Source organism: Picosynechococcus sp. NKBG042902, from assembly GCF_963864045.1.
Classification (GTDB): domain Bacteria; phylum Cyanobacteriota; class Cyanobacteriia; order Cyanobacteriales; family MRBY01; genus MRBY01.
This window is the reverse complement of the sequence record NZ_CAWLTV010000072.1, coordinates 115,344-167,714: the sequence shown is the minus strand read 5'-3', so window position 1 is coordinate 167,714 and position 52,371 is coordinate 115,344. Positions and strand designations below refer to the sequence as shown.

At 49.7% G+C, this 52,371-nt stretch carries 50 protein-coding genes, 1 tRNA gene and 2 pseudogenes (1 of these 53 cut by a window edge); 19 read left to right on the top strand and 34 right to left on the bottom strand.

The genetic code is table 11. From position 1 onward, the window contains the following. Positions 1-444 precede the first annotated feature (444 nt). From AACR41_RS11085 to AACR41_RS11065, 5 genes are all read left to right on the top strand, one after another. Positions 445-1,785, top strand: coding sequence for a putative bifunctional diguanylate cyclase/phosphodiesterase (locus AACR41_RS11085; RefSeq protein ID WP_052349644.1), 1,341 nt, complete (start codon positions 445-447; stop codon positions 1,783-1,785). Between the two features lie 96 nt (positions 1,786-1,881). Continuing rightward, complete coding sequence (locus AACR41_RS11080) at positions 1,882-2,520, top strand: hypothetical protein (RefSeq protein WP_012307634.1); 639 nt, start codon at positions 1,882-1,884, stop codon at positions 2,518-2,520. Positions 2,521-2,534: 14 nt separating this feature from the next. Continuing rightward, complete coding sequence (locus AACR41_RS11075) at positions 2,535-3,443, top strand: pentapeptide repeat-containing protein (RefSeq protein ID WP_030006704.1); 909 nt, start codon at positions 2,535-2,537, stop codon at positions 3,441-3,443. Between the two features lie 82 nt (positions 3,444-3,525). After that, positions 3,526-3,909, top strand: a complete 384-nt coding sequence (locus AACR41_RS11070) for a hypothetical protein (RefSeq protein ID WP_030006703.1) — start codon at positions 3,526-3,528, stop codon at positions 3,907-3,909. A 93-nt stretch (positions 3,910-4,002) separates the two neighbouring features. Beyond that, positions 4,003-5,466, top strand: a complete 1,464-nt coding sequence (locus AACR41_RS11065; RefSeq protein ID WP_030006702.1) for an LCP family protein — start codon at positions 4,003-4,005, stop codon at positions 5,464-5,466. On the opposite strand, the gene purT is transcribed toward AACR41_RS11065, so the two are convergent. The 3 genes from purT to cruF all read right to left on the bottom strand — a co-directional run bounded on the left by purT (position 5,463) and on the right by cruF (position 8,860). Then, positions 5,463-6,635, bottom strand: coding sequence for a formate-dependent phosphoribosylglycinamide formyltransferase (gene purT, locus AACR41_RS11060; protein ID WP_030006701.1), 1,173 nt, complete (start codon positions 6,633-6,635; stop codon positions 5,463-5,465). The genes AACR41_RS11065 and purT overlap by 4 nt on opposite strands. 45 nt (positions 6,636-6,680) lie before the next feature. Then, the gene (cruG, locus tag AACR41_RS11055; RefSeq protein ID WP_030006700.1) at positions 6,681-7,874 is read right to left on the bottom strand and encodes a 2'-O-glycosyltransferase CruG; all 1,194 of its coding nucleotides are present in this window, start codon (positions 7,872-7,874) and stop codon (positions 6,681-6,683) included. 77 nt (positions 7,875-7,951) lie between these two features. After that, complete coding sequence (gene cruF / locus AACR41_RS11050) at positions 7,952-8,860, bottom strand: gamma-carotene 1'-hydroxylase CruF (protein WP_030006699.1); 909 nt, start codon at positions 8,858-8,860, stop codon at positions 7,952-7,954. A 243-nt stretch (positions 8,861-9,103) separates the two neighbouring features. Here cruF and AACR41_RS11045 point away from each other — a divergent pair, with 243 nt between their 5' ends. From AACR41_RS11045 to AACR41_RS11035, 3 genes are all read left to right on the top strand, one after another. After that, positions 9,104-9,763, top strand: coding sequence for a response regulator transcription factor (locus AACR41_RS11045; RefSeq protein WP_030006698.1), 660 nt, complete (start codon positions 9,104-9,106; stop codon positions 9,761-9,763). After that, positions 9,763-10,287 carry an adenylyltransferase/cytidyltransferase family protein gene (locus AACR41_RS11040; RefSeq protein WP_030006697.1) on the top strand — a complete coding sequence of 175 codons (525 nt, stop codon included), beginning with the start codon at positions 9,763-9,765 and terminating at the stop codon, positions 10,285-10,287. The genes AACR41_RS11045 and AACR41_RS11040 overlap by 1 nt, the downstream gene beginning before the upstream one ends. A 131-nt stretch (positions 10,288-10,418) precedes the next feature. Further along, positions 10,419-11,108, top strand: a complete 690-nt coding sequence (locus tag AACR41_RS11035; RefSeq protein ID WP_030006696.1) for a GUN4 domain-containing protein — start codon at positions 10,419-10,421, stop codon at positions 11,106-11,108. Here AACR41_RS11035 and AACR41_RS11030 read toward each other — a convergent pair. The 5 genes from AACR41_RS11030 to AACR41_RS11010 all read right to left on the bottom strand — a co-directional run bounded on the left by AACR41_RS11030 (position 11,105) and on the right by AACR41_RS11010 (position 16,295). Further along, positions 11,105-11,968, bottom strand: a complete 864-nt coding sequence (locus tag AACR41_RS11030; RefSeq protein ID WP_030006695.1) for a carbohydrate ABC transporter permease — start codon at positions 11,966-11,968, stop codon at positions 11,105-11,107. The two genes, AACR41_RS11035 and AACR41_RS11030, sit on opposite strands and share 4 nt — an antisense overlap. After that, positions 11,968-13,014, bottom strand: a complete 1,047-nt coding sequence (locus AACR41_RS11025) for a carbohydrate ABC transporter permease (protein WP_339367639.1) — start codon at positions 13,012-13,014, stop codon at positions 11,968-11,970. The genes AACR41_RS11030 and AACR41_RS11025 overlap by 1 nt, the downstream gene beginning before the upstream one ends. Before the next feature lie 19 nt (positions 13,015-13,033). Further along, positions 13,034-14,188 carry an ABC transporter substrate-binding protein gene (locus AACR41_RS11020; protein ID WP_339367638.1) on the bottom strand — a complete coding sequence of 385 codons (1,155 nt, stop codon included), beginning with the start codon at positions 14,186-14,188 and terminating at the stop codon, positions 13,034-13,036. A 232-nt stretch (positions 14,189-14,420) separates the two neighbouring features. Beyond that, positions 14,421-15,536 carry an ABC transporter ATP-binding protein gene (locus AACR41_RS11015; RefSeq protein ID WP_030006692.1) on the bottom strand — a complete coding sequence of 372 codons (1,116 nt, stop codon included), beginning with the start codon at positions 15,534-15,536 and terminating at the stop codon, positions 14,421-14,423. 75 nt (positions 15,537-15,611) lie between these two features. After that, positions 15,612-16,295, bottom strand: a complete 684-nt coding sequence (locus tag AACR41_RS11010; protein WP_030006691.1) for a Uma2 family endonuclease — start codon at positions 16,293-16,295, stop codon at positions 15,612-15,614. A 99-nt stretch (positions 16,296-16,394) separates the two neighbouring features. Between AACR41_RS11010 and AACR41_RS11005 the strand changes: the two genes are divergently transcribed. Then, a complete protein-coding gene (locus AACR41_RS11005; RefSeq protein WP_030006690.1) occupies positions 16,395-17,795 on the top strand; it encodes an aspartate ammonia-lyase in 1,401 nt (466 codons plus the stop codon). On the opposite strand, the gene AACR41_RS11000 is transcribed toward AACR41_RS11005, so the two are convergent. Then, on the bottom strand, positions 17,792-17,914 hold the full coding sequence (locus AACR41_RS11000) for a hypothetical protein (protein WP_255346743.1): 123 nt from the start codon (positions 17,912-17,914) through the stop codon (positions 17,792-17,794). The two genes, AACR41_RS11005 and AACR41_RS11000, sit on opposite strands and share 4 nt — an antisense overlap. Between AACR41_RS11000 and AACR41_RS10995 the strand changes: the two genes are divergently transcribed. Beyond that, entirely contained in the window at positions 17,905-18,564 is a 660-nt protein-coding gene (locus AACR41_RS10995) for a Uma2 family endonuclease (RefSeq protein ID WP_030006689.1), read from the top strand. The two genes, AACR41_RS11000 and AACR41_RS10995, sit on opposite strands and share 10 nt — an antisense overlap. A 98-nt stretch (positions 18,565-18,662) precedes the next feature. On the opposite strand, the gene AACR41_RS10990 is transcribed toward AACR41_RS10995, so the two are convergent. From AACR41_RS10990 to rpsT, 5 genes and pseudogenes are all read right to left on the bottom strand, one after another. After that, positions 18,663-22,658, bottom strand: a complete 3,996-nt coding sequence (locus AACR41_RS10990; RefSeq protein WP_030006688.1) for a DNA-directed RNA polymerase subunit beta' — start codon at positions 22,656-22,658, stop codon at positions 18,663-18,665. Positions 22,659-22,750: 92 nt separating this feature from the next. Further along, complete coding sequence (locus tag AACR41_RS10985; RefSeq protein WP_012307653.1) at positions 22,751-24,661, bottom strand: DNA-directed RNA polymerase subunit gamma; 1,911 nt, start codon at positions 24,659-24,661, stop codon at positions 22,751-22,753. 115 nt (positions 24,662-24,776) lie between these two features. Then, positions 24,777-28,088: a DNA-directed RNA polymerase subunit beta gene (rpoB, locus tag AACR41_RS10980; protein ID WP_012307654.1), complete on the bottom strand. Its 3,312-nt coding sequence runs from the start codon at positions 28,086-28,088 to the stop codon at positions 24,777-24,779. 208 nt (positions 28,089-28,296) lie between these two features. Next, positions 28,297-29,075, bottom strand: a pseudogene (locus AACR41_RS10975) (TatD family hydrolase). A 75-nt stretch (positions 29,076-29,150) separates the two neighbouring features. Further along, positions 29,151-29,450 (bottom strand): 30S ribosomal protein S20, encoded by a 300-nt coding sequence (gene rpsT, locus AACR41_RS10970; RefSeq protein ID WP_012307657.1) that lies wholly within the window; start codon positions 29,448-29,450, stop codon positions 29,151-29,153. Positions 29,451-29,689: 239 nt separating this feature from the next. On the opposite strand from rpsT, the gene hisD reads away from it, so the two are divergent. Continuing rightward, the gene (hisD, locus tag AACR41_RS10965; protein ID WP_030006687.1) at positions 29,690-31,003 is read left to right on the top strand and encodes a histidinol dehydrogenase; all 1,314 of its coding nucleotides are present in this window, start codon (positions 29,690-29,692) and stop codon (positions 31,001-31,003) included. On the opposite strand, the gene AACR41_RS10960 is transcribed toward hisD, so the two are convergent. Both AACR41_RS10960 and AACR41_RS10955 read right to left on the bottom strand, forming a co-directional pair. Beyond that, positions 30,992-31,417, bottom strand: a complete 426-nt coding sequence (locus AACR41_RS10960; RefSeq protein ID WP_030006686.1) for a hypothetical protein — start codon at positions 31,415-31,417, stop codon at positions 30,992-30,994. The genes hisD and AACR41_RS10960 overlap by 12 nt on opposite strands. Before the next feature lie 24 nt (positions 31,418-31,441). Then, positions 31,442-31,831: a hypothetical protein gene (locus tag AACR41_RS10955; RefSeq protein WP_030006685.1), complete on the bottom strand. Its 390-nt coding sequence runs from the start codon at positions 31,829-31,831 to the stop codon at positions 31,442-31,444. Between the two features lie 153 nt (positions 31,832-31,984). Between AACR41_RS10955 and AACR41_RS10950 the strand changes: the two genes are divergently transcribed. Next, positions 31,985-32,737, top strand: coding sequence for a hypothetical protein (locus AACR41_RS10950; protein ID WP_030006684.1), 753 nt, complete (start codon positions 31,985-31,987; stop codon positions 32,735-32,737). A 75-nt stretch (positions 32,738-32,812) separates the two neighbouring features. Further along, a complete protein-coding gene (locus tag AACR41_RS10945) occupies positions 32,813-33,364 on the top strand; it encodes a phycobiliprotein lyase (RefSeq protein ID WP_030006683.1) in 552 nt (183 codons plus the stop codon). A gap of 9 nt (positions 33,365-33,373) precedes the next feature. Here the strand turns inward: AACR41_RS10945 and AACR41_RS10940 are convergent. Then, positions 33,374-33,996: pseudogene (locus AACR41_RS10940) on the bottom strand (ribonuclease D). 52 nt (positions 33,997-34,048) lie between these two features. Beyond that, positions 34,049-34,630 (bottom strand): DUF924 family protein, encoded by a 582-nt coding sequence (locus AACR41_RS10935; RefSeq protein ID WP_030006682.1) that lies wholly within the window; start codon positions 34,628-34,630, stop codon positions 34,049-34,051. A gap of 67 nt (positions 34,631-34,697) precedes the next feature. On the opposite strand from AACR41_RS10935, the gene AACR41_RS10930 reads away from it, so the two are divergent. Further along, positions 34,698-35,636: a serine hydrolase gene (locus AACR41_RS10930; protein ID WP_030006681.1), complete on the top strand. Its 939-nt coding sequence runs from the start codon at positions 34,698-34,700 to the stop codon at positions 35,634-35,636. Here AACR41_RS10930 and AACR41_RS10925 read toward each other — a convergent pair. From AACR41_RS10925 to grxC, 12 genes are all read right to left on the bottom strand, one after another. Then, complete coding sequence (locus tag AACR41_RS10925) at positions 35,633-36,073, bottom strand: OsmC family protein (RefSeq protein WP_030006680.1); 441 nt, start codon at positions 36,071-36,073, stop codon at positions 35,633-35,635. The genes AACR41_RS10930 and AACR41_RS10925 overlap by 4 nt on opposite strands. 59 nt (positions 36,074-36,132) lie before the next feature. After that, on the bottom strand, positions 36,133-37,548 hold the full coding sequence (locus AACR41_RS10920; protein WP_030006679.1) for a GTP-binding protein: 1,416 nt from the start codon (positions 37,546-37,548) through the stop codon (positions 36,133-36,135). Between the two features lie 44 nt (positions 37,549-37,592). Then, complete coding sequence (locus AACR41_RS10915) at positions 37,593-38,231, bottom strand: LON peptidase substrate-binding domain-containing protein (RefSeq protein WP_012307668.1); 639 nt, start codon at positions 38,229-38,231, stop codon at positions 37,593-37,595. A gap of 152 nt (positions 38,232-38,383) precedes the next feature. Further along, positions 38,384-38,701: a 30S ribosomal protein S10 gene (gene rpsJ / locus AACR41_RS10910; RefSeq protein ID WP_002800099.1), complete on the bottom strand. Its 318-nt coding sequence runs from the start codon at positions 38,699-38,701 to the stop codon at positions 38,384-38,386. Between the two features lie 148 nt (positions 38,702-38,849). Next, positions 38,850-40,079 carry an elongation factor Tu gene (gene tuf, locus AACR41_RS10905; protein WP_030006678.1) on the bottom strand — a complete coding sequence of 410 codons (1,230 nt, stop codon included), beginning with the start codon at positions 40,077-40,079 and terminating at the stop codon, positions 38,850-38,852. Between the two features lie 22 nt (positions 40,080-40,101). Further along, on the bottom strand, positions 40,102-42,183 hold the full coding sequence (gene fusA, locus AACR41_RS10900) for an elongation factor G (RefSeq protein WP_012307670.1): 2,082 nt from the start codon (positions 42,181-42,183) through the stop codon (positions 40,102-40,104). A 216-nt stretch (positions 42,184-42,399) separates the two neighbouring features. Beyond that, positions 42,400-42,870 carry a 30S ribosomal protein S7 gene (gene rpsG / locus AACR41_RS10895; RefSeq protein WP_012307671.1) on the bottom strand — a complete coding sequence of 157 codons (471 nt, stop codon included), beginning with the start codon at positions 42,868-42,870 and terminating at the stop codon, positions 42,400-42,402. 225 nt (positions 42,871-43,095) lie between these two features. Next, complete coding sequence (gene rpsL / locus AACR41_RS10890) at positions 43,096-43,470, bottom strand: 30S ribosomal protein S12 (protein ID WP_012307672.1); 375 nt, start codon at positions 43,468-43,470, stop codon at positions 43,096-43,098. 82 nt (positions 43,471-43,552) lie between these two features. Then, entirely contained in the window at positions 43,553-43,882 is a 330-nt protein-coding gene (locus AACR41_RS10885) for a HesB/IscA family protein (protein WP_030006676.1), read from the bottom strand. A gap of 33 nt (positions 43,883-43,915) precedes the next feature. Beyond that, complete coding sequence (locus AACR41_RS10880; protein ID WP_030006675.1) at positions 43,916-44,311, bottom strand: phosphomannose isomerase type II C-terminal cupin domain; 396 nt, start codon at positions 44,309-44,311, stop codon at positions 43,916-43,918. 52 nt (positions 44,312-44,363) lie between these two features. After that, positions 44,364-44,840, bottom strand: coding sequence for a tRNA adenosine(34) deaminase TadA (gene tadA, locus AACR41_RS10875; protein ID WP_030006674.1), 477 nt, complete (start codon positions 44,838-44,840; stop codon positions 44,364-44,366). Further along, complete coding sequence (gene grxC / locus AACR41_RS10870) at positions 44,837-45,142, bottom strand: glutaredoxin 3 (protein WP_030006673.1); 306 nt, start codon at positions 45,140-45,142, stop codon at positions 44,837-44,839. Before grxC ends, tadA begins: the two co-directional genes overlap by 4 nt. A 252-nt stretch (positions 45,143-45,394) precedes the next feature. Here grxC and ahcY point away from each other — a divergent pair, with 252 nt between their 5' ends. Next, positions 45,395-46,771, top strand: coding sequence for an adenosylhomocysteinase (gene ahcY, locus AACR41_RS10865; protein WP_030006672.1), 1,377 nt, complete (start codon positions 45,395-45,397; stop codon positions 46,769-46,771). Between the two features lie 73 nt (positions 46,772-46,844). Here ahcY and AACR41_RS10860 read toward each other — a convergent pair whose 3' ends face one another. Beyond that, positions 46,845-48,110: a dihydroorotase gene (locus tag AACR41_RS10860; protein WP_030006671.1), complete on the bottom strand. Its 1,266-nt coding sequence runs from the start codon at positions 48,108-48,110 to the stop codon at positions 46,845-46,847. A 165-nt stretch (positions 48,111-48,275) separates the two neighbouring features. Between AACR41_RS10860 and ureG the strand changes: the two genes are divergently transcribed. Together ureG and AACR41_RS10850 are read left to right on the top strand one after the other, a co-directional pair. Then, a complete protein-coding gene (gene ureG, locus AACR41_RS10855) occupies positions 48,276-48,875 on the top strand; it encodes an urease accessory protein UreG (RefSeq protein ID WP_012307679.1) in 600 nt (199 codons plus the stop codon). Positions 48,876-49,041: 166 nt separating this feature from the next. Next, complete coding sequence (locus AACR41_RS10850) at positions 49,042-49,803, top strand: hypothetical protein (protein ID WP_030006670.1); 762 nt, start codon at positions 49,042-49,044, stop codon at positions 49,801-49,803. Here AACR41_RS10850 and AACR41_RS10845 read toward each other — a convergent pair. The 3 genes from AACR41_RS10845 to clpS are packed head-to-tail and all read right to left on the bottom strand — an operon-like array spanning position 49,769 to position 51,327. Beyond that, positions 49,769-50,704 (bottom strand): YegS/Rv2252/BmrU family lipid kinase, encoded by a 936-nt coding sequence (locus tag AACR41_RS10845; protein ID WP_030006669.1) that lies wholly within the window; start codon positions 50,702-50,704, stop codon positions 49,769-49,771. The genes AACR41_RS10850 and AACR41_RS10845 overlap by 35 nt on opposite strands. Positions 50,705-50,745: 41 nt before the next feature. Then, a complete protein-coding gene (locus AACR41_RS10840; protein WP_012307682.1) occupies positions 50,746-51,033 on the bottom strand; it encodes a DUF2103 domain-containing protein in 288 nt (95 codons plus the stop codon). Then, positions 51,034-51,327, bottom strand: a complete 294-nt coding sequence (gene clpS / locus AACR41_RS10835; RefSeq protein WP_012307683.1) for an ATP-dependent Clp protease adapter ClpS — start codon at positions 51,325-51,327, stop codon at positions 51,034-51,036. Between the two features lie 279 nt (positions 51,328-51,606). On the opposite strand from clpS, the gene AACR41_RS10830 reads away from it, so the two are divergent. Further along, positions 51,607-51,678, top strand: a tRNA-Lys gene (locus tag AACR41_RS10830). A 114-nt stretch (positions 51,679-51,792) separates the two neighbouring features. Then, positions 51,793-52,371: the 5' portion of a ribonuclease PH gene (gene rph / locus AACR41_RS10825; protein WP_030006668.1), read on the top strand. It continues 144 nt past the right edge of the window; only the first 579 of its 723 coding nucleotides appear in the window; its start codon is at positions 51,793-51,795; its stop codon lies off the right edge, out of view.

The following is a 52,371-nucleotide window of genomic DNA, read 5'->3' as shown; positions in this document are numbered from 1 at the left end:
TTAGTTGAATTTCCATTCAGTTTATTTCATCGATATTAAGTGATTATATGGTCATGGCAATCCCTCCAATACAACTTGTCTTTGAACTAAATATTTTCCAAGATTTGTCAATATTCTTTTGGAATGGATGTTGCAGAAAGCGGTAATAAAGTAATTATTGGTTTGAGACTTAGACTTTCTTCGTAAAAAATCAATCTTGACCCTTCATCATAAATAGATGCTACTCCTAGCTTCTAGGTTCTGCAAAGCAATCACTTCGATTCTTTTTTTGCATCCAGATAGTGTTATTGTTGTTTTCAATACGTTTTTTACTCAAAAAAGATGGCTCAATAGAGGAAATCACATCAACATTATCTTTGCCATACTACTTTCAGTCCTCGCTCCATTCGTTTCAATAATAACTGTCTCCCAAAGCCTGTTTCAACTAGCCAGTGGACTAAAAAAATGACAAAAATCAAGCCTGCTGCCACCCATTTATCTAGTCAAACTAATAATCTAAAAACGTTTTTTCAATCCGTCAGTCGAGAGCATGATGGCGAATCCTTAATCGGTGTATTTTGTCTTGTTTTTGATCGGTTCCAACGGGTAAATGCTAATTTCGGCCATGAAGTCGCGAATCATCTTTTCGCCCAAGCGACTGAACGTTTAAATGAGTTGGTCAGCTGTTATGGCAGATTATTTCACCTCAATAGTTTTGAATTTTGCATCGTCCTCAATCCGCTACCGAATAAGCAGGCGATCGCCGACGTTGCCCAGGCAATTCTCCAAATTTTTTCCCAGACTTTCCCCCTAGCCAATGACCAGGAAACCTTTATCAACGCCAGTATCGGCATGGCGGTCTATGCGAGGGATGGCTTTGACCTCGATACCCTCCTCAAAAACGCCCATATCGCGATGCTCCGGGTGAGTCAGCAGGGGGGCAACCAGTCCCTGTTCTACTCCATGGCCTTTAATGTGGGCCAGTCGAATTTTACATCTTTAGAAACGGAACTGCGGAAGGCGATCGCCCGGAATCAACTCGAAGTCATTTATCAACCCAAGATCAACATCCAAACCGGGCAACTCACCGGTGCGGAAGCCCTATTGCGCTGGTTTCACCCCGACCATGGTTTGATTTCTCCTAAACAATTCATTCCCCTGGCCGAAGAAACGGGTTTGATTATTCCCATTGGGGATCTCGTCTTTCACAAAGCCTGCCGGCAGCTCCGTCAATGGAAAGCAGCCGGACTCCAGGACTTCACCATGTCCATCAATCTCTCGGCCCGCCAATTCACCCAGCTAGATCTACACCAGCGCCTGAGTCAAATCCTCATTGACCATCAGCTCCAGCCCCAGGATGTGGAACTCGAACTCACCGAAAGCACCCTCGTCAGCCAAGGGGATGCCTCCATTCGTCGTCTTAAGGCCCTCAAAACCCTGGGGGTCCAAATCTCTCTCGATGACTTTGGTACCGGCTACTCTGGGTTGAGTTACCTGCAACATGCCTGCTTTGATACCGTAAAGATTGATCGTTCTTTTATCCGCCAAGTGCAAAATAATCCCGCCAATGCCATCATCATCAAGGCAATCATCGGCATGGCCCACAAACTAAACCTTAAAGTCATCGCTGAAGGGGTCGAAAGCCAAGAAGAGCTCGAGTTCCTCCGGCAGTTCAACTGTGACGAGATCCAAGGTTTTGTTTTCAGTCGCCCGATCCAAGCTGCTGAATTTGAGCGATCGCCCTTCATGGTTAATGCCTTCGAGCGTCTATTTCAAAACGACAAAAGCTTAATCCTAGCAGCCTAAATTTGCCCAAAAAACCTAGCCCAAGACATCCCAGTAGGATCCGGAAGTGGGGTAAACTTTTAACCCAGTAAACCCAGACAATACAGGGAGACAATCTTGGGCATTGAACTGCGCAGCTATGTTTATCTCGATAGCCTGCAACCGCAACACGCATCCTACATTGGTACAGTCGCCCTTGGATTTCTACCTTTACCAGGAGACTCATCCCTCTGGATTGAAGTGTCCCCAGGCATTGAAATTAACCGCATTACCGATGTGGCCCTCAAATCTACCTCCGTGCGCCCAGGGGTACAGTTTGTCGAACGTTTGTATGGGTTACTCGAAATTCACTCGCCCCGCCAAGGGGAAACCAAGGCTGCGGGCCAAGCAATCCTCGATTCCCTTGGGGTAACGGCCAAGGATTGCCTCAAACCGGAGGTGGTCTCTAGCCAAATTATTCGTAATATTGATGCCCACCAGGCCCAATTGGTAAATCGAAATCGACGGGGGCAAATGTTGCTGGCGGGCCAAACCCTCTATGTGCTGGAAGTGCAGCCCGCAGCCTATGCTGCCCTCGCGGCTAATGAGGCGGAAAAATATGCCCAGATTAATATTTTGCAGGTGACGGCGGTGGGGAGTTTTGGCCGGGTCTATCTTGGGGGTGAAGAACGGGACATTATTGCCGGTTCCCAGGCCGCCCTTGCGGCGATCGCTTATGCCCCTGGCCGACCCCAATCAACCCAGCGTCAAGAATAATTCTGAAACGAACCATGGCATCTCAACCGCTCAATATCCTCAAACAAGGTACCCTGGCATGGCTCCAATGGCGGCAAGCCCACCCCACCGTGATTCCTGACTTGAGCCACGCCAATCTCAGCCGCCTCAACTTGCGAGGAATCGATCTCAGTCGCTGTAATTTGTCCCAGTGCCTCCTTGACCACAGTCGCTTAATTGCCGCTAATCTCCAACAAGCCGACTTGAGTGGTGCCCAGGGGGAGTCTCTGCAGCTTTTGGATGCCAATTTGCAGTCTGCCAACGCCAGTAATGGCCACTTTGCCAATAGTAATTTTTCGGGGGCCGACCTCAGTTTTGCTAACTTGATCGGGGCGGACTTGCGCCAATGCTGTTTGCAGGGAGTCAATTTTTACCACACAAATCTGATCGGGGCCAATCTCCGCTACAGCAGCCTCCTGGGGGCGAACCTCAGCCAAGCCCAACTGCATCGCGCTAATTTAAGCGAAACGAACTTGAATGAAGTGAGTTTCAATGAAGCGGATCTCAGCCAAGCCAATTTATTTGAAGCAGAAGTCGGCAAGGGACAGCTTTATAAAGTCAAACTTGTGGGTGCAGATTTGACCCAAGCCCACCTCCACCACAGTTACCTATTTGGGGCAAATCTCCAGGGGGCGACCCTCCGTAAAACCGATGTACGCTGGAGCAATCTGGCCTATAGCAATCTGGTGGGGGCGGATCTAGAAAGGGTCAATCTCCGGGGGGCAGATCTCAGTCATAGTGATCTGACCGGGGCGTCTTTGGTGGGGGCAAATCTGCGGGGTTGTCTGCTCCAGGGGGCAAATCTCCAGGGTTGCAACTTAGAAAATGCTGACCTAGAAGGGGTTGCTTTGGGGCGAGTAAATTTGCAGGGGGCGATCATGCCCGATGGCCAACGGCGTTGTTAAATCCGGTGTTGTCCCGCTGGGGAAAGCTGGAGCATTAAGAACTTAAGCTAGGATAAATGTAGTCCCTGCGGAGTCGAGATCTATGGCTGAATCTGGCGATCGCCTTGGTGAGAATCGTCTACGACAATTACGTCTTTACCTCTATTTGGTGCCGATTCTGGGTTTTGTTCCGGCATTATGGCAGCTCTATGGATCCAAAGGCGATCGCCGTGAACAACAGATTAGTCGCCAGGCGATTATGCTAATGCTGAGCTGGCTAAGCCTCTACCTGGGGTTAGGCTGGGGGAGTGACCATCTGGCGGGAATTGGCGGGTTTCGGATGATGTATCTCAATGCCCTGCTGACGTCTGGATATTTTCTCGGTTGCTTTGTTTTGATGGTACGTGTTTGGCAAAAATCCGCTAAAACACCCCCAACAAGCACTGATCAGATGGCCGACAATTTCGAGGAATATTTTCTGAAGTAAAACTCACCAAAAGTGGAACCTCTGGTTTAGCATAGCTATCAAAGTATTTCGTCCCGCAATTTTTAGTGTGGTCTTTCCGGTGTGAGGAAACCTGTGCCTGCAACAAAATCGTCCCTAGCAAATCAACGTCTATCGGCCAAAGCAACCCAAAAACAAAAAAACGCTAAAACTAACCCTTTTCAGAAGTCGTCGTCGAAAAAACGGCGGCCCCTTTCGACCTGGCACTGGTTAATGATTTGGTGTGGTTTGACGGGCGTTTCGATTGTGTCTGCTACGGCGGGTGCTTTACTGGCGGTGTCCCTCTCCTCAACCCCCCTGCGCCAAACGCCCCTCGCCCCGGAAGAACTCAGCGTCTTCTCCCAGGATGAGGCGATCGCCAAACAATCCCTCCGTTTACCAGAACTGACGCGCCCCGTAAATATTCTGCTGTTGGGGACAAAAGTGCTCACCTCTGAAGTGGATGACGGCACCAATGAAGACCTCGGTTACCACGCCCTCGTGAATTCCTTTGAAGGGCTGGCCGATACGATGTTGCTATTGCGCTTTGACCCCGCCGACAAACAAATCTCCATCCTCTCCATTCCCCGGGACACCCAGGCCAACATCGAAGGCTATGGTCTCTCGAAAATTAACCATGCCAACGCCTACGGTGGTGCAGTCCTTTCCGCTAAAACCGTTGGGGATCTTCTGGGTGGCGTCGAAATTGACCGCTATATCCGCGTCAACGTCCAGGGCATTGGTAAACTCATTGATGCCCTCGGTGGGGTCACAGTCTACGTCCCGAAGGACATGAAATACCAGGACGATAGTCAGCGTCTCTACATCAACCTCAAGGAAGGAGAACAGCACCTCAATGGCGACGAAGCCCTCCAATTTTTGCGGTTCCGCTATGACGAATATGGTGATATTGGCCGCGTCCAGCGCCAACAGACCCTAATCCGTGCCGTTCTAGAGCAAGGTTTAACTCCCAGTAACTTGGTGAAATTTCCCCAGGTCATGTCGATTATTCAATCCCATATTGATACGAATATGAGCGTGCAAGAACTGATTGCCCTCGCTGGCTTTGGTTCTCAGATCGAGCGCAGTAATATTCAGATGGTGATGCTCCCAGGGGAATTTAGCGGCGACGGCAGAAACGGCAGCACAAGCTATTGGTTACCCCACCGCAGCCGCATTAGTCGGGTGATGGCCCAGCATTTTGACATCCAGACCGATTACGCCAGCAATTTAGACTTTCTCTCCCCTGGGGATGTGCGCATTGCAATCCAAGACAGTACGGGGAATTCCCAAGCCGTGCGATCGCTCCTCCAGCGTTTAAACGAAGCGGGTTACAGTCGGGTCAGCATTGCCCAGGACTGGTCAGAACCGTTGGAAAACACGCGCATCGTCGCCCAAAAAGGAGATGATCTAGCGGCTTCCGAAATTCGCGCAAACCTAGGATTTGGGGAAGTGCGGGTGGAAAGTACCGGAGTATTAAACTCTGATATCACGATTCAACTGGGCCGCGACTGGCTTACCCTCGCAAATAATCTCCCCGGTCAAACCACAGTCAATTAGAGCGATTCAACGATCTTAATTGTGGCTGCTGCCGTCGTTGCCTTTTGACGGGCTTCGGTAGCATCTTTCCCCTTGGCGAGGGCGACCCCCATGCGACGGTAGGGACGAGAATCAGGCTTACCGAATAAACGGAGATCTGTGTCTGGGATAGCCAAGGCTGCCGCAACGCCAGTAAAAATAATTTGATCGCTATTTTTCTCAGCTAAAATCACCGCACTGGCCGCCGGACTCAGCAATTCAATGGTAGGAATAGGTAGACCCAAGATCGCCCGGAGATGGAGTTCAAATTCATTCAGGTTTTGGGAAATGAGCGTTACCATGCCCGTATCGTGGGGCCGGGGAGACAATTCCGAAAAAATCACTTCGTCTTTGGTGATAAAAAACTCGACCCCAAAAATGCCAGCGCCACCGAGTTTATCGGTAACTTTCCGGGCAATGTCCTGGGCATCTTTCACTTGGGCTGCGGTTAAACCAACGGGCTGCCAGGATTCTTGGTAGTCACCCCGTTCTTGGCGGTGGGCGATCGCCGGACAAAAGAGGGTTTCTCCTGCCCATTGGCGGATGGTGAGGAGGGTGATTTCTACCTCGAAATCGATGAATTCTTCGATGATAATTTTGGCGGTGTCCCCCCTGGCCCCCTCAATGGCGTAATTCCAGGCCGTTTCTAATTCGTCGGCAGTTTGTACCACGGATTGCCCTTTACCAGAGGAGGACATTACGGGCTTGATCACGTTGGGAAAGCCGATGTCCTGGGCGACGGTTTTGAGTTCTGCGAGGTTGGTGGCATAGGCATATTTGGCGGTACGCAGGCCTAATTCTTCGCTGGCAAGATCCCGGATGCGATCGCGGTTCATGGTGAAGTTGGTGGCGGCGGCGGTGGGAATGACGGTGTAGCCTTGCTGTTCTAATTCGATGAGTTTTTCGGTGCGGATGGCTTCTACTTCCGGCACGATCAGATCCGGTTGATGTTTTTTGATCACCGCTTCGAGGGCTACCCCATCAAGCATCGAGATGACTTCCCGTTGGTCGGCCACCTGCATTGCCGGGGCGTTGTCATAGCGATCCACAGCGATCACGGTATTGCCTAAACGTTGGGCGGCGATCGCCACTTCTTTCCCCAGTTCTCCAGAGCCCAACAACATGATTTTTTTCGGTAATGCGATCGCCATTTTTTCACCTATTGCCAAGAACAAAACAGGGATATCATACCGTTTTTAGCTGTACACGCGCCCCCGCCAGGCCTTGGGTTTTTGCCGGGCTGACAGAAAAATCCGTGCCACCGCAAAGGGATCGGCAAAGGGAGATAACCAAAATAGCCATGCACTTTTACCGACGCTAAATTGGCGATCGTAGGAGCCGAAAATGGCCAACAGCATCCCGAAGCGCACCAGGAGCAAAAAGACATTTAAGCCCAACCAACCAGACAAAAAAGGGTTGCTTAGACCTTCTTCGATGCCCCCAAACAGCAGCATCGTTAAGGGAATCGGTAGGCCTTGCACCATGGTCAGCAGCCACAGTTGCCCCCAGAGTTCTGTCCGGGAGGTGGCATCTTTTAGATCGAGCGATCGCCCCCACTCATCCCAGGTTTCCCGCATCCCTTCGTACATTCTGACTTTAATAATTTTCGCCCCATCCAAGAAGCCCACTTTATACCCAGCCTTGGCAATATTGCGCGCTAGGGTCACATCATCACAAAACGATCCCGCCGCCGAGCGGTAGCCCCCTACTTTTTCTAAAACCTCGCGGCGACAGAGAAAACATTGCCCATTGGCCATCACACTATCTTGATCTGGTTGGCGAATCCCCGCCACATCAAAGCGAAACAGCAAGGTCATCAATAGCGCTGGCTGTAACCACCACTCCCCAGGCGATCGCAAAATAAACTGGGGCGACAAGGAAACCAAATCAAACCCTTCCTCTTCAGCAGCCTGGAGAACACTGGCGATCATGCCTCGCTGGGGTTGGGTATCGGCATCGACTCCCAAAATCCACTCACTGTCTGGGGAACTGTGCTCAAACCCCCAATTCAACGCCCAGGGACGGCCCACCCAACCCTGGGGTAGTGGATCATCTGTTAGTAAGCGAAACCGGGGATCCGTTGCAGCTTTGGCTAAAATTTTTTCCCTAGTGCCATCGGTGGAATTACTATCAACGACGAGGATTTCTCGCACTTCATAGCTTTGCTGACTTAGCCCATCCAAGCAGGGTTGAATCCGTTCTACTTCGTTGAGGCTCGGCACCACCACTGTGACGGCGGCTAAATTATCAGAATTTGAAGCTTGGGGAGTCAAAGGCGATCGCCGCACGGCCCCCTTCATTAACCGTACCAGGACAACTAAAGCCCCACTACCCTGAATGAGCAAGCCAAACAGACAAAGACCACCGATCCATACCGGGGAAAAATCCATAACTCAAGTAATTTCCAGCTAAAAATAAACACAAAAAACCCCCAATTTTGGAGGGTGGGGGCAATACGAAAAAATAGTTAACGACCGGCGCCCACGGGCATTTTCTCAGTCGTGGCATCCACCATCGGCAGCGTTGTCGTTGCTTGGCTTGCTTTGGGGATACTGAAGTACAACACAGTAACCGGTGCCAAGCCCAGCAGGATTCCCAACAAAATGGGTGGATAAATGCCGCCACCAATGCTCATCATCGTCGCAAAGCCAAAATTCAAAAGATACATGGCGAAGGGCAACATCAACTGTTCCCGGGACAGCTCAAGGGGTTCCTTGCCCCAAAACAGGCTGGCAATACCCATAAACACACAACCGGTTCCAAACCAACCGGAGAAATTTTCGTAGGGCATCCCGAAAAATGGCCCAACCACTTCCCATTCCCAGAAAGGTACAGCAGTTTGGCTCATCCCCGGATCTAGAACAAAATCCCAAGAGGTGAGCAGCAAAGCGCCAAGGGCGATCGCCGCTAAAGAATAGATCCACCGAGGCAAATTATATTTCTGCAAACCCACCCGCGCGATCAGAAAACTACTAAAGCCCAGATAAAACCAAGACAGAGGAATGGTAAACGGGACTAACCCCGCAATCTTATAGCCCAAACCGCTGGTGTAGTGATAAGCCCCAAACGGAAACCCTGTACTGGTGCCCATTAGTTCCGCTGATACCGACACTGCTAGCGCTGGAATGAGAAAAGACAATAAATATTTTTTCCCCAGCAGGCGATAGGCATAGACAGTGACCGCAGCCATCCCCAGGAGCATGTACATCACACCACCATTGGCCATCGAGAGACGAAAAGCAACCTGGCCAAAATCTGGCAAGCCGGCAATGAAATTGGCATTTGGTAAAACAAGCAGTAAGCCCGCTAAACCAAAGGCCATGGCCAACCCATGGCCCCACAATAAATATTCTTCTGGCTTGAGCCTAATTTTCATAACTGGCGTTGACCTCCTGGCGTCCCTGGGGCGCAAAATTGAACTGAGAAGCAATTGACACTCCCCATAGTTTACAAAAAATTGTAAATAAATCTGTAGATTGGTTACAAAATAACCACTCGTATTGCTCTTATCTGTAATACCCTTGATCTAACCACGTTTTTTGGGTGGAGAAGAGCTTTCCGAAATGTCTGTAGTCTGTAGATTAACCCGTAAATCTTTATTTTCAGTTGGTGCAATGACATGAAACGAATTCTTGTGATCGATGATGATCCTATCTTGCAAAAGATCCTGGAAAATTTACTCACGCAAGCTGGATATCTCGTCGCGGTCGTTCTGTCTGGAAAGCAGGGACTCGATATTTGGCTGGAATTTCAACCGGATCTAATCGTTTCTGATGTGCGTATGCCAGAAATGGATGGTTTTGAATTCTGCCGGTATATTCGTTCTCAACCGACAGGACAGTTGATTCCTTTTCTATTTTTGTCGAGTCAGACTGATGTGGAGGCGCGCGTTGAGGGTCATTTTTCAGGGGCCGACGACTATATCGCCAAACCCTTTGAAATGAAGGAATTACTCGCAAAGATTGAGCGCCAGCTAGCCAGAATAGAGAATATTCGCGCAGAAATGCAACGGCTCGCTGCCCAGGCTAACGTTGAGCAGATGAAGCAAGCCCCAGAACCACTCCCGTTAACCCCCGCCGAGATGCGTGTTTTTTGGGAGGCGGTTCAAGGTTGGACCAATAAGCAAATCAGTGAGCATCTTTATGTCAGTCCGCGCACTGTCCAGACGCACCTCAGTAGTATTTTGAATAAATTAAACCTTGGAAATCGGTCTCAATTGGTGCGGTTTGCCTATGAAAATGGCTATGAAAAACCAGCAAATCATTCTGAGGACAACTAATGGGACAGGTTTATGAGTTGGCGGTGTTGCAGCGGGCGATCGCCACTGATCCAGACCGCTGGCGTCCCCTTGTGTTTACCAATGGCTGTTTTGATCTGCTCCACGTGGGCCATGTCCGTTATCTGACCGCTGCGAAACAACTGGGCAAAACTTTGGTGATTGGCTTAAATGGCGATCGCTCGGTCACAAAGATTAAACCCCAACCCGACCATTTACCCGATCGTCCCATCATCCCCGAAGCCCAACGCGCTGAACTTTTGACCGCTCTCGCTGTTGTGGATGCCGTCGTGTTATTTGATGAACCCACCGCCACCCAAACCATCGCTGCCCTACAACCGGATATTTATGTTAAGGGGGGTGATTACACGCCAGAAACACTCCCGGAAGCGCCTACCGTCAAGGCCTACGGCGGCAAAATTGAGCTGATCCAGATTGAAATTCCCACCTCCACCAGTGGCATTATCCAAAAGATTCTTCAACAAGAGTCAATATTTCCTACTGTGTCCTGTGATAGTCTGGTTTGATGGTGATTTCCGTCCCACTGGGTAAAGCTTTATCGCTCTGCTTGACTCAATAGTAGATTTTGACGGCGATCGCCCACGCACTACATCCATCACAATTTTTTGACGCAACACATTGGGGAGACACAGTTTACATGGAGGCAACCAGCGATTTACTGCAAGAATTTTCGGCATTATCGGCGAAAAAGCAGCTAGAACAAATCCCCCAACTGATTGACCAAGGGGATGCTGGTTTTGCTTGCTTGAGAGAATTTTTGATGGCGCAACAGGGCCAGGCGGCAACCCCTGTCATGGGGAAAATTTGCCAGGTGCTCACCCAGAATCAAACCGCCGAAAATTTATTGTTCATGCAGCAAGAATTTCCGGAGGGGGTCGTTGAACTCAAGTCAGCGCGAGAGATTGATTACCAGATTATTCAAGACAAATTGATCGAAGAGGAGTTTCTGGAAGCGGATATTTTAACCCTCCAGAAAATGTGTGAACTGGCAGGAGAATCTGCTATGAAACGAAAATGGCTCTACTTTACGGAGGTAGAGCGGTTTCCCGACGAGGATCTGCTCACCCTCGATCAGCTGTGGCAGGTTTATTCTGGCGGGAAATTTGGTTTTTCGGTACAGCGTAAATTATGGAATTCCCTCGGTAAAGACTTCAATGCCCTCTGGGAAAAAATTGCCTGGCGAAATGGGCGAACCTGGGCGCGTTATCCCAAAGCATTTATTTGGAATCTGGATGCACCCAGGGGACATCTGCCCACCTCCAACCAGTTACGGGGCGCAAAAACGATCCTCGCGCTGTTCCAACATCCCGTGTGGACAAAGGACTAGGATTTCACTGAACCCGCTAAAATTCCCCGTACGAAATAGCGTTGTAGGCTGAAGAAAACGCCGAGGGGAACGATCATCGAGATAAAGGCTCCGGCAGTGAGTAGGTGCCAATCCTGACCCCGTGACCCGACTAAATTACTCAGTTGGATCGTGACGGGGGCAACGTCATTTGTGGTGCCTAAATAAACTAGGGCGATGAGCAAATCATTCCACACCCACAGAAATTGAAAGACCGCAAAGGAGGCGATCGCCGGCATGGAGAGAGGGACGATTAATTTCGTAAAAATCTTCAGGTGGGACGCGCCATCCACCGCCGCTGCTTCGATTAAATCCTTCGGTAGTTCGCCAATATAGTTCCGCAGAAGATAAATCCCCAAGGGCAAGCCATAGCCCGCATGGGCAAGCCACACCCCCAGAAAACTGTTGGACAGACCAAAATCTCGATAGGCCCGCAGAATCGGAATCAGGGTCGTTTGTAGCGGGACAACCAGTAAACAAACCACCACGATAAATAAAAATTGTCGCCCCGGAAATTTCATCCAGGCAAAGGCATAGGCGGCAAAACAGGCGATCGCAATCGGGATCACCGTCGCGGGAATGGCGATCGTCAAGCTATTAAAAAAGGCCTGTCCCATGCCCTCCGCTTGCAGCACATCTATATAATTGCCGATGTGATATTGGGTTAGTTCAAAGGGATGTTCAAAAATTGTCCACCAACCCGTCGCCAACATTGCATCCCGTCGCCGAAAGGAGCTAATCAGTAACCCCACCGACGGCAATGTCCAGATAAAAGCAATGACTAATAACGAAATATGAATCGGTGTTTTTTGCCAAAATTGAGTTTGCTTTTGCTGTGCCATTAGCGTAATTTCTCCTGTGTTCTAAACCGTCGGATATTACTGATCATTACCGGAATAATTAAGATTAAAAGCACGATGGCGATCGCACTACCACGCCCAAAATTTCGATAATTAAACATCTCTTTAATCATGCGACTGGCAATCACTTCTGTGCCATAATTGCCCCCCGTCATCACAAAAACAATATCAAATACTTTCAAGACCAAAATAATAATCGTGGTACTGACAACGAGAATCGTGGAACGGATCATTGGAATTGTAATTCGCCAAAAAATTTGCCAACTATTCGCCCCATCAATCCGCGCCGCTTCGATCACTTCTTCGGGAATACCTTTGACCGCCGAAGATAAAATCACCATCGCAAAGCCCGTATAGAGCCAGATCATAATTGCAATCAAAGCAAAATTATTTACCGATTGTTCGACGATCCAGCCCACGGGTTCAAAGCCAAAATTCACCAACAGAGCATTTAAAACACCAATTTGATCATCCCCAGCGGGTTTGTAGGCGTACATAAATTTCCAGATGACACTCGCTCCCACAAAGGAGATTGCCATCGGCAAGAAAATTAAGGATTTAATAATTGGTTCATAGCGCACTTTGTCAACCAGTACGGCAATAATTAACCCCAAACTGACGCTGACACCTGTAACCAAAACAAGCCAAAGCAAATTGTTTTTAAACGCAATTAACATTGCCCGGTCAGTGAAGGCAAAAATATAGTTTTTTAGCCCCACAAAATTTTGCGATCGCCCATCTAGAAAACTCAAATAAAAAGTTTGCACCGTCGGTAAAATCAAATAGGCAGAAAGCAATAATAATGCCGGAGAAATATAAACCCACGGCAATAGTCGCTGATTCCAGGGTTTCGGCAGGGCATTAATCGCAAGATTGGCTAAATAAAACAGCCCAATCACACCGCCACAACCAATGGCGATCGCCAAGACCACGTTTAGTAGACGCGTCCAGAATTCCATCATGACCTCCATGAAATACTTACAGTCTCGGTTAAAGAAGGATTCAGGGGAATCGAAGTCCCCCTTCAAAGGGGGATTTAGAGGGATGTTACTCAGGCCAACTGTTTTCAATATTGGTTAAAACCGTTGCGGCATCTGCGCCACCGACATAGTCCACCATGCCCGACCAGAAAGTGCCCGTGCCCACCGCACCCGGCATCATATCCGACGCATCAAAGCGGATCACTTCCGCATTCCCCAAAATCTCTGCTTGTTTGCGGCTTAAATCTGTGGGATATAGGGCCAAATCAATGCCCTGTCGGGGCGAAAGATAACCCCCCAGTCCTGCGGCAACTTCGTGGGGCGTTTTACTGGCGAGATATTCCATCAACTGGCGCGCTTCGGGGGTGTCATTAAACATCGCGAACACATCCCCCGCAACGAGGATCGGCAGACCTTGCTCCGGATTAATCTGCGGCAGCGGGAACACATCCACATCTTCATTGAGGTTAATGTCCGTTGGTAAAAACGCCTCAATAAAATTCCCTTGCTTGTGTAGATAGCAGTTGGGATCTTCGCCAAACAATCCTTGAATCGAATCTCCAAAGGGCGTACTCAGAGCACTTACTACGCCACCATAGACATAATCTTCGTTGCGAACAATGTCACCGAAAATATTGACCGCATTTTCCACCGCCGGATCGTTAAAGGGAATTTCGTGGTTGATCCACTGGTCATAGACATTGGGGCCTGCGGTGCGTAGCATAATTTCTTCGACCCAATCGGTACCAACCCAACCCGTCGAATCGCCACTTTCCATGCCAATACACCAGGGGGTTTTGCCTTCAGACACAAGGCGATCGCTCAGAGCTAGCATTTCATCCCAAGTGGTGGGAATCTCGTAGCCATTCGCCGCAAATTGCTGCGGGTTGTACCAAACTAAACTTTTAACCGAAGCCCGATACCACACCCCATAGGGCACATTTTCCACACTACCGAGCTGAATCCAAGACTCATCATAGGCCGCCTGCAAATCCTCAAGGCTCATAAATTCTGTGAGGGGAACCAACCGACCTTCCCGCGCAAAATCCGCCATCAGCCCCGGTTGGGGAAACATCGCTAGATCTGGCGGATTGCCGGAATCAACCCGAATCGGCAAGGTCGTCGCAAAGGTATCTGTGCCTTCGTAAACCACTTCAATGCCTGTTTCTTCGGTAAAGGGAGCCAGTGCCGCCTCAATTTTTTCCTGTTGCTCCCCGATCATTACTCCGAAAACGGTGACTTGTTTGGTGTCGCTTGCTGTATCGTCTCCAGGAGTTGTTTGTTCGCCAACACAGCCCGTTAAAACCAGTGCGGAACTAAGTGCAAGGGAAGTAAGCTTAAGGGGAGATTTTTTTTGTACAAAAAACATTCATAAAAGTTGAATTCAGCAAATAAATTAAAAGAGAAGTTTTATTTTGAACGGGGTTTGAGCGCCCCAAAAATAGCAGATGATTTTATGCAATAACGGTTTCCATTTCGCGATCAAAAAGATACAAGCGTTGGACATTCCATAACACATCAAGGGTTTCTCCCTGTTTAACCGTAGCACGGGGGTCAAAGCGCGCGACGAATTCCCCTTGTTCAGCCGTTGTGAGATAGACAATGAGTTCATTGCCCATCATTTCAATCATATTGATCGTCGCTTGCACAGCGACAGTGGGAATATCAGGGGGTAAATATTGGGGATGATAAATATCTTCAGGACGAATCCCTAGGGTAAGGGGCCGATCCTTGAAAGTCACGCCACCATCGACTATAAATTGCGATAAATATTTTTGAATTGAAATTAAGTTTTCCCCCAGTTTGAGACAGGGTTCCCCTTCATTGGTGGTTTGTTCGACGTCAAAAAAGTTCATCGCGGGACTGCCAATAAATCCAGCGACAAACAAATTATTGGGATTGTTATAGAGATTGCCGGGACTATCGACCTGCTGCAAAATCCCATCCTTCATCACGGCAATGCGATCGCCCATGGTCATCGCTTCCACTTGGTCGTGGGTGACGTAGATAAAGGTGGTGTTGAGGTCTTGGTGGAGTTTACTAATTTCTTTACGGGCCTGGACACGCAATTTTGCATCAAGGTTAGAAAGGGGTTCATCCATCAGAAAGACGGCGGGTTTACGGACGATTGCCCGCCCCACGGCGACCCGTTGCCGCTGTCCCCCAGAAAGTTCTTTGGGTTTGCGTTGTAATAGTCTTTCGATGCCTAATTGGGCGGCGGCACTCTGGACACGCTTGTTAATTTCGGTTTGATCAACTCCCTGCAATTGCAGACTGAACGCCATATTTTCATAGACGCTCATGTGGGGATAGAGGGCGTAGGATTGGAACACCATCGCAATGTCGCGATCTTTAGGGGAGAGGTGATTGACCCGGCGATCGCCAATGCAAATTTGCCCATCGGTAATCGATTCCAGACCCGCCAGCAACCGGAGAGAAGTCGTTTTCCCACAGCCGGACGGTCCTACAAATACTAAGAATTCACCATCTTCGATGGCAAGGTTGAGGTTGTTGACGGCGACAAAATCATCAAATCGCTTCGTCACTTGCTCGAACGTTACGCTAGCCATAGAAAGTTTTGGATTGACAACAATTATTCCCCATTAAAGCGAATAATCCTTCAATTTCCCAAAACTAAAACCACATCATTGGGGCTGTTCGACTTGCAATTGTCCCATAAACCACTGGGCCACCTGGGCATTGCCGTCTGAAGCAACACGTTCTAGGGCTTCTTCTAATAGTGCTTTTGGTAAGTCCTTTAAAACCTGAGATGTTTCAACGGATTCATAGCGTCCAGCCCCATTTAAAACTAAGAGAAAAAACCGTTGAGCTTGGATATCAATTACCCAATATTCAGGGATACCTAAGGCAGCGTAAATTTCTTTTTTACGGTCTAAATCATGGAAAATTGTCGTGTCAGAAATTTCACCCACTAAATCTGGCACGCGCCATTCATCTAAGTTTAAATAACGGCGATCGCCTTGTTTCCACACAGGATGATTTTTCCCAAGATACAAAACCAAGTCAGGCGCAGCGGCAATTTTTTTTGAGCTTTTTTCTAGTTGACAGCCGCCCATTAAATGTCCTGTATTTTCTGAATTGAACGCAAACCAAAAACCAATGAGTAAAGTAAATAGATTATTTACTGAAGCGTGATTAATTCCTTCTGCGCCCATTTCAACTAATAATGAATTTTGATAAAAATACAGCTTTTGTTTATTAAGATCATCGGTGGGCAAATTCCGCTGTTGTTGGTACGCTTCCCACTGGGACGGAACCCAGGGGGCGATCGCCTCTTTCTGGCGGGCATTCTTCATCGAAGCAACCATCGGTTATCCTCCAGAGCATTGATTAGCTCCATTGTAAGATCTGAATTTCGTGCCATCCTTTTAAACTAGGGGGATACAAACTCGATTCAGTCAAAATATATGAGCGCAGATTTTCGCATTGAAAAAGATTCCATGGGCGATCGCCAAATCCCCCACGACGCCTACTATGGCATCCAAACCCTGAGGGCGACGGAAAATTTTCCGATCAGCGGCATTAAACCCCTCCCTACCTATATCGATGCTTGCGTTCTGATTAAAAAAGCGACGGCGATCGCCAATGCGGAACTCGGTTGTATTGAAGCCCAGATGTCCGAGGCAATTGTAAAAGCCTGTGATGAAGTGTTGCAGGGGGCATTACGAGAGCAATTCGTCGTCGATGTGTACCAAGCGGGGGCTGGCACCTCCCACCACATGAATGTCAACGAAGTCTTGGCGAACCGTGCCCTCGAACTTCTCGGCGGCGAAAAGGGCGATTACCAAACCGTTAGCCCCAACGATCATGTGAACTACGGGCAATCCACCAATGATGTGATTCCCACGGCGATTCGTATCGGTGGGTTATTAGCCCTCGAACATTGTTTATATCCAGCTCTCTCTGGGGCGATCGCCACTTTGGATAATAAAGCAGAAGAATTTGCCCACATCGTCAAATCTGGCCGCACCCACATGCAGGATGCCGTTCCCGTCCGGCTTGGGGAAGGATTCCGCGCTTGGGCAGAAATTTTAACCGCCCACATGGGGCGCATCGAAACCGCCGCCAAAGATTTAACGGTTTTAGGTTTAGGCGGTAGTGCTTCTGGCACAGGTTTAAACACCCATCCCCAATATCGTTTTCGGGTGGCAGAAATTTTAAGTGAACTGATCGGGCAACCTGTGACCTCTGCCCCCCACCTAATGGCAGCGATGCAAAGTATGTCGCCCTTTGTGAATGTGTCCGGTGCGTTGCGTAACCTTGCTCAGGATCTTGTGAAAATTTCCCATGATTTGCGCCTGATGGATTCTGGCCCTAACACTGGCTTTAAGGAAATTCAACTGCCCCCTGTGCAACCCGGTTCCTCGATTATGCCCGGTAAGTACAATCCCGTCATGGCGGAAATGACTTCTATGGTGTGCTTTCAGGTGATGGGCTACGATACGGCGATCGCCTTTGCCGCCCAAGCCGGACAATTGGAACTTAACGTGATGATGCCCCTGATTGCCTACGATTTAATCCACAGCATCGAAATTCTCGGCAACACCATCAAGGCCCTCAGTGACAAATGTATTGCAGGCATCACCGCCAACGAACAACGCTGTCATAATTACGCCGAAAGTAGTCTTTCCCTTGTCACGGCTCTCAATACCCATATCGGTTATCTCAACGCCGCCGATGTCGCCAAGGAATCCTTGCAAACGGGCAAAACCCTCCGGCAAATTGTCCTCGAACGGGGCTTAATGGATGAAGCGACCCTAGCCCAAGTTCTCGACCTCGAAAAAATGAGTCAATTACCCAGCAATTAATCGGGAATAAAAAAGGCGATCGCCTCAGGCAAAAGGGAAGGCGATCGCCACTCTAAACCAATGCACTTCAGTAAGATAGATTTAGGTTTTGTTGTGAAGAGGAAATACCATGGTCGCAACACCAATTAGAACAAATATTCCTAAACCAGTGGGAGAACAGCGGGTCGCATTTCATAACCTCAGTTGGGATGACTATCTCAAAATTTTTCAAGCATTACCCCAAGACCGTCATTCCCGCCTCTCCTTTTGTAATGGAACGTTAGAAATCACCGCGCCTTTAGAAGATCACGAATTTGCCCTACGACTCATTGAACTCTTTATTCGACTCCTTGTCCTTGAAATGGGATTAAAAATGAAGACAATGGGTTCAACAACCATAAATCGTAAGGATGTAAAGAAAGGAGCAGAGCCCGACTGTGCCTACTACATTCAAAATCAGCGCCAGGTTGCAGGACGTAATGTTGATTTTGACAAAGATCCGCCGCCCGATCTCATCGTAGAAGTGGATATCACCAACACAGATATTAATAAAAATCAACTTTATGCAGCCATGGGCGTTCCTGAATTTTGGCGATACAATGGCGAAACTCTACGCATATTCACGCTAAACAATGGCGAATATGAAGAATGTGAAACCAGTCCATTATTCTCGATTGTGCAGAAAGAAGATTTATATCGTTTTCTCGCTGAATCAGTTGAGGATGAGATGGAGGCAATGCGTAATTTTCAAGCTTTCTTAAAACAGAAAATAACAGATGAAGACAATTAAAAAGGCGATTTAAAAATGAGTTTTTAGCCACATAAAAAAATGGGCCAGCCCGAAGACTAACCCACATTGTTTGATGAATTTTGGCGATTAGATTGCCATTATTGATCCTTCATCCAATTATCATCAATCATCGCATCATCATCAATCACAGGTGCTTTTCCCTGGACATCCGACGGGATCGGCGTATCATCAGAAATCAATTCATCGCCAGAGATAATATCCTTACGGTTTGATTTTCCTTCCGTAAAGGCCCGCGCTGTTTGATCATCGAGAATTTCGCTGCCATCGAGATCATCGTAAGTGCGACTCGATAACCCAGCACCATTGTCATTGGTCACAACATTACTGTAGCCATTGGGAGACCGTGAAGTGCCTTCGTCTACGAAATCATTTTGACTCGCAAACCCCGTTCCGGCCGGAATCAAGCGACCGATAATCACGTTTTCCTTGAGGCCCCGTAACCAGTCAGATTTTCCTTCAATGGCCGCTTCGGTGAGTACCCGTGTGGTCTCTTGGAAGGAAGCCGCAGAAATAAAGCTATCGGTGTTCAAGGACGCTTTGGTAATCCCTAGGAGCACTGGAGTGTAACGGGCTGGTGCACCACCAGTAATGGACATGGCTTCGTTAACTTGTTCTACTTGACGTAGTTCAATTAACTCCCCTGGCAACATTGTGGTATCGCCACCGTCATCGATGCGAACCTTTGCCGTCATCTGACGCACGATCACCTCGATGTGTTTGTCAGAAATGTCAATGCCCTGGGACTGGTAAACCCGCTGCACTTCTTCTACCAAGAACCGTTGAGATTCCCGGAGACCAATCAAAGCCGCTTCGTATATCCCCTTACTCTCAGCGTAGTAATCAAAGAAAATTTCCAGGATTTCGTGGGGATTATTCAAGCCGTCAGTGAGGGGTTCTGCTGGGCCAACCCGTTGACCATCGACCACCATCACACTTTGGTTGAGGCTAACCGGATACTCGCTAATGACACCGTCATCTTCGATGACTTTGACATCCACGGTTTCGTCATCAAGGTATTCGACTTGGCAGGTGCCAGGGCGACGGGCGAGCACTGCTGCTTCCTTGGGTTTCCGGGCTTCGAGGAGTTCTTCGATCCGGGGGAGACCCTGGATGATGTCCCCAGTTTTTGCCCGCTCAAAGACGAGTAGAACAAGATTGTCACCCCGTTGGACGAGATCACCTTCGTCGATGTGCAGGACTGCACCACCAGACACCCGGTAGGGCCGGGCGTGACGGAGGACAATTTCTTTGTCGCTGACTTTGAGGACTTGGGCTGAATCTTCGATCACAACGCCTTCGGCAATTTCGGTGCCAGCAACCACCAGGGTATTTTCTTTCACCTTGGCTTTGCCGTCGATGGTGAGGGTTTGGCGATCGCTATCACGCACAATCAACAAACGGCGGATCGCTTCTTGACCGGAACGAATCCCCCGAACCTCACCGGGTTCTTTACATTGGATTTCCGTGCGGGCTACCACTGCGCCAGGGGCAATTTCTTGACCATCTTCGACCATGAGTCGAGTTTGAACTTGGCCGCCAAAGGGATCACTATCGGAATCACGGCGGAGAATCAAGGACTCAAGAATCACTAACTGGAGACGTTTTACTTCGTCATCGGTGGGATCATCTTGAAGTTCAATGTCCGCATAGAGGTTCGCGAGGACATCTTCATCTTCCCCTTCAATGGCACCAATTTCGATAATCAATTGGGTGCTCAGGAGAGAAACACCATCAACGGATTTCACCCGTTCGCCATCTTTAAAGAATAAGCGCTGGACAGCATGGAGTTCGATATTCCGGCCTGCGCCCTGTTCGTTAATGGAACCTTGGGACGGTTCAACGGGGGTATCCTCGACTTGGAATTCCTCGACGGGACGGACAAGGAGCGCGACCCCTTCGGTGCTGATCACTTTTTCGCCGTAGCTCAGTTTGTCGATGGTCACCCCAGGGATCACCTCTTCACCGGGCTGGATCAGTTGTTCGTGATATTTATCGGCGATCGCCTCTTCGGTCAGGTGCAATTCACCCGGCTTAATAATCACTTCCCGGAGAATGTCATTCTTTTCGATGACCTCTGCGACCCCAGCCGATTGGGAGAAGATGTCCTTAACGACTTCTGTGCCCGCTTCGACGTACTGGCCATCTTCGACGATACGCAGGGAGCTATCCTTGTTTACCTCGTGGGTTTCCTCTGGGATCCAAAGGAGTGTGCCCCCTTTCAGCACTTCGTAGCCCTGTTTTTTCGTGCCCTTGGCCACTTCTACACCAGAGTATTTGATGATGCCTCCGGTGGTTGTCCGGTAGCGGTCATCAATAAGTTCAGCGATGTTGGCGTTGTTTTGCACCTTCGTGCCGGGGGCTGTTTTCAGGAGGAACTGATCCCCTTTAGAGGTTTCAATGATGTATTGTTCTGAGCCGCCCCCAGTTTCGTGGAGTACCTTCGCCTCATCTAGGAGTACCGAAGCGGTGACAATTTCAATCTCTCGACTATTGGGAATGAGTCGTACAACACCACCGGAGAGGGAAACTAATTTTGTTTCAGCGAGGATATCGCCCACATTGACATGGGTGCCGTTTTCAACGACGGGTTCAGCCCCAGCCGGCAGATTATAAACATCCCCAGCTAAAACCCACATCAAACCGCTTCTTTGGGCGGAGCGGGTTGTATTGCCTTGACGATCCGTTTTTTCTTCGGCAATGAGGTTATCAAAGAGAACTTCCCCAGCCAGATCGGAGGAAACGTCTTTGGTCGCTCTCTCGGTGGATTTTTGGGTTTTCTGACCCGCACCAACTTCAACGAGCAGATCGCCTTTCTTGACGGAAGCTCCTTCTGCCACCAAGACAAAGGAACCTGGTGAGAGCGCATGGCTTACCATTTTGCCATTGTCGCTGGGCTTCAACACCAGAGTACCGGCTACTTCTACCTGCTCTACTTCATCCCCGTGGGGCGTCCGCATCCGCCGCGTGCTGAGGCCATCTTTAAATTGAATCGTGCCAGCTTTGGAGGCTTTGATCGTCCGGGCGGCTTCCTTGGTAAATACCCCCCCGGTGTGGAAAGTCCGCATGGTTAACTGGGTGCCAGGCTCCCCAATGGATTGGGCCGCAATAATCCCGACGGCCTCTCCCATATCGACCATGTGACCGTGGGCAAGGCTCCAACCATAGCACTTGCGACAGACGGAACGGGCCGCTTCACAGGTTAAAGGCGATCGCACTTCCACCTCAGCCACCGTAGTCGCAATTTTCTTTGCCAGATCAGCATCAATATCTTGATTTCGTTGGGCAATGACTTCCCCAGTTTTGGGATCAACCACATCGGCATTGAGCACCCGACCAAAGAGGCGGTCTTCGAGGGAAATTTGTTCGCGTTCACCATCAGTCATGGCACGGAGTTTCAGGCCCCGGGCGGTGCCGCAGTCTTCTTCGCGAACAATCACATCCTGGGAAACATCCACCAAACGTCGGGTCAAATAACCAGAATCTGCCGTGCGGAGGGCGGTATCTACCAGACCTTTGCGGGCACCATAGGAAGAAATAATGTATTCCGTGACCGTTAAACCTTCCCGGAAGTTGGTTTTAATCGGCAAGTCAATGATTTCCCCTTGGGGATCTGCCATCAAGCCGCGCATCCCGACCAACTGACGCACCTGGGAGAGATTCCCCCGGGCACCACTAAAGGCCATCATGTAAACGGAGTTGAGGGGATTGGTTTCCCGGAAGTTTTTGACCACTTCATCTTTAAGGGATTCAGAGGTGCTGTTCCAGGTGTCAATAACCTTTTGGAAACGCTCAACCTCAGTAATTTCACCACGGGAGTAACGAGCTTCTGTAGTCTTAATCTCCTGTTCGGCGCTGTCTAACATCTGCCGCTTGATGGGCGGTACCTGGAGGTCATCGACACTAATCGAGACACCAGCCTGGGTTGCGTAACGAAAACCAAGGGTCTTCAGTTCGTCGGCCATGGTGGCACAGTGGGCAGAACCAAAACTCGTGTAGGCCCAGGACATCAGCTTCTTCAGACGTCCTTTATCGATGATGCGGTTGTAAAAAACGGCGGGTTTTTCCTTGGTCATGGTTTTTTGTGATCTCTGGTGTTAATAACTTAAGAAGAAAAACTTAAAGAAAGCAAAAGGCGATCGCCCTTTTCTTTCCGCTTACAGTCACCTTATACAGGTAGTCCTTCTGGGAGCGTCCGCTCGGTTAAATCAAGGGCATCTTGGATCGTCTTGTTGTAGATGATTCGTCCCGGCGTTGTGCGGATAAACTGACTAATCATTTCACCCTCTGCCGTTTCCCGAACCTTCCGTTCACGGTAAATTTTCAAAATAGAACCATCCTCTAACGTTTCAGATTCCAACACCCGATCATCCGCCTCATTAGTCTCAACATCACCGAGGTAGCGCAACCATACATAGGCATGCAAATCCACATCCCCTTGCTCATAGGCCCGCAACGCATCATCCATACTGCTAAAGTAGCGTCCCGCACCCCGCTGTGCCCCTGGGTTTTCCGCCGTCAAATAATAACAACCTAAAACCATATCCTGGGAAGGAGCCACAATGGGTTTACCCGTAGCGGGCGAAAGAATATTATGGCAAGCCAGCATCAACAGACGAGCCTCAGCTTGTGCCTCCAAAGACAAAGGCACGTGCACCGCCATTTGGTCGCCATCAAAGTCAGCGTTAAACGCAGGACAAACCAAGGGGTGCAACTGAATCGCGCGACCCTCCACGAGAATCGGTTCAAAAGCCTGAATCCCTAGTCGGTGTAGCGTTGGTGCCCGGTTGAGTAGTACAGGGTGACCCGTAATTACTTCAGCGAGCACATCCCAAACACTTTCATCCCCCCGTTGAATCAGCTTCTTTGCCGCCTTAATATTGCTGACAATAGTGCTCTTAATCAGCCGTTGAATTACAAAAGGCTGGAACAGTTCAATGGCCATCTCACGGGGCAGACCACACTGATAAATTTTTAGCTTTGGCCCAACCACGATGACAGAACGACCAGAATAGTCAACCCGTTTTCCAAGGAGGTTTTGCCGGAAACGACCTTGCTTCCCTTCAATAATGTCCGATAAAGACTTGAGGGGACGGTTATTTGCACCGACAACTGTCCGACCACGACGACCATTGTCAATTAGCGCATCCACCGCCTCTTGCAGCATCCGTTTTTCGTTGCGGACGATAATTTCCGGCGCCAGAATTTCTTGTAATCGAGCGAGACGGTTGTTTCGATTGATAACGCGACGATAAAGATCATTCAAATCGGAGGTGGCAAAACGTCCCCCATCCAGCTGCACCATCGGGCGCAGATCCGGTGGAATGACAGGAATGCTGTTTAAAACCATCCATTCAGGACGTGCCCCAGTCGCAATAAAGTTATCAATAACGCGTAAACGTTTAATTAACTTCGCCCGTTTTTGCCCCTTAGAATTGGCAATACCTTCCCGTAGTTCCTCAGCAACCGCCTCTAACTCAAGCTCTTGCAACAAACGCTCAATCGCTTCAGCCCCAATGCCAACTTCCACATCCTCTAACTGAGAATCTTCGCTGTAGAGTTGCTCTTCAATTTCTAACCACTGATCTTCCGTCAATAGTTGCTTATAGCTGAGGTTAGTCGCATTACCCGGATCGAGGACGACATAGGCATTGAAATAAACAATCTGCTCCACATCCCGCAGTGCCATATCCAGCAAAATGCTGAGGTAGCTGGGGATCCCCTTGAGATACCAAACGTGGGTAACTGCCGCAGCGAGCTTGATGTACCCCATGCGATGACGACGCACCCGAGATTCAGTGACCTCTACGCCACAACGCTCACAGACAATTCCCCGGTGTCTAACCCGCTTGTATTTACCACAGTGGCATTCCCAGTCCTTGGCCGGGCCAAAAATCCGCTCACAAAATAAACCATCCATTTCCGGTTTTAACGTCCGGTAGTTAATAGTTTCTGGTTTTGTGACCTCGCCGACGGTTTGACCATTTGGTAAAGTCCGCTCTCCCCACTGGCGTACCCGTTCAGGAGAAGCAATACCAATTTTGACGTAATCGAAATGTTGCTCTTGTTGACTTTTCATGCCCGTAACTGCTCTTTAAAAACGACTCGACGAATAAAATTTGGCCTATGCAAGCTTAAAAAAGGATGGGGCACATTTGAAAAATGCTGGCTGGCCCCACTACTTTTAAGGATGCTTACTCTGCTGCCTCTTCTACTAAATCCTCTTGATCTTCATTGGTGACTGACTCATAGGTGGGCCGGTTAGGAGCGCGACGTTGATTGTCCATCATCAAATCTACTTCCACATCACGACTGGTACCATCATCGGCTGCTTCCACTTTATGAACAGCAATGTCGAGACCCAGGGATTGCAATTCTCGCATTAGAACTTTGAACGATTCGGGAGTACCTGGGCGAGGAATCGGCTTCCCTTTGACGATCGCATTTAAGGCTTCGTTACGTCCTTGCATATCATCGGATTTCACCGTGAGTAACTCTTGGAGAGTATAGGCGGCTCCATAAGCTTCGAGAGCCCAAACCTCCATTTCCCCGAAGCGCTGACCACCCTGCTGGGCTTTACCACCAAGGGGCTGCTGCGTCACCAGAGAGTACGGCCCCGTAGAACGCGCGTGGATCTTATCGTCAACCAAGTGAACAAGCTTAAGCATGTACGCTTTACCGACAGTCACGGCTCGATCAAAGGATTCCCCAGTCCGACCATCGTAGACTTGGATTTTGCCAGGTTCATCTTCATTAAAGACCCAGTCTTTGTTTGGCTTTTTCGCTGCTTCGCGAATTTTGCCATGTACGGTTTCCCGTGATGCTTCAGCTCCGTGCATTTCGTCGAAAGGCATCATCTTAAAGCGAGCATTGAGATGTTCGCCGGCCCAGCCTAGGAGACACTCAAAAACTTGGCCTACGTTCATCCGGGAGGGAACCCCTAGGGGATTGAGCACAATGTCGACAGGGGAACCATCGGGTAAGTAAGGCATATCCTCAATCGGGAGAATCCGGGAAATAATCCCCTTATTCCCGTGGCGGCCTGCCATTTTATCCCCAACTTGGATTTTTCGTTTTTGAGCCACGTAGACCCGAACCACCATATTGGCACCCGGGGGTAATTCATCGCCCTGCTCACGGGTAAAGACACGGACATCAACCACACGTCCCTTTTCACCGTTGGGAACCCGGAGGGAGTTATCCCGTACATCCCGTGCCTTCTCCCCGAAAATTGCCCGTAGGAGTTTCTCTTCCGGTGGCTGATCGGACTCCCCTTTCGGAGTGACTTTACCAACCAAAATGTCACCAGATTCTACCCAAGCACCAATGCGAATAATCCCTTGTTCATCGAGGTGACGCAGGGCATCTTCCCCAACGTTGGGAATTTCACGGGTAATCTCTTCAGGCCCCAACTTTGTTTGACGGGCTTCAATTTCGAATTTTTCAATGTGGATACTGGTATACACATCGTCATAGACAAGGCGCTCACTGATGAGGATTGCGTCTTCGTAGTTGTAGCCTTCCCAGGGCATATAGGCGATGGTCACATTTTGACCGAGGGCAATTTCACCACCTTCAGTTGCGGAGCCATCCGCGAGAACCTGACCAGCGACAACATCTTCACCAATGTCTACAAGGGGACGCTGATTAAGACAAGTATCTTGGTTAGAACGCTGATATTTTTGCAGAGGATAAACAATTTCAGCGGCGTCCTCGGTGCCTTCACCGGTTGGTTGCACGCGGATTACGGTAGCGTCAACGAAGGTAACAACACCATCACACCGGGACACAATGACCATCCCAGAGTCACGGGCTGCTTGTGCCTCCAGACCGGTGCCAACAAGGGGACGTTCTGGTCTGAGGAGGGGAACAGCCTGCCGTTGCATGTTAGAACCCATCAGGGCACGGTTTGCGTCATCGTGCTCTAGGAACGGAATCAGTGAGGTTGCAACAGAGACGATTTGTAGGGGCGAAACTGCCACATAGTCTACTTGTTCGGGAGTGGTAGTCGAGAATTCCCGACGATAACGCACGGGAACTGTTTCACCGAGAATGTTACCGTCTTCATCCCGTGGTACATCGCCGGGGGCAACCCGCAGATCGTCTTCTTCGCCTGCCGTGAGGTAAACAGAGCCTTGGTCAAAGAGGATTTTGCCGTTTTCGACTTTGTAATAGGGCGTTTCGATAAAGCCATATTCATTAACGCGGGCATAGGTTGCTAGGGAACCGATGAGACCAGCGTTGGGACCTTCTGGGGTTTCTACGGGACAAATCCGACCATACTGGGTGGGGTGAATGTCTCGCACAGCAAAGCCGGCCCGTTCACGGGTTAAACCACCAGGGCCGAGGGCGGATAGACGCCGTTTGTGGGTCAACTCAGCGAGTGGATTGGTTTGATCCATAAACTGAGAAAGCTGGGAGGAGCCGAAAAATTCCTTAATCGCCGCAACAAGGGGTTTTGGGTTAACCAAGGAGGCTGGTGTTAGGGTGTCGGCTTCACTGACGGTCATGCGTTCACGAATGATGCGTTCGAGACGGTTTAGACCAACACGTACTTGGTTTTGTAGGAGTTCCCCCACGGACCGGACACGACGGTTGCCCAGGTGATCGATGTCGTCAATGTTTCCGGTATCGAATTCTAGGTTAATAAGATAATCAATCGCCGAGAGGATATCGGTGGGGGTAAGTACCCGTACGGTATCGGGGATGTTGAGCCGTAACTTTTTATTGATTTTGTAACGACCGACTTTACCCAAGTCGTAGCGCTTGTTGTCGAAGAAACGGGATTCTAATAGCTGCTGACCACCGCTGACCGTGGGAGGCTCACCGGGGCGGAGCTTGCGATAGAGTTCGAGGAGTGCTTCTTCTTCGCTGGGATTGCCTTCTTTTTCGAGGGTTTTTTGGTAGAAGTCAGCATGGCGCAAGGCGTCAAGGATTTCGCTATCGGATAGACCCATGGCCTTGAGGAGTACCTGGGCTGAAAGCTTACGGGTTTTATCAATCCGCACCCAGACAATGTTGTTTTTGTCTGTCTCAAATTTCAACCATGCCCCACGGTTAGGAATGAGGGATGCGGAGTAGGTGCGACGACCATGTTTATCGACTTCGGATTTGTAATAAACCCCAGGCGATCGCACAATTTGGTTGACGATTACCCGTTCTGCACCATTGATGATGAAGGTACCACGGTCTGTCATCAGAGGCAGATCCCCAATGAAGACTTCCTGTTCTTTGATTTCGCCAGTTTCTTTGTTGATGAGCCGGGTGGGCACATACATCTGGACGCCATAGGTGCTATCCCGACTCTTGGCCTCACTCATGCTGTACTTGGGTTCTTTGAGACGATATTTTTCCCCAATGAAATGCAGCTCTAATTTGCCGGTGTAGTCGGTGATGGGCGAGAAACTGTTGAGCTCCTCAATTAACCCTTTTTCAAGGAACCAACGAAAGCTTGACCGTTGAATATCAATTAGATCAGGAAGCAGGCTTTGGGTGATATGAGTCATAGGTATTATCTTGGGTCGGGATAACTGGGAGGCAATGGTGCAGCAAATGGCAGGCGATCGCCTTGGGTTAGGTAGAGAGTTTGTGTAGAAACAATAAGGCCCTTCAATGATAGTCCGGGACAAAAGCTCCTACAGCAGAATGCGACCTTCTCTGACCCCTAGGTTGAATCCTAAGGTGACGAGAATGCCGACAAAATAAAAAAGATATTTAGAAATGCAGCCGAAACAGCTGGCGGGCATTAGCTGTCGTTTGTTGGGCAAGGGTTTCCAAAGAAGTTTCCCGTAATTGAGCAAGGTATTCTGCCACATGGCGGACAAAGGCTGGTTCATTTCGCTTTCCCCGTTTGGGTACAGGGGCAAGAAAAGGACAATCTGTTTCGATCAAAAGGCGATCATCGGGCACTAGACGAGCGGAATCCCTGACCTGTTCAGCATTTTTAAAAGTCACCACACCACTAAAGCTAACGAAAAACCAAGGTCAAGAAACCATTGAGTTTCTTCGGGGGTGCCACTCCAACAATGCATTACACCGCGCACGGGTTGATCATTCGCCTGAAACTCTTTGAGGATTGCTAACAATTCTGCCGCTGCATCACGACAGTGAATGATCACCGGCAAATCGAGTTCCGCCGCCAGCTCAAGTTGCGCCCTGAGTACTTTTTCCTGGTGACGGTGATTTTCCGCCTTAAAAAAGTCTAGGCCCATTTCCCCAAGGGCAACGATCCGCGAATCACTCTGGGCCAAGGCCTTGATTTCTGCAGCCATGGTCTCTGTCCACTTATCTGCATCGAGGGGATGCAGGCCGACAGAAAATTTTAGCTCCGGAAACCGATCAACCAGGGCTTGAATTTCAGTGAACTCTTGGGGTTCGACGCAGGAATGGACCAAGTGGGCAACACCAGCGGCACGCCAACGACTGGCGATCGCCTCGATATCTTCTTGGAAAACATCGAAGTTGATGTGCACATGGGTGTCAACAAGTTGCATGGTAAAAGTGACAGCGGCTCCTTCAAATGATTAGCAAATAGGGAAAACCCCAGAGAACGCGACCGCTCTCTCGTCCTAGGCGGCCACTTGTCCAGTTGCTTGTTTAAATTCCTTTGCGAGCCGTGCCTTTTTCCGAGCAGCCGTATTGTGATGGTAAACTCCCCGTTTTACAGCCTTATCAATTTTGCTGTAGGTTGCAGAGAGATATTTTTGTGCTTCTGCCTGGGCATCTGCAGAGGGAGCCGCTGCATATTGTTCAATCGCTTGGAGGCACTTTTTGGTGAGGGTCTTGACCGCAGACTTATAGGATTTGTTGCGGAGACGATTACGTTCAGCAGTTTGGATACGCTTAATCGCAGATTTAATATTAGCCACAGTGGTCTAGGTTAATTTAGGTGGACAGATAAATATAGATGATCAAAAATCTCATTGTAGCAAAAGTTGCCCCACTGAGATCAATCACCGCAGAATTTAGGTTAGGAGTTGGAAGTCTCTAATTTCAGAGGTGAAATTCTACCACGAAAACCGAGGATAAGCGCGGAATGGCTGCCATTGGTTAGGAAAATTCAGTAGAATGAGACAAGATTTTAAGCAATGAGTGATTGATATTTTCTATGCTGCGCATTCTCTATCAGCAGACTGATGCCCCTTCTGAGTTACAACGTATTGCGAACCGCACCTCCCATGATGTAGCTCTAACCCAAGAGGCGGCGGTGAAAGAGATTGTCACAGCGGTGAAAAATAGTGGCGATCGCGCGTTGGTTGATTTCACGGCAAAATTTGATCGCCAAACCCTCACCCCCGAAAAATTAAGGGTTTCTGCCGCCGAGCTAGATGCGGCCTACCAACAAATTGACCGTCCCCTGCTAGAGGCGATCCAACTGGCCAGTCGCCAAATCGAAGCCTTTCACCGCCAACGGGTGCCTAAATCCTGGGTGCAGTTTGGCCAAAATGATGTGGTTTTAGGGAAACGTTACACGGCTGTGGATCGGGCGGGTTTGTATGTGCCAGGGGGCCGCGCGGCCTATCCGAGTACAGTGCTGATGAATGCGATTCCAGCAAAGGTGGCTGGTGTGCCAAAAATTGTGATGGTGACGCCCCCAGGGCCAGATCTCAAAATTAATCCGGCGGTTTTGGTGGCGGCCCAGGAAGCAGGCATCGAAGAAATTTATCGCGTTGGGGGGGCCCAGGCGATCGCCGCCCTCGCCTACGGTACCGAAACAATTCCGGCAGTGGATGTGATTACTGGGCCGGGGAATATTTTCGTCACCCTTGCCAAAAAAATGGTCTACGGTCGCGTGGGGATCGATTCCTTGGCAGGGCCTTCGGAAGTGCTAGTGATTGCAGATAATAGTGCGAACCCGACCCATGTAGCCGCAGATTTGCTCGCCCAGGCAGAACATGATCCCCTCGCGGCGGCGATCCTCCTTACCCCCGACCAAGAATTCGCCGAACAGGTACAAGCAGCGGTAGCCCAACAGTTAGAAAATCACCCCCGTCAAGAGTTAACCGAAAAGGCGATCGCCCACTATGGCCTCGTGGTGGTGGTGGATTCCCTGGAGAAAGCAGCGGAACTCTCTAACCTTTTTGCCCCAGAACACCTCGAACTGGAAGTGGCAGAACCCTGGGAACTATTACCCTTAATTCGCCATGCTGGCGCGATTTTCCTGGGCCACTCAACCCCGGAAGCGGTGGGAGATTATCTCGCCGGGCCAAACCATACTCTACCGACGGCTGGGGCAGCCCGTTATGCCTCGGCCCTGGGGGTAGAAACTTTTATGAAGCACTCCAGCATTATTCAATATTCTGCGAAAGCACTCCAAAACGTTGCCAGTGCCGTACAAACCCTGGCCGAAGCTGAAGGCCTCCCCTCCCACGGGGAATCAGTGCGGTTGCGTACCCAGAAAGGTCAATCTCTAGATCCCTAACCCCAAAAATTTGCGGAGATACAGGCCCCATTGGGCGGCTAATTCAATTTGGGTAAAGGGAATTTCGATCGTTTCTTGATCCTGGGTTTCGAGTAATAAAAAGGCTTTTCCCTGGCGGGGTAATTTTTCTGGTTCGTCTAAGCGATCAATCACTTGTTGATCAACGCGTAGGGCAATTTTTTGGATCGAGGCGATCGCCACCGTTTGCAGATCCACCATGCCTCGCCGGGTCGCTTTACCGTAGGTAATCTGACCATTGCGGTAACCTAGAATCGAATACAGATCATATTTTGCTTGATCAAAACCTTCGGCCCACCGTTGATAGGCCTCAATTTTTTGGTATTCGGCCCAACCAGCCCAGGCTAGCCCGATAAATAGCGCCAATAGCGGCAGCCACAATAATCCCCTTTCCATAAATGATTCACACAGAAATTTTGTTTACGATTTTGCTGCTTTGGTTTCGATGAAACGACGTAAACTGAGCAGCGTCACTGTCTGACCCAAATTTAACGGTAACAGAGAAACGCCTTCTAAATGGGACTGGAGCCAGCCATCATCCCAAGACCACCCATGGAAACCATCAATCCCCTGGCGCAATAGGAAGCGAATGCCGTGGTCATGGAGCGTCTCAACGGTGTGGTGAATGGGCACAACCCCAATCTGGGTCGTAAAGGTCGTTCCCGTCGTCAATTGGGTGGGCAGCTCCGGCCAGCGTTGCAACCAGAGCCATTGTTTGAGTTGTTGGGGTTGGGTTAGGCTCTCACGGATGGTCTGGCTAGAAGCGTTGATTTCGAGGCGAATGTTACTCTGCTGAAACTGTCCAAACATGCAAAAATTCTGGGCCTTCTCAAGGGAATGCCTATGATTATAACGAGGGATGCTCTGGCCATTGGAAACAAACGACCCCAAGCGCGCGTCTTTAAAGACTGACCTATGTAAATCAGTTTTTCAGTTTAATTATTCAGTAAAGGGATATTTGCCATGTCTACTACTTCAATCTCTCCTGGGAAAACCGGCACCATTACTTGTTTGAGTGCCTTGCTCTTGAGTACGGCGATCGCCCCCTTTGCTGCACTAAATCCAGCCCAGGCCCAACTTTTCCCACGCCAGTCGAACCGCAACACGACCATTCAACGCCAGGGTCAATATTACGGCCAAACGATCACCATTGCGCGGGGGACGAGTATTCCGGTGATGTACCCTGACGCCGAGCGCATTCTCGTGTCTTCTGAAGAAACCCTTGATTTGACCGTGGAAGTAGCCGCCAACCTGCGGGATCGCAATGGCCAGATTTTAATTCCCTATGGCACAGAAATTGAGGGACAAATTCGACCCGTGCGGGGCGGTTCCCAATTCATTGCTGAACGCTTGATTTTTGATAATAACGACACCCAGCGCATTTATGCTGAATCCCGGGTCAATGATCGAGTTGAAAATATTAACCAAGGTGCCGATGGCGGTGATCTCCTAGAAGGGGCAGCGATCGGGGCTGGGGCGGCAGCGATTATTGCTTTGCTCACAGGCGATCGCAGCATTGATTTCGGCGAAATTCTCCTGGGTGGCGGCCTCGGTGCCCTCGGGGGGTGGTTGCTTGGCGGTAATAGCAGCGGTGAAGTAATCGCCTTTGATGCTGACCGTGACCTGGATTTAATCCTCAGCAGTGCCCTAAGCATCGAGCCTTACAACTATCGCACTCCCCAAACCGTGCGCAATGACGATTTTTACTGGGAGTAACCGACTTTTGTCAGCCCTGGGGCAGTCCGGTATGATGGATCGAATTCTGACTTTTATCCTGTTGTAACTGTTTTTATGGATATCAACGCCTTTATCCATCAGAGTGCGGGCAATTGGTTCGCCCAGCGCACATTTTATCAAGCCCATCACCCAGAGCCTGATAATGGCAAAGCCAACTTAGCCTTTGAGCTACTGCCCCTCGATCACCCTGAAGTGAGTCGTTTTGCGGCGGCGATCGCCCAGGCTCCCAATGAACATTGGCGTGTCTTCCAGAGCAGTTGGGACACCTCCGTAGATTGGGGCAAACCGAAAGCGATTGGCAGTTCTTTATTTGCCTTTGTGATTAATCCCGACCAGCCGACCCAAGGGCAAGCCTTCAGCCTGGATGAGCGTACCTTTGCCCAGGGTCGGTATCGCCTTGGGGAAGATCAAATTTTGATCGTCACCCTAGAAGCGGGAGAAGTGAAAATTATCGAACGGCAATGGTTTGGCAATGAAAATCTCCGCCTCAGAACCAACATCGTCACGGGTAAAACAGGCGTTTTACAGACTGCTTTTTATTCAGAAATCCGTCGGATCATTGAACCCGAAAAAACTGCAGAAGTAACCGCTGAAGCCAGTAATTAACGAACGCTTTTAGTGCTCGAAAACATTGTCATAAAAGGCAAGATCTAAACTGATAAAGGTGGGGAGACAACGGAGACATTCTTCCATCAGGGGCCAACGGTTTTCGCGCTGGAGCATGGCCGTCAACTTGTGCATCATCGGAATGAGATAGCGCACATCGTTTGAGGCGTATTTAAGCTGTTCCGTGCTGAGGGCCGCCACATTTCCCCAGTCAGAGCTTTGGGCTGATTTGTCTAGTTCGACGCCCATTAATTCTTTGACCAATGCTTTGAGACCATGGCTAGAAGTGTAGGTACGGCCCAATTTGCTGGCGATCTTAGTGCAAAAAAAGGCCGAGTTTCGATGCCAAAGACATGGCGTAGTTGGGCAAGATCAAATCGTGCAAAGTGAAAAACTTTTGTGATTTCAGGAGCTTCCATTAGGGCTTTTAAGTTGGGAGCGGCGGTCTGGCCCTGGGCAATGCGAATCGCACTAACATAGCCAGCATCATCACAAAGTTGCACCAGACAAAGGCGATCGCGGTGGGGATTGAGGCCCATGGTTTCAGTATCAACGGCGATCGCCCCAGATTTGAGGTAGCGTTCTAAAATTTCGGGGCTGAGGTCTTGGTCAAAAAGTGCAAATTGATCCATGGTTTCGGTCTAAGTTTGTAATAAAAAAATGGCGCAGTCGTTTTAGCACCCGTTAAAAGGAGGAACCTGGTTGGGCAAGGAAGTCCAATTCGGCCTCGGTGCTGGTGCGGCCCAAAATTTGATTGCGGTGGGGGAAACGCCCAAATTGCTGAATAACGTCAAAGTGGCGCTGGGCATATTCTAAAAAATCGCTGCCCATTGCAGTATTTTTTTCCAGTTGACGAAACAAGGCGAGAGATTGGTATTGATCATCAAGATTTTCGCTGTGCTCAAAAGGAAGGTAGAGAAATACTCGTTGAATTGGCCAAAGATCTTGATCAAATTTCTGGGAGATCGCCTGTTTCGCTAGGGCTAATGCCTGGGGATCTGTGGCAAAGGCTTGGGGATCACCACGAAAGAGATTGCGGGGCACTTGATCAAAAAGCAAAATTAAGGCCAAGCAAGATTCGGGGGCATCACGCCAGGTACTAAATTCTGCGGCGATCGCCCGTTCGTATAAAGGCCCTAGGGTTTCAGCAACGGCATTGTCAAATGCTTGGCTTTTGCGGAACCATTCTTTGCGGAGTTGACCATAATCCGGCGCATCAGGTCGGCCAAACCAAAAATTTAAGACCGTTTGCCAGGGTTCCGCCATCGATAACCGTGCCTCCCACTGAAAATATGCCAGAATCTTACCATTAATGTAAGCAAGGAGAGAGGGTGTGCCGTTCTATCAAAGTTGCGATCGCCTCACGGAACTAGGACAGCAAATTTTACAGACGACCTGGCGCAAATTTCCCAGCCTGAGTCCCGAACAAATCGCCCTAACGTGGTTGGTCTATGACAATCCAGTGGTGGTCAATACCGATGGTGCCCTTTCCCCAGAAGCTTTTTGGGAGCACCCAGTCCGGGGGTTTCAATATCGGGGTGATGTGCGCCTTTATCCGGCGAGTGTGGTGAAACTTTTTTATTTAGTAGCGATCCACGAATGGCTAGAGGGACGAATGCTCCAGGACAGCACCGAGCTAGAACGGGCAATCCAGGACATGATTGTTGAGTCGAGCAACGACGCCACGAGCTACATTGTCGATAGTCTCACCGGAACCACCAGCGGCCCGGAACTCCCCCCAGAACCCCTGCAAACTTGGAGCCACCAGCGCAACATTATCAATCGCTATTATCAGTCCCTCGGTTGGGCGGAACTCGCGTCGATCAATGTCAATCAAAAACCTTGGAGTAATGGCCCCTACGGTCGAGAGCGGCAGTTTTTGGGGGCAAACTATGAAAATCGGAATATGCTCACCACCAATGCGATCGCCCGGTTATTTCACAGCATTATGGGCGGCGTTGCTGTCTCCCGTGAACGGTGCCAAAGCATGATTCATTTATTGAACCGCTCCCTTGATCCGGCGGATCTGCAGGAATTTGACGAGGAAAATCAAGTAACTGGCTTTTTGGGGGAAGTGCTCCCAGACGGTAGTCAACTGTGGTCGAAGGCGGGTTGGACGAGCCGCGCCCGCCATGATGCGGCCTACATCGAAGTGCCGGGGCAGCAACCTTATTTATTGGTTGTGTTCACAGAAGGGGAAGCCAATGCGAAAAATCGCGCCATTCTCCCTTTTATTTCCCAGGAAATCCTGGGGGCGATCGCCAATATTTAACACACCTGAATGGTGGTCTCAAGGGAGACGGTGCCTGAAAGGGAATTCGTAATCAAACAATTGGCTTCTGCTTTATGGAGGAGGCGATCGCCCTTGGCGGGGTCACTCTCCGGGGGGATCACGAGGGTTGCGGTAATTTGGTAATGGGTAAATTGGGTCAAACGATCCGCTTTTTCTAGGGTGCCCGCCACGGAACAATGCAAAGATTCCCAAGCAAAATTAGAGGCCCTGGCTGTCCCCCGAAAACTGAGGATAAAACAATCGGCGATCGCTGCTACCAATAAAGTTTCTGGCGACCAATATCCTGCTGGCCCACCGAATTCTACAGGAGGAGCAGACTCCATGGCGTTCAGGCCAGTACTTTCGAGGGTGACGTTGCTAGTGTTGCTTGCCCTAGCCTGGACAGCGTAATAGTGGGGAAGAGGTTGGCTCGTCATTTTTTACTAAAAAATTATGTATCGATACAATCATGGTAGCGGTGATTTTCTGGGATGCTCTACTGGGGCTGTAATTTGGCCGTGAGTTCCTGGCGTAGTCGGTGCAAAATAGAGTCTCGATCCAAAGATTCAATGATGTTTTTAACGACGACTTTCGGATCAGCGTCCCCCCAGGAACCACCATTGGCTAAATAGGTTTGGGTGCTTTTGCCGATAATTTGGGTCGTGAGTCCGGCGATCGCCCCCTGGGTCACTGCCACAGAAAGATAAGGCATGACCGATAATCCTCCCGTAAGTGGCGCACTAACCCCCAGGGCGGTTTTTAGGGAGCTGAGGCCAAGATTTGCCAACACTTCCCCAAGGCTAATGCCGCCCATACTCAAGACAATTTTCTGGAGCAGGGCGATCGCCTCCCGTTGGTTTAAGGGCAAACCATACCACTGGGCCAAACGAATAATCAGGGCCACATCTACCACCGCCCCACTAAATACATCCACAACTGTCACGGGATTTAAAGCCACAGCAACCGCTTTGGTGAGCATCGCCCGTTCAATGAGGCGATCCGCTGCCTGGGCGCGCAATAGAAGTTTGCGTTGGGTCAGTTGGCCATGGAGCCGATCCACAAAGAGCATGGAATTGAGCGCTAAAAGGGCTTTTCCCTCCCGGTCGAGGATTTCAAGAATTTTTAACTTGAGATCAATTACATTCGCGGTGCCCCGTTCCCGAAGGATGTGGCGTTGTCCTGTGGCATCGGTAGTGATTTTGGTGACAAGGGGAGCCGCCGAAACCATGACAATTTCTGCGGGGGAGAGTAATTCTTTCACCCGGCGATCGCAGATGGTTTGGTAAATCAAATCTCGGTCAGTGCTGGGGTATTGATCTACCTTGTTAAAAACCAAGATCATCGGCTTGCCCACATCCCGGAGTTGGGACAAGGCTTCAAACTCGACCCGTGACATATCTCCAGCGATGACAAACAGCAATAAATCCATTTGCTTGGCAATCAGTTTAGCGAGCTGTTCGCGGGTTTCGCCGTTCACTTCGTCAATACCTGGGGTATCGATCAACTCTAAACGTCCCTGGCCTTCCCGAAAAAAAGTCGCCCGTTGAATTTCGCTATTGGCGATCGCCTCTGTCTGCAATGTCCAAGGCACCTGCTGAATATCCGTCGTGACACCATGGAGTGCCCCGGTCTGAAAAACCTCTTTTCCTAACAGCGCATTTAAGACCGAGGATTTGCCGCGTCCCACCAAACCAAAGGCCGCGATTTGCAGACGGGTTTGTTCTAATTTATCCAGCATCTGTGAAAGCTGGGCAATTTCCCCCTCTAGGCCCTGTTGTTCTGTCTGGGTGAGATCCAGATGTTGCAATGCCTGGCGGAGTACATCCTGGGCGTGTTGGTAATTGATTTCCGTTTGAATCTCTGAAAAGTTGGCGATCGCCCCTTCCAAATCCGTCTGTGACCAGTCCACCATCGCTTTAATACAACTTTTCCATGACTATCTAGGGACAATCTCAGTTATTCAAACACATCTTTCAACGCCGTTCTGGCCGCCAAATGATTTCTCGTAGAAGTCAAAATTTCCACCTCCCGCCGCAATCTTTCCTGGGTGTCTTGTAATTCCAACAGGGCCTGTTGCTCTTCTGCAACGCCATACAAACTACCCGCAATCCAAAAAGACAATTCCCGTGGCAGATCCGGCAATTCCTCCGGTAGTTCTAGATCTTGACCGGCGAGCTTAGCGGATAAACCCACCACATCCATCAACACCTGTTTCGCATCCACCGCCAAAGAAGATAAATTTCCTGTCGTGGGATCATCTTCGATCCATTCCACCAAACCGACCCGGTAGGGCTTTTCACGGACATAATCTAAAACCCGAAATCGCTGTTGGCCAATCGTCAACATTTTCATTCGGCCATCGGGTAATTTTTCACAGTGGACAATTTCTGCGCAACAACCCACATTGGCGATCGTGCCATCAACAGGATTGACCATTAATACCCCAAAACGCCGATCATGCTCCAAAATCGTGTTCATCATAATGCGGTACCGAAACTCAAACACATGGAGCGGTAAAGGCCGCGATGGAAACAGCACCAATTCCGGTAACGGGAAAAGCGGTAGTTCTCGGACAGCAACGGAAAAAGAGGTCATGGGCGGTGACAAATACGATCTGTTTATACTGTAGCGGATATACAAAACCTAAGGGAAACGGAAAGGGTCTTCCCCGAAATAAATTCAGAAAAGACCCAGATTGAAGATCATTCAAAGATGACTTTTTTAAGGTTGAAAATACTGGCCTTAGCCTAGAGTTTCACTTCGATATCTACCCCAGCCGGTAGGTCGAGCTTCATCAAAGCATCGATGGTTTTGGAAGAGGGCTGGTAAATGTCAATAATGCGACGGTGAGTCCGGGTCTCGAAGTGCTCCCGGGAATCTTTATCGACGTGGGGAGAGCGGAGCACACAATAAATTTTACGTTTCGTGGGAAGAGGAATTGGGCCGATCGCCGTTGCGTTGGTACGGTTAGCGGTATCAACAATTTTTTCGCAAGATGTGTCGAGTAGGCGACGGTCAAATGCTTTCAAACGAATCCGGATTTTTTGCTGTTGCAGAGTTGCCATTGTTTTTATTTGTCAAGGTGCAGGATAGATTACAAATCACACGTCGAAAAAGCGGCTGTGTAATTTTACCAAGCTAGGTTTTGAGCCTGAATGGGGAGTAGGCGTATGCTTTAAACCCGCTCCCCACCAGTGAATTCAGCCGTTAGGCTTACTTCAGGATCTTAGAAACGGTACCAGCACCGATAGTGCGGCCACCTTCACGGATTGCAAAACGCATCCCTTGCTCAATGGCAATGGGGTTGATGAGTTCTACGGTCATCTTGATGCGATCGCCAGGCATAACCATTTCAGCGCTGGAGCCATCATCGGCGGTGAAAGCAGAGATGGTACCAGTTACGTCAGTTGTCCGGACGTAGAACTGAGGACGGTAGTTGGGGAAGAAAGGCGTGTGACGACCACCTTCTTCTTTAGTCAAAACGTAAACCTCAGCTTCGAAGTTGGTGTGGGGGGTGATAGAACCGGGCTTAGCAAGGACCATGCCGCGCTCGATATCATCTTTTTGTACACCACGGAGGAGTACACCAACGTTGTCCCCAGCCATCCCTTCATCGAGGGTCTTCTGGAACATTTCAACACCAGTAACGGTGGTGCTGCGGGTGTCTCTGATTCCAACGATTTCGATGGTTTCGCCAACTTTAACGCGACCACGCTCGATCCGACCGGTGGCAACGGTACCACGACCAGTAATGGAGAAGACGTCTTCCACAGCCATCAAGAAAGGCTTGTCAACATCCCGCTCAGGAAGGGGCATGTATTCGTCAACGCTGTCCATCAGGGTCAAAATTTTGTCAACCCACTTGTCTTCGCCACGCTTGATATTGGGGTTAGCAACGAGGGCTTCTACAGCCTTGAGCGCAGAACCAGTGGTGATCGGAATATCATCGCCAGGGAAGTCATATTCACTGAGCAATTCACGAACTTCAAGTTCAACCAACTCAAGGAGTTCTTCGTCATCAACTTGGTCTTCTTTGTTCAAGAAAACAACAAGGCTAGGTACACCAACCTGCTTGGCCAAGAGGATGTGTTCACGGGTCTGGGGCATCGGGCCATCGGCTGCAGAAACCACAAGGATACCGCCATCCATTTGTGCTGCACCAGTGATCATGTTTTTCACATAGTCAGCGTGACCAGGGCAGTCAACGTGAGCATAGTGACGATTTTCTGTCTCGTACTCTACGTGGGCAGTGTTGATGGTGATACCACGCGCTTTTTCTTCAGGAGCCGCGTCGATATCTTCATAGCTTTTCGCTTTACCGCCACCTTGAGCCGCTAAGGCCATAGTGATCGCTGCGGTTAGCGTTGTTTTACCGTGGTCAACGTGGCCAACAGTACCAATATTGGCGTGGTCTTTGTTTCTTTCAAACTTAGCGCGTGCCATGAGTTTCGTTATTCCTTAATCGTTAAAAGTTTGCGTTCCCTTTGTTTTTTGCGATGATGGCTTCAGCCACATGGCGAGGCACCTCATCGTAGTTGCTGAATTCCATCGAAAAGATACCACGTCCTTGGGTTTTTGAACGGATATCGGTAGCGTAACCAAACATTTCTGCCAGTGGAACCTTTGCAGAAACCTTGGCCAGGCCTTCTTCGGAATTCATACCTTGGATGTTGCCCCGACGGGCATTGAGGTCACCCATGATGTCACCAAGGAATTCCTCAGGGACTTCGACCTCAACCTGCATGACAGGTTCTAGCACCACGGGAGAGGCCTGGTCAACGGCATTACGGATTGCGATAGAACCGGCAATCTTAAACGCCATCTCTGAGGAATCTACGTCGTGGAAAGAGCCATCAAGCAGGGTGGCTTTGAGATCAATCATCGGGTAGCCTGCGATGATACCAGATTCGCATGCTTCTTTCATCCCCTGTTCTACAGACGGGATGTATTCACGCGGAATGGCACCACCAACAATCTTTGATTCAAACGCAAAGCCACTGCCTTCATCTCCAGGTTCAATCTGGATGACAACATGGCCGTATTGGCCTTTGCCGCCACTCTGACGGATAAATTTACCTTCGGCATCTGCTTTCTGGCGAATTGTCTCCCGGTAGGCGACTTGGGGTTGACCGACATCTGCCTCAACTTTGAATTCTCGCAGCATGCGGTCCACAAGGATTTCGAGGTGAAGTTCTCCCATCCCTGCGATTACTGTTTGGTTGGTCTCCGGATCGACACTGACACGAAAGGTCGGGTCTTCATCGGATAGGGCTTGGAGCGCTTTAGAGAGCTTCTCCATATCTTGTTTGGTCTTCGGCTCGACGGCGACGGAAATGACAGGTTCTGGAATGTAGAGGGATTCGAGGATGATCGGGTCATTTGCCTCGCAGAGGGTATCACCAGTCATTGTGTCACGCATGCCGATGACGGCACCGAGATCGCCGGCACGAAGTTCGTCAACTTCAATCCGTTCATTGGATTTGAGGACAATTAGACGAGAAATTCGTTCTTTTTGGTCTTTTGTGGAGTTGTAGACATAGCTGCCTTTTTCGATAACACCGGAGTAGACACGGATAAAACTGAGTCTACCGTAGGGATCAGAGGCGATCTTAAAGGCCAAAGCAGCAAAGGGGGCTTCGTCATCGGCTGGGCGATCGCCTAGGGTGCCATCGGGGAGTTCCCCTTGGATGGGGGGGACATCTAGGGGGGAGGGCAGGTAATCGACAACGGCATCAAGGAGGAGTTGTACACCTTTGTTTTTAAAGGCAGAGCCACACAGCAAGGGAACAATCGTCCCGGCAATGGTTCCTTGCCGGAGTGCGGCCATGATTTCTGCTTCGGTAAAGGCTTCTCCTTCTAGATATTTTTCCAGGAGGCTTTCGTCACTTTCGGCGATCGCCTCGATCATAATCGTGCGATATTCAGCGGCTTTATCCTGTAATGCTGCGGGAATCTCTGTAATTTCAATATCCTGACCAATATCATCTTTGTAGATATGGGCCCGCATTTTCACCAGGTCAATAATGCCTTGAAATTCGCTTTCGGTACCAATGGGAATCTGAATCGCGATGGCATTGGCTTTGAGGCGATCGCGGATTTGCTCATAAACTTTAAAGAAATTTGCGCCGGTGCGGTCCATCTTGTTGACGAAGGCAATCCGGGGCACGCGGTACCGGTCAGCCTGACGCCAAACGGTTTCTGATTGGGGTTGCACACCACCAACGGAACAAAAAACTGCGATTACACCATCGAGCACCCGCATCGAGCGCTCTACTTCAATCGTGAAATCAACGTGTCCAGGGGTGTCAATAATATTAACTTTGTGGTTGCGCCAGCTCGTGCTGATCGCGGCAGCGGTAATGGTAATACCCCGCTCCCGTTCTTGTTCCATCCAGTCGGTCACTGCGTTGCCATCGTGAACCTCTCCGATCTTGTGGACAATTCCGGAGTAGAACAAAATTCTTTCAGTTGTCGTGGTTTTACCTGCATCAATATGCGCGGCAATGCCAATGTTACGGACTTGTTCTAGGGCGATGCTACGTGGCACGATGACCTCCTGCAAACTGATTTTCTAAAGGCGATCGCACAATCAAAAAAAATCTCTTTAAAGTGTGCGCGCCGAAAAATGATGATGAAAACAGTTGCTTAATACTTCTTAGCAATGGCGACTCATTATTATAGTCTTGCTGTTTCGTTTCGTCTAGCACCGGGGAATTTTTTGTTGTGAAAAACAAACTGAAATCTTCCCCGGCATAGATTATTTTTAGTAGCGGTAGTGGGCAAAAGCCTTGTTCGCTTCCGCCATCCGGTGGGTATCTTCCCGCTTCTTGATGGCGCCGCCCGTTTCGTTGGCTGCATCCATCAATTCGTTGGCAAGCTTGATCGCCATGCTTTTACCGGAGCGTTGCCGAGCATAACCGATTAACCAACGGAGGGCCAAAGCAGTACCCCGGCCTTGGCGGACTTCCATGGGCACCTGGTAGGTTGCGCCACCAACACGACGGGCCTTAACTTCCACGAGGGGAGTCAGGTTACGGATTGCTGTTTCAAAGACTTCGATGGGATCGCTGCCAGTTCTTTCTTTGATGATGTCGAGGGCATCGTAAACAATCCGTGCTGCCAAGGATTTTTTGCCGCTTTTCATCACACGGCGGATAGTCATGCTGAGAAGACGGTTGTTGTACACGGCATCAGGCGGCACAACACGCTTTTTAGTAACTGAGCGACGAGACATATTTTTCTATGCTTTTACAGATAGAGGGTTTTCTTAGGGTGGTTGCGCTAGGTGGCCTAGGCGCGATTTTTAAAATAGGGGCAGCAATTTTATATAAAGGGAACACTCCACCGGTAGTCGTGAGCTTTGGGAGGTTCGCAACAAGCTTAAATAAATTCAATGGAGAATCTAGATTCTGGGAAAAATTGGCGATCGCAACTCTTGCCAATCATTCAACCGGATAGATTACTCTTTAGGACGCTTAGCACCATATTTGGAGCGGCCTTGCTTCCGATCCTTAACGCCAGTCGCGTCGAGGGTACCACGGACAATGTGATAACGGACACCAGGTAAATCCTTCACACGACCGCCCCGGATGAGGACGACGGAGTGTTCTTGGAGGTTGTGGCCGATGCCAGGAATGTAAGCGGTTACTTCAAAACCAGAGGTCAAACGTACACGAGCCACCTTCCGAAGCGCAGAGTTCGGCTTCTTGGGAGTGGTGGTATACACACGGGTGCAAACGCCACGACGCTGGGGGCATTGCTTAAGAGCGGGGGACTTAGTCTTTTTCTTGAGCTTGTAGCGCTCTGAACGAATAAGCTGTTGGATAGTTGGCATGGACAATTGCCCTACGCGGATGGTTTAACGTAGGTCATTAACATTGACAAATTACAATCTTAGTGACAAAGATCGGCTACTGTCAAGGTTCTTTCTGAAAGGACTGACCACAGTTGCAGGTTTTGATTGTGTGGGGATTTTTAAATCGAAAGCTTCCCCCCATTAAATCTTCGGAGTAGTCAATGCTGAGGTCTTTGAGCTGCTCGGCATCATCGTGATTAATCAAGATGTTGATATTGCGGATCGTTTCTTGGCGATCGCCGCTCTGGGGTTCAGCATCTAGAGAAAATTGATAGATGTAGTCTAAACAGCCGCCGGACTGCACAGTGATCCGGAGATAACTATCGGTCGCTTGGCGACTACGCTGGATACGTTTAATTTCTTGGGCGGCGCTCGGAGTGATTTGAATCATTTCAAAAAAGGAAAAGCCAATGGTAACCAAGCTCTACTGGCGAGCATAGTCATCCTGGAAGCGAATAATATCATCTTCACCCAGGTACTCACCATTTTGCACTTCGATCAAGATCAAGGGCACAACGCCAGGATTTTGGAGGCGATGCTTGGTACAGGCCGGGACGTAGGTGGATTGGTTTGGGGTCAGGAGTTCAGTTTTGTCGCCACATTCAACGTGGGCCGTTCCAGATACAACAATCCAATGTTCACTACGATGGTGGTGCATCTGGAGACTGAGGCGATGACCGGGTTTTACTTCGATGCGTTTGATTTTGTAGCCTGGCCCTTCATCGAGAACCGTAAAAGTACCCCAGGGTCGAGAATCAGTGGGGCATGGTTGAGTTGGGGCCGTGGTGGTAGAGCTGCTGGATTGTCCCGTCAAGATCATGGGCACTCAAAAACCGTAGATGACAACATGAATACTTGCCTCCCATTATGCGTCAGGGACGGCAATTGTGTTGAAACCAATTCTGGAGAAGTTGCCGACATTCCATTGCTGCGATCCCGCCAAGAACTGGGAAAGAATGATTAGAAAAGGGAGCATCGGGAAAATTAGCCATACTGCGTAGAGCGCCTGTTTTCGGATCATCAGCACCATAAACGACTTGCTTAAGACGGCTGTGAATCATCGCTCCGGCACACATGGGACAGGGTTCGAGGGTGACATAGAGGGTGCAGTCCTGGAGATGCCAATCTTGGCGCATCTGGCTGGCGGCACGGATCACCAGAATTTCGGCGTGGGCGGTGGGATCTTGGGTTTTTTCTTTGCAATTACCACTCTGGGCAAGGCATTGATTTTTGCCATCAACAATCACAGCACCGACGGGGATTTCTCCAGATTGTCCGGCAACTTTTGCGAGGGCGATCGCCTTTTGCATCCAGTGATAATGGCGTTGATATTCTGCTTGGGTAATCACTGGCGTAGTAATACGTTTAGTTCGCCTTTTTGTTCAAGGGCAAATAAATCTGTACAACCGCCGATGTGGGCGTTATTGATGAAAATCTGGGGGACAGTACGCTTGCCATTGGCCCGCTCTGCCATTTTTTTACGGGCAATCTCATCCCCATCAATTTTGTATTCCGTGAAATGTACCCCTTTAAAAAAGAGCAACATTTTCGCTGCAATGCAGTAGGGACAAGTCCGCCAAGTATAAATTTCAACCTTGGCATGAATCCCCGTTGCTTTTTTTCCAAATAGCGACTTCAGGCAATTAAACATTTTTGACGTTCTCCCATACCCCTAATTATTGCTTTGCCGCCAATTATGCCCATTTACACTCAACATGGGACTGACAAAGTCAATGGACTTAAGGTTAAACTTTAGAATACTTTAAACACTGCTGATCCTAAGGGAAAATTCTATCTGAGCCATGCGAGCGAGTGGCATGATTACCGGATCGATATATTTCTAGATCAGCCACAATATATTTTTAATCACTTTTCTCTGGACATTAAACTCAACAGCAAAACTATGAGCACTTCAACCCTCACCCGTGACTACAAGGTCGCCGATATTAATTTGGCAAGCTGGGGCCGCAAGGAAATTGCGATCGCCGAAGGCGAAATGCCCGCCCTCATGACCATCCGGAAAAAATACAGTGCAAGCAAGCCCTTAGCTGGGGCAAAGATTATTGGCTGTATCCACATGACCATTCAGACGGCGGTGCTGATTGAAACCCTGGTCGAACTAGGGGCCGAAGTGCGTTGGTCATCCTGTAATATTTTCTCTACCCAAGACCATGCCGCAGCGGCGATCGCCGAAGCCGGCGTACCCGTCTTTGCGTGGAAAGGGGAAACCGAAGAAGAATACATGTGGTGCATTGAGCAGACCTGTCGCACCCCTGACGGCGAACTTTGGGATGCCAATATGATCCTCGACGATGGTGGTGATCTGACAGGCTACATCCACACTACCTATCCCGAAATGCTCTCCCGCATCCATGGCGTCACCGAAGAGACCACCACTGGCGTCCACCGTCTCTACGAAATGCTCGAAAAGGGCGAACTAAAAATCCCCGCCATTAACGTTAATGACTCCGTTACCAAGGCGAAAAACGACAACAAATACGGTTGTCGCCACAGTTTAAACGATGCGATTAAACGCGCCACTGACCACCTCCTCGCCGGGAAAAAAGCCCTGGTGATTGGGTATGGCGATGTGGGCAAAGGTTCCGCCGCGTCCCTCCGTCAGGAAGGCATGATCGTCAAGGTCACTGAAGTCGACCCCATCTGCGCGATGCAGGCTTGTATGGATGGATTTGAAGTGGTCTCACCCTTCATTAACGGCATCAACAATGGGCCGGAGAGCATCAATAAAGATCTCTTAGCAAATACGGATCTCTTGGTGACGGCCACGGGTAATTTTAATGTTTGCGATGCCAACATGCTCGCTGCCCTAAAGCCCAGTGCAGTGGTTTGCAACATTGGTCACTTTGATAATGAGATTGACACTGCTTACATGCGGAAAAACTGGCAGTGGGAAGAAATCAAGCCCCAAGTCCATAAGGTTTATCGTAGTGATGACCCCCAGGACTTTTTGATTCTCTTGGCGGAAGGTCGTTTGGTTAACCTGGGGAATGCGACGGGGCACCCCTCCCGGATTATGGATGGTTCGTTTGCTAACCAAGTTCTCGCGCAAATGTTTTTGTTCGAGCGCCAGTTTGCTAACCAAGATCCCAGTGAACGCAAGATTACGGTTGAGGTGTTACCGAAGCATCTCGATGAAGAAGTGGCTCGCTACATGGTGCAAGGTTTTGGCGGCGTGATCACCCAACTCACCCAAATCCAAGCGGATTACATCCATGTGCCTGTGGCAGGGCCTTTCAAAACGGAAAGCTATAAGTACTAAAGCTTGATTTCTTTTTAACTTGAATAACCATGACAGGGGTTGACCCAGATCAACCCCTTTTTGAGGGCGGGTTTTAACCTAAAAATGTATTGATCACTTTGCCCGTGAGCGTTTTTTGCCACCAGGGAGTATTGGTTTGGGGACAGTGGAGATTTTCGTGGTTAACCTGCCAGGTTTTGCTGGGGTCAAAGAGGATTAGGGATTGGCAATTTTCGGGGGTAATCGCCTTTATTTCCTGACCTAAGCATTTCTGGGGATTGGTACTGAGGGCTTGCCAAAGTTGGAGGGGTTGCCATTCTTGGGAAACAACAAAATTTTGCCAGAGGATTGGCAGGGCAATTTCTAAACCCATCACGCCGGGAGGGGCTTCGGCAAAGCTGACGGTTTTTTCTTCGTAGAGATAGGGTTGGTGGTCAATGGCGATCGCCTCAATGACACCAGTTTTCACCCCCTCGATTAAAGCCTGTTGATCTTCGGGATTACCAAGGGGCGGATCTAGGCGGAGATTCGGGTCATAGGTGCTGAGGGCCTTCGTATTCCAGAGGAGGTGCATCCAAGAAACACTGGCAGTAATTGGCAATCCCCGTTGTTTGGCTTCCGCAATTAAGGCGACCCCCCGGGCGGTGGAGATGCGCATGAGATGGACAGGGGTTTTCAGTTCGGCCACCAGTTCACAGATCGAGGCGATCGCCGTGGTTTCTACTGAGACTAATTCTTCCACCAGACCATAAGCTAAACTCGCTTTGCCGTAGCGGGCCGTGCCCCCGTTATGGAGGGCTAAATTTTGCGGGTAGAGGGCGATGGGTCGGTGATGGGGGCGTAAATATTCGAGGGTACGCCGTAGCAGAAGCCAATTGTTTAACGCTTGGCCGTCGCTAAATCCGGCAATGTTTGCGGCTGCGAGTTCTCCTAATTCCGTGAGGCTTTCCCCTTGGCATTTTTTCGTCAGGGCAGCCCAGGGTAAAAAATTTGGTTTGGGGCCGGGTAATTGCTGGAGGAGTTGTTGAAAGCTTTGCAGTTGGCCAAGATTATCGAGGGGAGGCTGGGTATTCGGCAAAATGCCCACTTGGGTAAACCCCCCCGCGAGGGCACCTTGGGCGAGTTGCTTTAATGTTTCGCGGGATTCGTACCCAGGTTCGCTACTGTGGCTATAAAGATCCACTAAACCGGGCGCCAGGATTAGATCTGTGGCTTCGATGGATTCTACTGCGGCGGGGAGATCTGACAATTGGGGGGCGATCGCCTGGAGCTGACCATCCTTAAACCAGACATCTTGGCGATGATCCAAGTTGGCCACGGGATCCAGAACCCGCACCTGCCGTAAAACAACGTTATCCATTGCCGCGCTTACCACCGAAATATTCCCCTTCCATGAAAATCCGTCCCCCATTCTACTGTTTCTGCCCCAAATCCCCCTGGACTTTGTGAAATTCAACAACATTTACGACAAAAGCGAATCGGTCTCACTATGATGATTTTGTGGTGATTTTGGAGTGAATCAAAAATGAGTGCATTGCGAGTGGGCATTGCGGGGCCAGTGGGGTCAGGGAAAACAGCCCTTTTGGATGCCCTATGTAAGGCCCTACGCGACCAATATGCGATCGCCGTCGTCACCAATGACATTTACACCAAAGAAGACGCCCAGTTTTTAACCCGCTCCGGCGCACTTCCCCCAGAACGCATTATGGGAGTTGAAACAGGGGGCTGTCCCCACACGGCGATCCGCGAAGATGCGTCCCTCAATTTGGCGGCGATCGCCGAACTCGAAGAAAAATTCCAGCCCTTGACCCTGATGTTCGTTGAAAGTGGGGGCGATAACCTGGCGGCGACCTTTAGCCCAGAACTCGTGGATGTAACGATTTACGTGATTGACGTGGCCGCAGGTGACAAAATTCCCCGTAAAGGTGGCCCTGGTATCACCAAATCGGATCTGTTGGTGATTAACAAAATCGATTTAGCCCCAGCGGTGGGCGCTGACCTAGACGTGATGGATCGCGATGCAAAAAAAATGCGGGGGGATAAGCCCTTTATTTTCACCAATCTCAAAACCCAAACTGGCTTAGAGGCGGTGCTTGATTTCATCAAAAAACATATTCTTGAGTAGTGTAAAAAACAAAATAATCTAATTTAAAGAACTAATTTTTTTGTCTCCCAAATGAATTTATAAGTATTTTTAAAATTGCTTTTGATGGCATTTTCACATAATCATTTAACTCAAACAATGGCGGTTTTTTAGGCGATTTGAAAAGTAAAAGAAGCCTCTTTTAATGATGTCTTACTTTTTTGCCTGGTTTATCGGTTTTTGGTTCATTCTCTTTGGGGGAATGCTCCTTAAAGCAACTATTGGTCAGCAACTACGTCCTTTACTGAGCTACCATAAGCCTCCCCTGGGACAAATTCGCCCTGGTGAGAAAATTTATTTTCAGGGACAATATAGCGTTGGCAAAAGTATTCTTTCTCCCTTAACAAAAACGACCTGTCTAAGATGGCAATTAATGGTGATAGAAACGCGAGGAAAACAATCAATACGCCTCATCGATCAAACTTCTAAAAGCACTTTTTTTGTCGCCGATCAACAACAAATCCTAGAAGTGCTCCCCCGTCAGCAACGCTCTGGCACGGCGATCGCCATCGGAAAAAGTCGGGTTGTGCTGTCGTCTCCCCAGCAGGAACTGGATAACTACGTGGGCCTCGGCAAATGCCATTACCAAGTGCAGCAAAACATTTTCATGCCCCTCAAAGATCCCCAGGCGATCGCCTTTTTAGAAGCGAATCACATTAACCCCAGAGGCCCCCTGGGAAATCGTCGGGGGCTAGTTTTGCGGGAATACATTTGGGTGGCGGGGGATCCGGTTTACATTTATGGCAAGCTGATCCGGCGTGATCGCCAGCACAAAATCTTTATCCCTTGGGTGATTACCCACCAACCCCGCGCCCGGATTGTGGTTATTTTGGGGAGTTTGGGGTTAATCGGCCTGAGTTTACTGATTGCAGGGATTACGGTGATTCTTCAGGGGGGGTTGCCGCTTTAGGGGGAAGTTGCACCCAGAGGCTCCGGGGTACCGCCGCAAACTGGGCCGTGGTTATTTCCTCTAGCAATTCTCCGTCTAAGAGTAGAGCCTGGGGCGACATGGTGGTTACTGTTAACTCGGCGGTGCGCCAAGATTGGATATGGGGATGATCAGCGGGATTGTCTTGGAGAGCTGCCTGGAACAATTCGTAGGACGCACTGAGTAAACCAAAAAGCTCTCCCTCGTCAGCCATAGTGAGAACGGTGACATCGAGTAGGGCATCTTGACCCGAGGCCCCGCCTGTTCCCTGGGCCAAAATTGAAGTGCTGGGGGCCAAGTTCGCTACGGTGATCGCGAGCACGTCATCAAAGGTCTGTTGGCGATCGCCAAAATCGAGGGTCGCCTGGAAGGGTTGCAGCTTTTGCAGTTGTTGTACCGCCGTGGACAAATAGGCAAAGAAACCAAACCGTTGCTTACTATCCCGGTCAGTTTCGCCAATGGTCGCCGCCTCTAGGCCAATCCCAGCCAAAAGAATCATCGGTTGACCATTGCAGGTGGCGCAGTCGATCTGTTGGGGCTGTCCCTGCAAAATCACATCACAGGCTTGGTCGATAGCTGTGGGAATATCTAAGGCCGCCGCGAAGGCATTGGCTGTCCCCCGGGGAATAACGGCTAGGGGAATATTACTGTGCATCAAAACTGTCGCCACCGCTGAAACAGTCCCATCGCCCCCAGAAGCAATAATCAGATCAGCCCCCTGGGCGATCGCCGTTTCTGCCAAGGCCGTCGCACTTTCTTCGGGGGAGGTAAATTGAACCTCAAGCTCAACCTGATCGAGGAGCTTGGCTCGAATTTGTTCCAGTTCCTGGGGGGCATGGCCCGCACCGGATACCGGATTAAAAATGAGATGCACTTTTTTCATCGCGTTCTACGAGGGGATATGAAAAGTTCGCCCTAGACTTCCTAGAGTACCGTGGCGATCGCCGCTTGGAGTTGTTCCTGGGCGAGGTCAGTAATGATAAAAACCTCCTGGACCGATTTTCCCTTGCGGGCAATGACCTTAAAGCCCCCTTGCAATGGCACAGACACCCGCAGTTTCAACCGGGGAATATTGCCTCTGGTTCGACTGAGAGCTCCTGGGGTGATCGTGCGAATCCCCTCACAGTTAACTAATTTTTCGAGCACTGGGATCAGCCCCTCAATGTGGGTCGAATGATTCCAAACGAGTCTTCCTTTTTCCTCTGATGCCATCTATGCCGCCTCAAGGGGAGCCATGGTCAAACCTTCCCGTCGCAATTGTTGGTGATAAAGTTCCGCTGGTTCCTGGGGGCCGACCCAGACAATGGCCTGACCGTCGAAATGCACTTGATTGGTTAAATTCCAAGCTTGATCCGCCGTCATATTCGGGATGTAGGTCATTAAACAATGGGCAACATGCTCAAAGGTGTTGAAATCATCGTTGAGGACAATCACCTTAAAGTTTGGGTAAGGCTTACGGACTGTTTGGCGATCGCTTTCTTTGAGAATGCCGGGAGCAGGGGCCATGGTAACCGAATCAATCCTTTGGGATAGACGAAGAACGTTAAAACAAATGTGTAAAAAAATTTATGACAGAAGCATTTGGTTTAGTAACCAGAATCACTTCCTCTGGGGGCAAAAGTTGCGCCGATAATGCCCCTTATTCTAGAGAGAACCCCCCTGCTTGACAAGATGTGGGTGGCCCATTGACTCGGTTGGCGACATTTCTCAGAAAAAAGTTAACGCAAAACCTTGCGCTTTCAAAAATTCGGTGCTACATTGTATAACTGTGTTGAAAAGCACAACGGGTCGTTAGCTCAGCGGTAGAGCACTCGGCTTTTAACCGATTGGCCCAGAGTTCGAATCTCTGACGACCCATTTTTTAGGAAGTCCTGCAAACATCATGTTTGTGGGACTTTCTCATTTTTTGCTCTACGTGGCCTTTGGGAAAGGTTCCGGTATGATGGGCTGTGTTTGTGTTTTGAGTAAGCTATGGTTTGGCAGCGTCCGGATAATCGGTTCTTCGATCAACTGCGTCCCTTTAAGTTTGAGCTAGATTTCACAAAATTTGCCCAGGCTTCTGTTTTAACAAGCTGTGGCGATACCAAGGTTTTGTGCACGGTTTCCGTGGCGGAAGGGGTGCCGCCATTTTTACGGGATAGTGGCCAAGGCTGGCTCACCGCAGAATATCGGATGATGCCCGGCGCAACCCCAGAACGACAAAGGCGTGAGTTTATGAAATTGTCGGGGCGCACCCAGGAAATTCAACGGCTGATCGGCCGCAGTTTACGGGCGGCAATGGATCTCAAGGCCTTGGGGGAGCGGACAATCACCATCGATGCGGATGTGCTCCAGGCCGATGGGGGAACACGGACCACGGCAATCACAGGGGGTTATGTGGGCTTGGCGATCGCCTGTGAGCGTTTAGTCAAGGCAGGCATCCTAGGGAAATCGCCGATTATTGCCCCAGTGGCGGCCATTTCCGTGGGTCTCATCGCCGGGCAAGCTTACCTCGATTTGAATTACCTCGAAGATGTGGCGGCGGATGTGGATTTCAATGTGGTGATGATC

What these genes read in the sequence shown, in the direction of transcription:
- AACR41_RS10880 (WP_030006675.1), bottom strand. Translation starts at nt 44,311, where the DNA reads ATGATCTTGACGGGACAATCCAGCAGCTCTACCACCACGGCCCCAACT.
- AACR41_RS10955 (WP_030006685.1), bottom strand. Translation starts at nt 31,831, where the DNA reads ATGTTTGGACAGTTTCAGCAGAGTAACATTCGCCTCGAAATCAACGCT.
- AACR41_RS11040 (WP_030006697.1), top strand. Translation starts at nt 9,763, where the DNA reads ATGGGACAGGTTTATGAGTTGGCGGTGTTGCAGCGGGCGATCGCCACT.
- rpoB (WP_012307654.1), bottom strand. Translation starts at nt 28,088, where the DNA reads ATGACTCATATCACCCAAAGCCTGCTTCCTGATCTAATTGATATTCAA.
- AACR41_RS11030 (WP_030006695.1), bottom strand. Translation starts at nt 11,968, where the DNA reads ATGGCACAGCAAAAGCAAACTCAATTTTGGCAAAAAACACCGATTCAT.
- AACR41_RS10885 (WP_030006676.1), bottom strand. Translation starts at nt 43,882, where the DNA reads ATGATTCAAATCACTCCGAGCGCCGCCCAAGAAATTAAACGTATCCAG.
- AACR41_RS10860 (WP_030006671.1), bottom strand. Translation starts at nt 48,110, where the DNA reads ATGGATAACGTTGTTTTACGGCAGGTGCGGGTTCTGGATCCCGTGGCC.
- cruF (WP_030006699.1), bottom strand. Translation starts at nt 8,860, where the DNA reads ATGAAAATTAGGCTCAAGCCAGAAGAATATTTATTGTGGGGCCATGGG.
- AACR41_RS10935 (WP_030006682.1), bottom strand. Translation starts at nt 34,630, where the DNA reads ATGGCGGAACCCTGGCAAACGGTCTTAAATTTTTGGTTTGGCCGACCT.
- ureG (WP_012307679.1), top strand. Translation starts at nt 48,276, where the DNA reads ATGAGTGCATTGCGAGTGGGCATTGCGGGGCCAGTGGGGTCAGGGAAA.
- AACR41_RS10950 (WP_030006684.1), top strand. Translation starts at nt 31,985, where the DNA reads ATGTCTACTACTTCAATCTCTCCTGGGAAAACCGGCACCATTACTTGT.
- AACR41_RS11005 (WP_030006690.1), top strand. Translation starts at nt 16,395, where the DNA reads ATGAGCGCAGATTTTCGCATTGAAAAAGATTCCATGGGCGATCGCCAA.
- AACR41_RS10915 (WP_012307668.1), bottom strand. Translation starts at nt 38,231, where the DNA reads ATGACCTCTTTTTCCGTTGCTGTCCGAGAACTACCGCTTTTCCCGTTA.
- AACR41_RS11045 (WP_030006698.1), top strand. Translation starts at nt 9,104, where the DNA reads ATGAAACGAATTCTTGTGATCGATGATGATCCTATCTTGCAAAAGATC.
- rpsJ (WP_002800099.1), bottom strand. Translation starts at nt 38,701, where the DNA reads ATGGCAACTCTGCAACAGCAAAAAATCCGGATTCGTTTGAAAGCATTT.
- hisD (WP_030006687.1), top strand. Translation starts at nt 29,690, where the DNA reads ATGCTGCGCATTCTCTATCAGCAGACTGATGCCCCTTCTGAGTTACAA.
- grxC (WP_030006673.1), bottom strand. Translation starts at nt 45,142, where the DNA reads ATGTTTAATTGCCTGAAGTCGCTATTTGGAAAAAAAGCAACGGGGATT.
- AACR41_RS11015 (WP_030006692.1), bottom strand. Translation starts at nt 15,536, where the DNA reads ATGGCTAGCGTAACGTTCGAGCAAGTGACGAAGCGATTTGATGATTTT.
- AACR41_RS10925 (WP_030006680.1), bottom strand. Translation starts at nt 36,073, where the DNA reads ATGACGAGCCAACCTCTTCCCCACTATTACGCTGTCCAGGCTAGGGCA.
- purT (WP_030006701.1), bottom strand. Translation starts at nt 6,635, where the DNA reads ATGGCGATCGCATTACCGAAAAAAATCATGTTGTTGGGCTCTGGAGAA.
- AACR41_RS11075 (WP_030006704.1), top strand. Translation starts at nt 2,535, where the DNA reads ATGGCATCTCAACCGCTCAATATCCTCAAACAAGGTACCCTGGCATGG.
- cruG (WP_030006700.1), bottom strand. Translation starts at nt 7,874, where the DNA reads ATGGATTTTTCCCCGGTATGGATCGGTGGTCTTTGTCTGTTTGGCTTG.
- AACR41_RS10845 (WP_030006669.1), bottom strand. Translation starts at nt 50,704, where the DNA reads ATGAAAAAAGTGCATCTCATTTTTAATCCGGTATCCGGTGCGGGCCAT.
- AACR41_RS10920 (WP_030006679.1), bottom strand. Translation starts at nt 37,548, where the DNA reads ATGGTGGACTGGTCACAGACGGATTTGGAAGGGGCGATCGCCAACTTT.
- AACR41_RS10840 (WP_012307682.1), bottom strand. Translation starts at nt 51,033, where the DNA reads ATGGCATCAGAGGAAAAAGGAAGACTCGTTTGGAATCATTCGACCCAC.
- AACR41_RS10960 (WP_030006686.1), bottom strand. Translation starts at nt 31,417, where the DNA reads ATGGAAAGGGGATTATTGTGGCTGCCGCTATTGGCGCTATTTATCGGG.
- rpsG (WP_012307671.1), bottom strand. Translation starts at nt 42,870, where the DNA reads ATGTCTCGTCGCTCAGTTACTAAAAAGCGTGTTGTGCCGCCTGATGCC.
- rpsL (WP_012307672.1), bottom strand. Translation starts at nt 43,470, where the DNA reads ATGCCAACTATCCAACAGCTTATTCGTTCAGAGCGCTACAAGCTCAAG.
- clpS (WP_012307683.1), bottom strand. Translation starts at nt 51,327, where the DNA reads ATGGCCCCTGCTCCCGGCATTCTCAAAGAAAGCGATCGCCAAACAGTC.
- AACR41_RS11070 (WP_030006703.1), top strand. Translation starts at nt 3,526, where the DNA reads ATGGCTGAATCTGGCGATCGCCTTGGTGAGAATCGTCTACGACAATTA.
- AACR41_RS11010 (WP_030006691.1), bottom strand. Translation starts at nt 16,295, where the DNA reads ATGGTTGCTTCGATGAAGAATGCCCGCCAGAAAGAGGCGATCGCCCCC.
- AACR41_RS10945 (WP_030006683.1), top strand. Translation starts at nt 32,813, where the DNA reads ATGGATATCAACGCCTTTATCCATCAGAGTGCGGGCAATTGGTTCGCC.
- AACR41_RS11035 (WP_030006696.1), top strand. Translation starts at nt 10,419, where the DNA reads ATGGAGGCAACCAGCGATTTACTGCAAGAATTTTCGGCATTATCGGCG.
- AACR41_RS10985 (WP_012307653.1), bottom strand. Translation starts at nt 24,661, where the DNA reads ATGAAAAGTCAACAAGAGCAACATTTCGATTACGTCAAAATTGGTATT.
- AACR41_RS10995 (WP_030006689.1), top strand. Translation starts at nt 17,905, where the DNA reads ATGGTCGCAACACCAATTAGAACAAATATTCCTAAACCAGTGGGAGAA.
- AACR41_RS10850 (WP_030006670.1), top strand. Translation starts at nt 49,042, where the DNA reads ATGTCTTACTTTTTTGCCTGGTTTATCGGTTTTTGGTTCATTCTCTTT.
- tuf (WP_030006678.1), bottom strand. Translation starts at nt 40,079, where the DNA reads ATGGCACGCGCTAAGTTTGAAAGAAACAAAGACCACGCCAATATTGGT.
- ahcY (WP_030006672.1), top strand. Translation starts at nt 45,395, where the DNA reads ATGAGCACTTCAACCCTCACCCGTGACTACAAGGTCGCCGATATTAAT.
- AACR41_RS11020 (WP_339367638.1), bottom strand. Translation starts at nt 14,188, where the DNA reads ATGATCGGGGAGCAACAGGAAAAAATTGAGGCGGCACTGGCTCCCTTT.
- AACR41_RS10990 (WP_030006688.1), bottom strand. Translation starts at nt 22,658, where the DNA reads ATGACCAAGGAAAAACCCGCCGTTTTTTACAACCGCATCATCGATAAA.
- AACR41_RS11085 (WP_052349644.1), top strand. Translation starts at nt 445, where the DNA reads ATGACAAAAATCAAGCCTGCTGCCACCCATTTATCTAGTCAAACTAAT.